Annotated in this window: 51 protein-coding genes and 2 tRNA genes (1 of these 53 only partly in view); 34 read left to right on the forward strand and 19 right to left on the reverse strand. The window is 72.5% G+C overall.

Features of this window, described 5'->3' with window-relative positions:
* Window positions 1-276 precede the first annotated feature (276 nt).
* The 7 genes from AC507J_RS06605 (at window position 277) to nudC (ending at window position 12,097) form a co-directional block, all read left to right on the forward strand.
* Complete coding sequence (locus AC507J_RS06605) at window positions 277-3,819, forward strand: ATP-dependent helicase (RefSeq protein WP_496288175.1); 3,543 nt, start codon at window positions 277-279, stop codon at window positions 3,817-3,819.
* 25 nt (window positions 3,820-3,844) lie between these two features.
* Window positions 3,845-7,204: an ATP-dependent helicase gene (locus AC507J_RS06610; protein WP_496288176.1), complete on the forward strand. Its 3,360-nt coding sequence runs from the start codon at window positions 3,845-3,847 to the stop codon at window positions 7,202-7,204.
* 257 nt (window positions 7,205-7,461) lie between these two features.
* Window positions 7,462-7,665, forward strand: coding sequence for a cold-shock protein (locus AC507J_RS06615; RefSeq protein WP_013735772.1), 204 nt, complete (start codon window positions 7,462-7,464; stop codon window positions 7,663-7,665).
* Window positions 7,666-7,981: 316 nt separating this feature from the next.
* On the forward strand, window positions 7,982-8,182 hold the full coding sequence (locus tag AC507J_RS06620; protein ID WP_496288177.1) for a hypothetical protein: 201 nt from the start codon (window positions 7,982-7,984) through the stop codon (window positions 8,180-8,182).
* 126 nt (window positions 8,183-8,308) lie between these two features.
* The gene (locus AC507J_RS06625) at window positions 8,309-9,619 is read left to right on the forward strand and encodes a M16 family metallopeptidase (RefSeq protein WP_496288178.1); all 1,311 of its coding nucleotides are present in this window, start codon (window positions 8,309-8,311) and stop codon (window positions 9,617-9,619) included.
* Between the two features lie 175 nt (window positions 9,620-9,794).
* Window positions 9,795-11,120: a M16 family metallopeptidase gene (locus AC507J_RS06630; RefSeq protein WP_496288179.1), complete on the forward strand. Its 1,326-nt coding sequence runs from the start codon at window positions 9,795-9,797 to the stop codon at window positions 11,118-11,120.
* Window positions 11,117-12,097, forward strand: a complete 981-nt coding sequence (gene nudC / locus AC507J_RS06635) for an NAD(+) diphosphatase (RefSeq protein WP_496288180.1) — start codon at window positions 11,117-11,119, stop codon at window positions 12,095-12,097. Before AC507J_RS06630 ends, nudC begins: the two co-directional genes overlap by 4 nt.
* A 213-nt stretch (window positions 12,098-12,310) precedes the next feature.
* Here the strand turns inward: nudC and AC507J_RS06640 are convergent, their stop codons facing one another.
* The 3 genes from AC507J_RS06640 to AC507J_RS06650 all read right to left on the reverse strand — a co-directional run bounded on the left by AC507J_RS06640 (window position 12,311) and on the right by AC507J_RS06650 (window position 14,102).
* A complete protein-coding gene (locus tag AC507J_RS06640; RefSeq protein WP_496288181.1) occupies window positions 12,311-12,583 on the reverse strand; it encodes a hypothetical protein in 273 nt (90 codons plus the stop codon).
* A 216-nt stretch (window positions 12,584-12,799) separates the two neighbouring features.
* Window positions 12,800-13,036 carry a DUF397 domain-containing protein gene (locus tag AC507J_RS06645; protein ID WP_496288182.1) on the reverse strand — a complete coding sequence of 79 codons (237 nt, stop codon included), beginning with the start codon at window positions 13,034-13,036 and terminating at the stop codon, window positions 12,800-12,802.
* 82 nt (window positions 13,037-13,118) lie between these two features.
* Complete coding sequence (locus AC507J_RS06650; RefSeq protein ID WP_496288183.1) at window positions 13,119-14,102, reverse strand: helix-turn-helix domain-containing protein; 984 nt, start codon at window positions 14,100-14,102, stop codon at window positions 13,119-13,121.
* A 221-nt stretch (window positions 14,103-14,323) separates the two neighbouring features.
* On the opposite strand from AC507J_RS06650, the gene AC507J_RS06655 reads away from it, so the two are divergent.
* Window positions 14,324-15,664, forward strand: coding sequence for an MFS transporter (locus tag AC507J_RS06655; RefSeq protein ID WP_496288184.1), 1,341 nt, complete (start codon window positions 14,324-14,326; stop codon window positions 15,662-15,664).
* Window positions 15,665-15,709: 45 nt separating this feature from the next.
* On the opposite strand, the gene AC507J_RS06660 is transcribed toward AC507J_RS06655, so the two are convergent.
* Entirely contained in the window at window positions 15,710-15,952 is a 243-nt protein-coding gene (locus AC507J_RS06660; protein ID WP_496288185.1) for a mycoredoxin, read from the reverse strand.
* A gap of 92 nt (window positions 15,953-16,044) precedes the next feature.
* Here AC507J_RS06660 and AC507J_RS06665 point away from each other — a divergent pair, with 92 nt between their 5' ends.
* The 3 genes from AC507J_RS06665 (at window position 16,045) to AC507J_RS06675 (ending at window position 19,116) form a co-directional block, all read left to right on the forward strand.
* Window positions 16,045-18,195: an ATP-dependent DNA helicase UvrD2 gene (locus AC507J_RS06665; RefSeq protein ID WP_496288186.1), complete on the forward strand. Its 2,151-nt coding sequence runs from the start codon at window positions 16,045-16,047 to the stop codon at window positions 18,193-18,195.
* 139 nt (window positions 18,196-18,334) lie between these two features.
* Window positions 18,335-18,622, forward strand: coding sequence for a hypothetical protein (locus tag AC507J_RS06670; protein WP_496288187.1), 288 nt, complete (start codon window positions 18,335-18,337; stop codon window positions 18,620-18,622).
* A gap of 128 nt (window positions 18,623-18,750) precedes the next feature.
* The gene (locus AC507J_RS06675; protein WP_496288188.1) at window positions 18,751-19,116 is read left to right on the forward strand and encodes a WhiB family transcriptional regulator; all 366 of its coding nucleotides are present in this window, start codon (window positions 18,751-18,753) and stop codon (window positions 19,114-19,116) included.
* Between the two features lie 319 nt (window positions 19,117-19,435).
* On the opposite strand, the gene AC507J_RS06680 is transcribed toward AC507J_RS06675, so the two are convergent.
* The 3 genes from AC507J_RS06680 to AC507J_RS06690 all read right to left on the reverse strand — a co-directional run bounded on the left by AC507J_RS06680 (window position 19,436) and on the right by AC507J_RS06690 (window position 22,248).
* Window positions 19,436-20,764 carry an ABC1 kinase family protein gene (locus AC507J_RS06680; RefSeq protein ID WP_496288189.1) on the reverse strand — a complete coding sequence of 443 codons (1,329 nt, stop codon included), beginning with the start codon at window positions 20,762-20,764 and terminating at the stop codon, window positions 19,436-19,438.
* Between the two features lie 10 nt (window positions 20,765-20,774).
* Window positions 20,775-21,887, reverse strand: coding sequence for a TOMM precursor leader peptide-binding protein (locus AC507J_RS06685; RefSeq protein ID WP_496288190.1), 1,113 nt, complete (start codon window positions 21,885-21,887; stop codon window positions 20,775-20,777).
* A 193-nt stretch (window positions 21,888-22,080) separates the two neighbouring features.
* Window positions 22,081-22,248, reverse strand: coding sequence for a DUF5679 domain-containing protein (locus AC507J_RS06690; RefSeq protein WP_007464795.1), 168 nt, complete (start codon window positions 22,246-22,248; stop codon window positions 22,081-22,083).
* 532 nt (window positions 22,249-22,780) lie between these two features.
* On the opposite strand from AC507J_RS06690, the gene AC507J_RS06695 reads away from it, so the two are divergent.
* Together AC507J_RS06695 and AC507J_RS06700 are read left to right on the forward strand one after the other, a co-directional pair.
* On the forward strand, window positions 22,781-23,302 hold the full coding sequence (locus AC507J_RS06695; RefSeq protein ID WP_496288191.1) for a M48 metallopeptidase family protein: 522 nt from the start codon (window positions 22,781-22,783) through the stop codon (window positions 23,300-23,302).
* A 53-nt stretch (window positions 23,303-23,355) separates the two neighbouring features.
* Window positions 23,356-23,967, forward strand: coding sequence for a hypothetical protein (locus AC507J_RS06700; RefSeq protein ID WP_496288192.1), 612 nt, complete (start codon window positions 23,356-23,358; stop codon window positions 23,965-23,967).
* A 60-nt stretch (window positions 23,968-24,027) separates the two neighbouring features.
* Here AC507J_RS06700 and AC507J_RS06705 read toward each other — a convergent pair whose 3' ends face one another.
* Window positions 24,028-25,362, reverse strand: a complete 1,335-nt coding sequence (locus AC507J_RS06705; RefSeq protein ID WP_496288193.1) for a zinc-dependent metalloprotease — start codon at window positions 25,360-25,362, stop codon at window positions 24,028-24,030.
* Window positions 25,363-25,476: 114 nt separating this feature from the next.
* Between AC507J_RS06705 and AC507J_RS06710 the strand changes: the two genes are divergently transcribed.
* From AC507J_RS06710 to AC507J_RS06735, 6 genes are all read left to right on the forward strand, one after another.
* Window positions 25,477-26,490 (forward strand): YlbL family protein, encoded by a 1,014-nt coding sequence (locus tag AC507J_RS06710; protein WP_496288194.1) that lies wholly within the window; start codon window positions 25,477-25,479, stop codon window positions 26,488-26,490.
* Window positions 26,491-26,589: 99 nt separating this feature from the next.
* Complete coding sequence (locus AC507J_RS06715) at window positions 26,590-29,589, forward strand: UPF0182 family membrane protein (RefSeq protein ID WP_496288195.1); 3,000 nt, start codon at window positions 26,590-26,592, stop codon at window positions 29,587-29,589.
* Window positions 29,590-29,734: 145 nt separating this feature from the next.
* Window positions 29,735-29,811 (forward strand) — tRNA-Met (locus AC507J_RS06720).
* A 210-nt stretch (window positions 29,812-30,021) separates the two neighbouring features.
* Window positions 30,022-30,095: transfer RNA gene (locus AC507J_RS06725), tRNA-Met, on the forward strand.
* A gap of 103 nt (window positions 30,096-30,198) precedes the next feature.
* Window positions 30,199-30,441: a hypothetical protein gene (locus AC507J_RS06730; RefSeq protein ID WP_341717482.1), complete on the forward strand. Its 243-nt coding sequence runs from the start codon at window positions 30,199-30,201 to the stop codon at window positions 30,439-30,441.
* Window positions 30,442-30,507: 66 nt separating this feature from the next.
* Window positions 30,508-31,338: a phosphoribosylaminoimidazolesuccinocarboxamide synthase gene (locus tag AC507J_RS06735; protein WP_496288196.1), complete on the forward strand. Its 831-nt coding sequence runs from the start codon at window positions 30,508-30,510 to the stop codon at window positions 31,336-31,338.
* A 40-nt stretch (window positions 31,339-31,378) separates the two neighbouring features.
* On the opposite strand, the gene AC507J_RS06740 is transcribed toward AC507J_RS06735, so the two are convergent.
* Window positions 31,379-31,849, reverse strand: coding sequence for an ATP-binding protein (locus AC507J_RS06740; protein WP_496288197.1), 471 nt, complete (start codon window positions 31,847-31,849; stop codon window positions 31,379-31,381).
* A gap of 115 nt (window positions 31,850-31,964) precedes the next feature.
* On the opposite strand from AC507J_RS06740, the gene macS reads away from it, so the two are divergent.
* Together macS and AC507J_RS06750 are read left to right on the forward strand one after the other, a co-directional pair.
* Window positions 31,965-33,089 (forward strand): MacS family sensor histidine kinase, encoded by a 1,125-nt coding sequence (gene macS, locus AC507J_RS06745; protein WP_496288198.1) that lies wholly within the window; start codon window positions 31,965-31,967, stop codon window positions 33,087-33,089.
* The gene (locus tag AC507J_RS06750; protein WP_496288199.1) at window positions 33,086-33,745 is read left to right on the forward strand and encodes a response regulator; all 660 of its coding nucleotides are present in this window, start codon (window positions 33,086-33,088) and stop codon (window positions 33,743-33,745) included. Before macS ends, AC507J_RS06750 begins: the two co-directional genes overlap by 4 nt.
* Window positions 33,746-33,778: 33 nt before the next feature.
* On the opposite strand, the gene AC507J_RS06755 is transcribed toward AC507J_RS06750, so the two are convergent.
* Both AC507J_RS06755 and AC507J_RS06760 read right to left on the reverse strand, forming a co-directional pair.
* Window positions 33,779-34,354 carry a DUF5709 domain-containing protein gene (locus AC507J_RS06755; protein ID WP_496288200.1) on the reverse strand — a complete coding sequence of 192 codons (576 nt, stop codon included), beginning with the start codon at window positions 34,352-34,354 and terminating at the stop codon, window positions 33,779-33,781.
* A 9-nt stretch (window positions 34,355-34,363) separates the two neighbouring features.
* Window positions 34,364-35,332 carry an SDR family oxidoreductase gene (locus AC507J_RS06760; RefSeq protein WP_496288201.1) on the reverse strand — a complete coding sequence of 323 codons (969 nt, stop codon included), beginning with the start codon at window positions 35,330-35,332 and terminating at the stop codon, window positions 34,364-34,366.
* A gap of 137 nt (window positions 35,333-35,469) precedes the next feature.
* On the opposite strand from AC507J_RS06760, the gene AC507J_RS06765 reads away from it, so the two are divergent.
* Window positions 35,470-36,672: a glycosyltransferase gene (locus AC507J_RS06765; RefSeq protein ID WP_496288202.1), complete on the forward strand. Its 1,203-nt coding sequence runs from the start codon at window positions 35,470-35,472 to the stop codon at window positions 36,670-36,672.
* A gap of 62 nt (window positions 36,673-36,734) precedes the next feature.
* Here the strand turns inward: AC507J_RS06765 and AC507J_RS06770 are convergent, their stop codons facing one another.
* From AC507J_RS06770 to aroA, 4 genes are read right to left on the reverse strand one after another with little or no spacing between them, the layout of a single operon-like run.
* Window positions 36,735-37,586, reverse strand: coding sequence for a hypothetical protein (locus AC507J_RS06770; protein ID WP_496288364.1), 852 nt, complete (start codon window positions 37,584-37,586; stop codon window positions 36,735-36,737).
* Between the two features lie 59 nt (window positions 37,587-37,645).
* Window positions 37,646-38,449, reverse strand: coding sequence for a histidinol-phosphatase (gene hisN / locus AC507J_RS06775; protein WP_496288203.1), 804 nt, complete (start codon window positions 38,447-38,449; stop codon window positions 37,646-37,648).
* Between the two features lie 31 nt (window positions 38,450-38,480).
* Entirely contained in the window at window positions 38,481-39,623 is a 1,143-nt protein-coding gene (gene rsgA, locus AC507J_RS06780; RefSeq protein WP_496288204.1) for a ribosome small subunit-dependent GTPase A, read from the reverse strand.
* Entirely contained in the window at window positions 39,593-40,894 is a 1,302-nt protein-coding gene (gene aroA, locus AC507J_RS06785) for a 3-phosphoshikimate 1-carboxyvinyltransferase (RefSeq protein ID WP_496288205.1), read from the reverse strand. Before aroA ends, rsgA begins: the two co-directional genes overlap by 31 nt.
* 103 nt (window positions 40,895-40,997) lie before the next feature.
* Between aroA and AC507J_RS06790 the strand changes: the two genes are divergently transcribed.
* The 7 genes from AC507J_RS06790 to rsrA all read left to right on the forward strand — a co-directional run bounded on the left by AC507J_RS06790 (window position 40,998) and on the right by rsrA (window position 46,368).
* Window positions 40,998-41,708: an SOS response-associated peptidase gene (locus tag AC507J_RS06790; RefSeq protein WP_496288206.1), complete on the forward strand. Its 711-nt coding sequence runs from the start codon at window positions 40,998-41,000 to the stop codon at window positions 41,706-41,708.
* 194 nt (window positions 41,709-41,902) lie between these two features.
* A complete protein-coding gene (locus AC507J_RS06795; RefSeq protein ID WP_496288207.1) occupies window positions 41,903-42,295 on the forward strand; it encodes a WhiB family transcriptional regulator in 393 nt (130 codons plus the stop codon).
* 96 nt (window positions 42,296-42,391) lie between these two features.
* Window positions 42,392-43,003, forward strand: a complete 612-nt coding sequence (locus AC507J_RS06800) for an alpha/beta hydrolase family protein (RefSeq protein WP_496288208.1) — start codon at window positions 42,392-42,394, stop codon at window positions 43,001-43,003.
* Window positions 43,004-43,229: 226 nt separating this feature from the next.
* Window positions 43,230-43,811 (forward strand): IS607 family transposase, encoded by a 582-nt coding sequence (locus AC507J_RS06805; RefSeq protein WP_496288209.1) that lies wholly within the window; start codon window positions 43,230-43,232, stop codon window positions 43,809-43,811.
* Window positions 43,808-45,187: an IS607 family element RNA-guided endonuclease TnpB gene (tnpB, locus tag AC507J_RS06810; protein ID WP_496288210.1), complete on the forward strand. Its 1,380-nt coding sequence runs from the start codon at window positions 43,808-43,810 to the stop codon at window positions 45,185-45,187. The genes AC507J_RS06805 and tnpB overlap by 4 nt, the downstream gene beginning before the upstream one ends.
* 76 nt (window positions 45,188-45,263) lie before the next feature.
* Window positions 45,264-46,079, forward strand: coding sequence for a sigma-70 family RNA polymerase sigma factor (locus AC507J_RS06815; protein WP_496288211.1), 816 nt, complete (start codon window positions 45,264-45,266; stop codon window positions 46,077-46,079).
* A 1-nt stretch (window position 46,080) separates the two neighbouring features.
* Window positions 46,081-46,368: a mycothiol system anti-sigma-R factor gene (rsrA, locus tag AC507J_RS06820; protein ID WP_496288212.1), complete on the forward strand. Its 288-nt coding sequence runs from the start codon at window positions 46,081-46,083 to the stop codon at window positions 46,366-46,368.
* Window positions 46,369-46,493: 125 nt separating this feature from the next.
* Here the strand turns inward: rsrA and AC507J_RS06825 are convergent, their stop codons facing one another.
* Window positions 46,494-46,568 (reverse strand): 50S ribosomal protein bL37, encoded by a 75-nt coding sequence (locus AC507J_RS06825; protein WP_370461611.1) that lies wholly within the window; start codon window positions 46,566-46,568, stop codon window positions 46,494-46,496.
* 200 nt (window positions 46,569-46,768) lie between these two features.
* On the opposite strand from AC507J_RS06825, the gene AC507J_RS06830 reads away from it, so the two are divergent.
* Window positions 46,769-46,984 (forward strand): biotin/lipoyl-binding carrier protein, encoded by a 216-nt coding sequence (locus AC507J_RS06830; protein WP_496288213.1) that lies wholly within the window; start codon window positions 46,769-46,771, stop codon window positions 46,982-46,984.
* Between the two features lie 13 nt (window positions 46,985-46,997).
* Here AC507J_RS06830 and AC507J_RS06835 read toward each other — a convergent pair whose 3' ends face one another.
* Window positions 46,998-47,588 (reverse strand): TetR/AcrR family transcriptional regulator, encoded by a 591-nt coding sequence (locus tag AC507J_RS06835; RefSeq protein ID WP_496288214.1) that lies wholly within the window; start codon window positions 47,586-47,588, stop codon window positions 46,998-47,000.
* Window positions 47,589-47,696: 108 nt separating this feature from the next.
* Between AC507J_RS06835 and AC507J_RS06840 the strand changes: the two genes are divergently transcribed.
* Window positions 47,697-49,265, forward strand: coding sequence for an MDR family MFS transporter (locus tag AC507J_RS06840; protein WP_496288215.1), 1,569 nt, complete (start codon window positions 47,697-47,699; stop codon window positions 49,263-49,265).
* 59 nt (window positions 49,266-49,324) lie between these two features.
* Here the strand turns inward: AC507J_RS06840 and AC507J_RS06845 are convergent, their stop codons facing one another.
* Entirely contained in the window at window positions 49,325-50,995 is a 1,671-nt protein-coding gene (locus tag AC507J_RS06845) for a tetratricopeptide repeat protein (RefSeq protein WP_496288216.1), read from the reverse strand.
* Window positions 50,996-51,187: 192 nt separating this feature from the next.
* Here AC507J_RS06845 and AC507J_RS06850 point away from each other — a divergent pair, with 192 nt between their 5' ends.
* Together AC507J_RS06850 and AC507J_RS06855 are read left to right on the forward strand one after the other, a co-directional pair.
* Entirely contained in the window at window positions 51,188-52,219 is a 1,032-nt protein-coding gene (locus AC507J_RS06850) for an SIS domain-containing protein (RefSeq protein ID WP_496288365.1), read from the forward strand.
* A 25-nt stretch (window positions 52,220-52,244) separates the two neighbouring features.
* The gene (locus tag AC507J_RS06855) at window positions 52,245-53,834 is read left to right on the forward strand and encodes a histidine kinase N-terminal domain-containing protein (RefSeq protein ID WP_496288217.1); all 1,590 of its coding nucleotides are present in this window, start codon (window positions 52,245-52,247) and stop codon (window positions 53,832-53,834) included.
* A gap of 12 nt (window positions 53,835-53,846) precedes the next feature.
* On the opposite strand, the gene AC507J_RS06860 is transcribed toward AC507J_RS06855, so the two are convergent.
* On the reverse strand, window positions 53,847-55,328 hold the full coding sequence (locus tag AC507J_RS06860; RefSeq protein ID WP_496288218.1) for a glycosyltransferase family 39 protein: 1,482 nt from the start codon (window positions 55,326-55,328) through the stop codon (window positions 53,847-53,849).
* 335 nt (window positions 55,329-55,663) lie between these two features.
* Here AC507J_RS06860 and AC507J_RS06865 point away from each other — a divergent pair, with 335 nt between their 5' ends.
* Window positions 55,664-56,250, forward strand: partial view of a nitrite/sulfite reductase gene (locus tag AC507J_RS06865; protein WP_496288219.1) — the 5' portion only. The gene runs 1,135 nt beyond the window's last position; 587 of the gene's 1,722 nt are visible here — the first part of the coding sequence; it begins with the start codon at window positions 55,664-55,666; the stop codon falls past the right edge of the window.

The raw sequence follows: 56,250 nt of genomic DNA on the forward strand, positions 1-56,250 counted from the left end.
GGCCACGATGGCGCCCACGTCCAGGCCGGCCGCCCCCCTGACCTCGCCGATCTTGCACTTTCGGTCGCCGTGATTCCCTTTTCGCGGCATTTATCCCGACGGCAAGTGCATGATCGACGACGCGGGGCGGGGCGGGGCGACGCGGGGCGGCGCGGCGCGGCGCGACGCGGGGCGGGGCGGGGCGGCGCGACACGGGGCGGGGCGGGGCGGCGGCAGCGCGGGGTGGGGTGGTGTGGCGGGTGGGGGACTGTCGCAGGTGCGTGATGGGATGGCGGGATGCAGGCGTACCGGCTGGTGCGTCGGCCCGCCGGGCCGACCGAGGGAAGTGACCCGTCCGCCGGGCGACCCGCGCAGCAGGCCCGCCCGGAGACTGTGGCCGGTCGGGACGACCTCGGGCAGGCCGAGGTGGTCGCGCACACCGACGGGCCGATGCTGGTCCTCGGTGGACCGGGCACCGGCAAGACCCGGACGCTGGTCGAGGCGGTCGCCGCCCGGGTCGGCGAGGGGGTCGACCCGGAGCGGATCCTGGTGCTCACCTTCAGTCGACGGGGCGCCGCCGAGCTGCGGCAGCGGATCGAGGCCAGGATCGCCGCCGATGGGCAGCGGGTGCTGCGCGAACCGTTGGTGCGCACCTTCCCCGCGTACGCCTTCGGGCTGCTGCGGCGGGCCGCCGCCGAGCGGGGCGAACCGTCACCGCGCCTGCTCACCGGTCCGGAACAGGATCTGATCATCCGCGAGCTGCTGGATGTCGTCGGTGCGGAAGAGGGTGACGACCCGATCGGCTGGCCCGCGGACCTGCGCCCGGCGTTGCGGACCCGGGCGTTCGCGGCTCAGCTGCGTGACCTGCTGATGCGTGCGGCCGAACGTGGGATCGGCCCGGTCGAGCTGGCCCGGCTCGGCGAGAAGCTCGGCCGTGCCGACTGGCCGGCCGCCGCGCGGTTCCTCCGGGAGTACGTCGCGGTGCTGGCGTTGCGCGACGTGGCCAACCGGGGCTCGGTGGCGTACGACCCGGCTGAGCTGGTCCGAGCGGCCACCGGGATGCTGCGCGACGACCCGGAGCTGCTGGCCGCCGAGCGGCGCCGGCTGGCGTACGTCTACGTTGACGAGCTGGCCGACACCGATCCCGCCCAGCTCGACCTGCTGGAGACGGTCGCCGGCGGTGGTCCACCACTGATCGCCTTCGCCGACCCCGACTCGTCCACGTACGCGTTCCGGGGCGCGGATCCCGCCGGAGTCACCACCTTCCCGCATCGGTTCCGCACCGCCTCTGGTGCGCCGGCCGCGCAGGTGTTGCTGACCACCAGTTACCGCAGCGGTCCACGCCTCTTGGCCACCGCCGCCCGCCTGGCGCGCCGGCTGCGCGGCCCGGCGGCGCATCGCCGGTTGTCCCCGGTGCCGGACGCGCCGCCCGGAGAGGTGGAGGTACGCACGTTCCGCTCGGCCACCAGCGAGGCGGCCTGGCTGGCACACGCCCTGCGCGAGGCGCACCTGCTCGGCGGGGTGCCCTGGGGGCGGATGGCGGTGCTGGTCCGCTCCGCCGGCCGCCAGTTGCCCACGCTGCGTCGGGCGCTGCACGCGGCCGGCGTGCCGACCGTGGTGCATGGCGAGGACCTGCCGTTGCACCTGCAACCGGCGGTGGCGCCGCTGCTGCTCCTGCTGCGCTGCGCACTGGAGCCGGAGCGACTCGACGAGGAGGCCGCCGTCGCCCTGCTGCACTCGCCGCTCGGCGGTGCCGACCCGTTGGCCGAGCGGCGGCTACGACAGGGACTACGGGCCATCGCCTTGGCCACCGGCGACCGTCGGCCCTCTGGCGAGCTGATCGTCGAGGCGCTGCGCGATCCGGCGGAGCTGGCGGGTGTCGAACGGCGCTGGGCCGAGCCGGCGCAGACGGTGGCCGGTCTGCTGGCCGTGGCGCGGGAGGCGGCCGGCCGACCCGGCGCAGGCGCCGAGGAGGTGCTCTGGGCGGTGTGGCGGGCCAGCGGGCTGGCCGAGCTCTGGTCCGCGGCGCTTACCCGGGGGCCGGCCGTGGCCGGCGAGGGTGACCTCGCCCGACGTCGTCGGGCCGAGGCGGCCGACCGTGACCTGGACGCCGTGCTGGTCCTCTTCGATGCCGCCGCCCGGTTCACCGACCGGCTTCCCGGCGCGCGTACCGAGGTCTTCCTCGACCACGTGTTCGGCCAGGAACTGCCGGCCGACACCCTCGCCCCGACCGCCGACCGGGGCGACGCCGTCCGGCTGCTCACCGCGCACGCCGCCAAGGGCCTCGAATGGGACCTGGTCGCTGTCGCCGGGGTGCAGGAGGGAGTCTGGCCCGACCTGCGGCTGCGCGGCAGCCTGCTCGGCTCCGAACGTCTGGTGGACGTGCTGGCCGGCCGGTCGGACGGCAGTGGCGGGGTGGTGACCCTGGTCGGGCAGACCTCCGCCCTGCTCGACGAGGAGCGGCGGCTGTTCCACGTCGCGGTGACCCGGGCCCGATGCCGGCTGCTGGTCAGCGCGGTGGCCTCGGCGGCGGTGGGCGGCGACGACCATGAGGAGCAGCCGAGCCGATTCCTCTACGAACTGGGCCCCGCCGACCAAACCGCCGGAGTGCCGTCGGAGGCATCGGCCGGACCGGCATCGGCCACATCGGCATCGGCCGGACCGGCATCGACCGCACCGCCGCCGGCCGGACCGGCATCGGCCGCACCGGCATCGGCCGGTCCGCCGCCGGCTGGATCGGCACCGACCGCATCGGCGCTGGACGGACCGGCACCGGACGCACCGCCGCTGGACGGCCCGGACGAAGGGCAGCCGCGCGCGCTGCCGATCAGCCGTCCACCTCGGGCGTTGACCCTGCCGGCGCTGGTGGCGGAGTTGCGTACCGCCGTCACCGATCCGGCGGTCCCGCCCGCCCGGCGGCGGGCGGCGGCGGGCGAGCTGGCCCGGCTGGCCGCCGCCGGGGTCTCCGGCGCGCATCCCGACGACTGGTGGGGGCTGCGACCGCTCTCGGACGACCGGCCACTTGTGGACGAGGGGGAGCCGGTCCGGGTCACCCCGTCGGCGATGGAGAGCGCGTTGCGGTGCAGCCTGCGCTGGCTGCTGGAGCGGCACGGCGGCAGCGCCCCGGCCAGCACCGCACAGGGCGTCGGCAACCTGGTGCACGCGGCGGCGATGCTGGCCGAGGACGCCAGTGCCGACCGGGAGGAGTTGTTGGACTACGTCGCCGCCCGGTTCGACGCGATCGAGTTGGCCGCGCGGTGGATGGTCGGTCCGGAGCGGACCCGCGCCGAGGAGATGGTCGACAAGCTGCTGCGCTGGTTGGCCGCCAACCCGCGCCGGCTGCTCGCCATCGAGCACGAGTTCGCGGTACGCCTCGACGACCCGCACCGGCCAATCGAGCTGACCGGCCGGGTGGACCGGTTGGAGGTGGACGCGGACGGCCGGTTGGTGGTGGTGGACCTCAAGACCGGCAAGTCCACCGCCGTCACCGCGCGTGAGGTGGCCGAGCATCCGCAGCTCGGCGCGTACCAGGCGGCGGTGGAGGCGGGTGCCTTCGCCGAGTTCGGCGACGAGCCCGGCGGGGCGGCCCTGGTGCAGCTCGGCACCGGTGCGCGCGACGCCAGGGAGCAGGCCCAGCCGCCGACGACCGACGGGCCGGAGGCCGGCTGGGCCACGGCGCTGGTCCGGCGTACCGCCGATACGATGGCCGCCGCCACCTTCGCCGCGGTCGCCAACTCGAAGTGCCGGGTGTGTCCGGTGCGCACCAGCTGCCCCGTGTCCGGGCAGGGACGGCAGGTGGTCGAGCCGCCGACCGTCCGGCACCGGGAGCACGAGGAGTGAGCGTGCCAGCTCCGCAGAGGACAGCATGACCCAGCCCGCCCTGTTCAACCCCGCCGCACCGGCACCCCGGTCGGCCGACGCCGGTCCCCGCTACACCCCGGTGGAGCTGGCCAGACTGCTGCGCCTGCCGGCGCCGACCCGGGAACAGGCGGCGATCATCGCGGCCCCGGTGGAGCCGTTGCTGGTGGTCGCGGGCGCCGGCTCGGGCAAGACCGAGACGATGGCCGCCCGGGTGGTCTGGCTGGTCGCCAACTCGTACGTCCGGCCGGAGCAGGTGCTCGGCCTCACCTTCACCCGCAAGGCCGCCGGTGAGCTGGCGCATCGGGTGCGTACCCGGCTCGACCAGCTGATCCGTCGACTCGGCCGGCGTGGGCGCGACCCGCTCGACGACCCGCTGGCCGGGGAGCCGACGGTGGCCACCTACCACTCGTACGCGGGGCGGATAGTCACCGAGCACGGTCTGCGGGCCGGCTACGAACCCACCACCCGGCTGCTCACCGAGGCGTCCCGCTGGCAGCTGGTCGACCTGATCGTGCGCAACTACGACGGGGACATGTCCGGGGTGGACCGGATGCCGAGCAGTGTCACCGACGCGGTGCTGGCGCTCGCCGGTGAGCTGGACGAGCACCTGGTGGACCCGGACGCCCTCGCCGCCTGGACCGGCCGGTTCTTCGCCGACGTGCAGTCCCGACCCGGGCGGGTCTACGCCGACGTGCGCAAGGCCCTCACCCTCCAGCAGATCCGGTTGAAGCTGCTGCCGCTGGTGCGCGCGTACGCCCGCCGCAAGAACGACTTCGAGGCGATGGACTTCGCCGACCAGCTCGCCCGGGCAGCCCGGGTGGCCCGCGACCATCCGGGGGTCGGCGAGATCGAGCGGAGCCGCTACCGGGTGGTGCTGCTCGACGAGTACCAGGACACCAGCCACGCCCAGGTGGTGCTGCTCGGCGCGCTCTTCGGCGCCGGCCACCCGGTGACCGCCGTGGGCGACCCCTGCCAGTCCATCTACGGCTGGCGGGGCGCCAGCGCCGGCACCCTGGAGCGCTTCCCGGCCGACTTCGCCCGGGCCGACGGCAGCCCGGCCCAGGTGCTCGGGCTGACCACCAGTTGGCGTAACCGCCCGGAGATCCTCGCGGTGGCGAACGCCCTGGCCACACCGTTGCGCGCCGCCGGCGCCCGGGTGCCGGAGCTGCACGCCGCGCTCAGCGTCGACGAGCCGATCGCGCACCGCAGTCCGCGCGGCGCCGCCGCCGGCACCGTGCACTGCGCGCTGCTGCGCACGTACGCCGACGAGGCCGACTGGATCGCCGACAGCATCCTCGCCGCCTGGCAGGGCGCGGCCCGGATGCCCGGCGCGCTGCCCGAACGGATTCCGGTCCCGCTGCGCCCGACCACGGCGGTGCTGGTCCGGGTACGCAGCCAGATCCCGGTGATCGCCACCGCGCTGCGGGCGCGTGGCCTGCCGGTCGAGGTGGTCGGGCTGGGTGGCCTGCTTGACACTCCCGAGGTCCGCGACGTGGTGTGCACGCTGCGGGTACTGGCCGACCCGACCGACGGCGCGGCACTGCTGCGCCTGCTGACCGGTGCCCGGTGGCGGATCGGGCCCCGGGACCTGGTCGCCCTGCACCGCCGGGCCCGGGCCATCGCCACCGCCCGCCGACAGCTCGCCGACGACGGCGGCCCGGAGATCGTCCCGGACCGCCTCGACGAGGCGACCCTGGTGGAGGCGCTGGCCGACCTGGGCCCGGCGCAGGCGTACTCGGCCGAGGGGTACGCGCGGTTGCGTGCGTACGCCCGGGAGCTGGGCCTGCTCCGCTACCGGCTGGACCAGTCGCTGCCGGAGCTGATCGCGGACATCGAGCGGACCACCGGGCTGGACGTGGAGGTGGCGGTACGCGCCGGTGGGGGCGGTGCCGGCGACGCCGGCCTGGCCCGGGGGCACCTGGACGCGTTGGGTGACGTGGCGGCCCGGTTCAGCGGGGAGAGTCCCGGTGCCACGCTCGCCGGTTTCCTGGCCTATCTCGCCGCCGCCGAGGACGAGGAGCGTGGCCTGGCCCCGGGCGAGGTGGAGGTGGTCGAGGGGGCGGTGCAGATCCTCACCGCGCACGCCGCCAAGGGGCTGGAGTGGGACGTGGTGGCGGTGGCCGGGCTGAGCCGGGGGGTGTGGCCGGGACCGGTGCGCAACTCCGACCACTGGCTCGGCGGCCTGGGCGTACTGCCCTTCCCGCTGCGCGGTGACGCCGACGGCCTGCCCGAGCTGGCCCTGGCCGAGGCGGACGACCAGCGCGGGGTGGCCCGGGCGGTGGCGGACTTCACCGACGCCTGGCGGGCCCACGACGAGCGGGAGGAACGGCGGCTGGCGTACGTGGCGGTGACCCGCCCGCGCCGTCTGCTGCTCTGCTCCGGCCACTGGTGGGGGGAGGGCACCAAGCGGCCACGCGGACCGTCGGAGCTGCTCCGCGAGGTGCACGACGCCTGCCTGGCCGGCGGGGCCGGTCACCTGGTCGACGAGTGGGCGCCGGAGCCGACGCCGGACGCCGCGAACCCCACCACGGAGGTGGTGTTGCGCGCCGAGTGGCCGGCGGACCCGCTCGGCGTACGCCGTCCGGTGCTCACCGAGGCGGCGGCGATGGTGCGGCGGTGCCTGACCGAGGGGGACGAGCCGGCCCGGTCGACGGACGAGCCGGCGGCGACGGATCCGGAGATCGCCAGGTGGCGGCGGGAGGCCGACCTGTTGTTGGCCGAGCGGGCGGAGCTGAGCCGGCTCTCCGGTCCGATCGACGTGGCGCTGCCCGAGCACCTGTCGGTGACGCAGCTGGTCGCGCTGCGGCGGGATCCGGCGGCACTGGCCCGTACGCTGCGCCGCCCGTTGCCGACCGAACCCAACCCGTACGCCCGTCGGGGTACCGCCTTCCACGCCTGGTTGGAGCAGCGGTTCGGCGCGGACCGGCTGCTCGACACCGACGAACTGCCCGGTGCGGCTGACGCCGACGCCGCACCGGACGAGGCGCTGGCCGAGCTTCAGCAGCGCTTCCTGGCCAGCGAGTGGGCCGACCGTACGCCGATCGAGGTGGAGGTCCCGTTCGCCACGGTGCTCGGCGGCGTGGTGGTGCGCGGCCGGATGGACGCGGTGTTCCGCCGGCCCGGAGACCGGTTCGACGTGGTCGACTGGAAGACCGGTGCCCGCCCGTCCGGGGCAGCGGCCGAGGTGGCCGCCGTGCAGTTGGCGGTCTACCGGCTGGCCTGGGCGGAATTGGTCGGCGTACCGGTCGATCGGGTCGGCGCCGCCTTCCACTACGTACGCGACGGGGTGACCATCCGCCCGGCGGACCTGCTCGATGCCGACGGGCTCACCGAATTGATCGCCTCGGTACCGGAGCCGACCTGATTCCGGTCTGCCGAAGCCGGGTTGAACCGTTGCTTCGGGCCGAATCCGTGGTAAGGTTCGCGCGTTGCAGTTTTGGTTACCAGCTCTGTGTGCGCCTGGCGGATACGTGGCCCCAGGCGCACTTTGTTGTGTCCGGAGTTCTCCGGGCGGGGCGACCAGAAGCGACAGGCGTTCCGTGCGGGTCCGCACGGAACATTCCTCTCTACGGTCCCGTGACAGATGCGGGTCCGACGTTCCGTCAAGGAGACGAAACAAGCATGGCTATTGGCACCGTCAAGTGGTTCAACGCGGACAAGGGCTTCGGCTTCATCACCCCGGACGGCGGTGGCGCTGACGTCTTCGCCCACTTCTCGGCCATCCAGTCCTCCGGCTACCGGAGCCTGGACGAGAACCAGCGGGTGGAGTTCGAGGTCGTCCAGGGCCAGAAGGGCCCGCAGGCGGAGAACATCCGCCCGCTCTGATCTCGCGTAGGTCGCCTGCGTCGGGCGGGCCACCGCAAGCCGGGCATGTCCCGCCTGCGGTGGCCCGTCCCCGGCGAGCAAGGTCTCGCGTCGCCCTCCCTCAGCGCCTGCGGCCAGCCCGGTTCGTGACCACGTCGCAGCCGGCCGGCCAGGGGGTCACCAAGCCCTGAGTCGGCAATCAGCCGTTGGTGGGTCGGGTGGGCGACTGTCCCAACCGGCCTACCGGGTGACGCTGGATGCGAGGGACCCGGGCCGGGGGACCCGGGTCCCGTCAGATTGAGCCGGGTGATGCCGGCTCGGTGTGGAAGGGACGAGCATGCTGGGCTCTGCGGCGACACGCGAACTGCTCCTGGTGGTCGCGGTGGCGGTCGTCGGCGTGCTGCTCGCCGTGGTCGCTGCCTTCACGCCCTGGCCCGTCACGCCGGGTGGAGCCGCCCCGTCCGGGCTGGTGGAGTTGCACGGCCCGTCCGCACCGACCGATCGTCCCGATCTCCACACCGACACCGCCTCCGGCTGAGCGCGGCGGCGGGCGCACGTCGGTGTCACCGAGCGGCCTGCGTTAGGAAGGGGCCCTTCCTATACCGCAGGCGTTAATAAGGGGCCCTTCCTTTCTGCGGAGCCTTGAGAGGTTAGGGTCGGAGCCGTGCCGACGCGCAGAGCGAAGATCCCAGCGACGAGGTATCCGGTCGAGCGGTTCACCCTCGACAACGGCCTGCGGGTGGTCCTCGCCCCCGACCGCAGCGCCCCGGTCATCGGGGTGGCGGTGGTCTACGACGTCGGCATCCGCTCCGAGCCCGAGGGGCGCACCGGCTTCGCCCACCTCTTCGAGCACCTGATGTTCCAGGGTTCGGAGAATCTGGAGAAGCTCGCCCACTTCCGGCATGTGCAGGGCGCGGGTGGCACCTTCAACGGCTCGACCCACCTGGACTACACCGACTACTTCGAGACCCTGCCGAGCAACGCCCTGGAACGGGCGTTGTTCCTGGAGGCCGATCGGATGCGCGGTCCCCGGTTGACCGAGGAGAACCTGCGCAACCAGGTCGACGTGGTCAAGGAGGAGATCCGGGTCAACGTGCTCAACCGGCCGTACGGCGGGTTTCCGTGGCTGACCCTGCCACCGGTCATGTTCGACACCTTCCCCAACGCGCACGACGGCTACGGCTCCTTCGACGACCTGGAGTCGGCCACCGTCGCCGACGCGGCCGACTTTTTCCGGCGCTACTACGCCAGCGGCAACGCCGTGCTCTCGGTCAGCGGTGACATCGACACCGCCGAGGCCAGCAAACTGATCGAGCGGCACTTCGGTGACGTGCCGGCCCGGCCGGCACCGGAGCGGCCGGACTTCGCCGAGCCGGAGCTGACCGTCGAGCGGCGCACCGCGTACACCGACCAGTTGGCGCCGCTGCCGGCGGTGGCGTCGGCGTGGCGGGTGCCCGACCCGATCGGCGACTTCGCGGCCTACCTGCCGTACGTGGTGCTCGCCGAGGTGCTCACCGACGGCGACGCCTCCCGGCTGGTAGAGCGGCTGGTGCACACCGACCGTGTGGTGACAAGCGTGGGTGGCTACCTGGGGTTCATGGGAGACCCGTTCGACGTACGCGATCCCACCGCCCTGCTGCTCCAGTCCCACCTGCCGCCCGGCGGTGACGTCGACAAGGTGCTGCGTACCGTCGACGAGGAGCTGGACCGGCTCGCCACGGACGGGCTGACCGACGGCGAGCTGGCCCGCACCCAGGCCCGGATGGCGACCCACCTGCTCCGCGACACCGACGCGGTACTGGGCCGGGCACTGCGGATGGCGGTACTGGAACAGCAACGCGGCGAACCGGGCCTGCTGGGCGAACTGCCCCGGCTGGTCGGCGAGGTCACCGAGGAGCAGGTCCGCGCCGCCGCAGCCACCCTGCGGCCGGAGCGCCGCGCGTCCGTCGAGGTCATCCCCGGAGGCGCCCGGTGAGCGCGAGGAGTGAGCCGGGTTTGCGAGCCCCGCAGTCGCGAACGAAGGTGAGCCCGGTGAGCGCGAGGAGTGAGCCGGGTTTGCGAGCCCCGCAGTCGCGAACGAAGGTGAGCCCGGTGAGCGCGAGGAGTGAGCCGGGTTTGCGAGCCCCGCAGTCGCGAACGAAGGTGGCCCGATGAGTACGCGACCGCTGCCGCCGCTCGGCCCGACCCGCCGGCTCAAGCTGCCGAGCCAGGCCGAGCGCACGCTCGCCAACGGGCTCACCGTGATCGCGGTACGCCGCCCGGCGGTACCGCTGGTCGAGGTGCGGCTCTGGCTTCCCTTCGGCCGGGTGCACCTGGCCCGTGGGCACCTGCTCGCGCAGACCCTGCTCTCCGGCACGGAGACGATGAGCAGCGTGCAGATCGCCGCCGAGCTACAGAAGATCGGCGGCGGACTTTCCGCCGGGCTGGACCCGGACCGGCTGATGCTCTCCGGCGCCGCCCTGGCCACCGGGCTGGACCGGATGCTGGAGATCCTGGCCGAAGTGCTCACCGGGGCGAACTACCCGGCCGAGTGGGTGGGCGTCGAGCGGGACCGCCTGGTCGACGGGATCCAGGTGGCCCGGAGCCAGCCCGCCCACCTGGCCCGTACCGCTCTGCTCAAGCGGATCTACGGCCGGCACCCGTACGCGGTGCAGACGCCGGATCCCGAGCAGGTCCGGGCGGTCCGGCCGGGCGCGCTGCGTACGCTGCACGCCCAGCGGGTCCATCCGGCGGGCGGCGTGCTCGTGCTGGTCGGTGACGTCCGGCCGGAGCGGGCGCTGGATGCGGCCGAGAAGGCGCTCGACGGCTGGCAGGGCGACGGGCACCAGGACGACCTGCCACCGGCGCCAGCGCTGAAGCCCGGCCCGCTGCTGCTGGTCGACCGGCCCGGGTCGGTGCAGTCCTCGCTCCGGGTGGCGTTGCCGGCGGTGCCGCGCACCCATCCCGATCACGCCGCGCTGCAACTGGCCAATCTGATCTTCGGCGGGTACTTCTCCTCCCGTTGGGTGGAGAACATCCGCGAGGACAAGGGCTACACGTACGGGCCGCACTCGCTGGTCGAGCACTCGGTGGCCGGCTCGCTCCTGGTGGCCGCCGCCGAGGTGGCCACCGAGGTGACCGCGCCCGCGTTGCTGGAGACCAGCTACGAGCTGGGCCGGCTGGCCAACCTGCCGCCCACGGCGGAGGAACTGGAACAGGCCCGGCAGTACGCCCTCGGCACGCTCCAGCTCGGCGTCTCCACCCAGGCGGGACTGGCCTCGCTGGTCAGCGCGTACGCCGGCAACGGGCTGCGGCTGGACTTCCTGCCCGAGCACGCGGCCCGGCTGGCCAAGGCCAGCGCCGAGGACGTCGCCGCGGCGGCGGCCCGCTACCTCGCGCCGGCACAGGCGGTCACCGTGGTGCTCGGTGACGCCGAGCGGATCGCACCCTCGCTGGCCACCCTGACCCCGATCGAGACCGCGCCGGTGTCGACATGAGCCCGGACGGCGTCGGCCAGCCCGCCCACGTACGGGGGGAGGCGGCCCCGCCGCTGGCCCGCTCCACCCTGGACCGGGCCGCGCACCGGCGTACCGATCCGCAGTGGCTGGCGCAGGCGTGGGCCGGTGCCCGGGTGCTGGTGCTCGACGTCGAGGCCGGCGGGCAGGCCCTGGTGCGTACCGACACGCCGGTGCCGACGCTGGTCCTCGCGGAGGCGGACGACCTGCCGCCGGCGCTCGCCAGCGAGGCGATGTTCCTCGGCGTGGAGCCGGACGGGGTGCCGGCCTTCTGCGTACACACCACGCTGGCGGTGGTGCCGGGCACCCGGGCGGCGCACCTGCGGCAGGTGGGGCACCTGCTCGGCGACCGGGACGCGGGGCTCTTCACCACGGCGCTGGCGTTGACCAACTGGCACCTGCGGCATCTCTACCATCCGGTCACCGGCGAGCCGACCCGGGCGGACGAGGCTGGCTGGTCCCGGGTGGACACCCAGGGCGAGCGGGTGTGGCCGCGTACCGATCCGGCGATGATCGTGCTCGTGCACGACGGGGTCGACGGCGTCGACGGGCGGTGCCTGCTGGGCAACAACGCCACCTGGCCCAGCGCGGCCGGGCAGCGCCGCTTCTCCTGCCTGGCCGGTTACGTGGAGCCGGGGGAGTCGGCCGAGGCGACGGTGCTGCGGGAGGTCCACGAGGAGGTGGGCGTGCCGGTCGATGACATCACGTACGCGGGCAGCCAGGCCTGGCCCTTCCCCGGCTCGCTGATGCTCGGCTTCCTGGCCACGGCCGATCCGGCGCACCCGCTGCGGGTCGATCCCGCCGAGATCGCCGAGGCCCGCTGGTTCTCCCGGCAGGAGATCGGCGCGGCGCTGGCCGGTCGGCCGGTCGACGTGGGCGACGCCGCCCAACTGCGTCTGCCCCCGCCCTCGTCGATCGCGCTCTTCCTCATCCACCGCTGGTTCGACGGCCATTGCTGAAGGAAGGGCCCCTTCTTAACGCCTCGTGCATAGCAGGGGACCCCTTTTAACAAAACGACTGGCGGCGCGGCGGTGCCGGCGTGGCGTGAGTGCGGCCCCGGCCCGTGGTCGTCGTTGCCGCGGCGACCACGGGCCGGGGACACGGGCCGTCGTGGTCGGCTGGGTGAGTAACACGGCGGGGGAGCCGGTCGACCACGACGGACGTGGGTTTGGTCAGCTGCCGGGCGCGTCCGGCCGGGCCCGGCGGGGTCCCGGATCATCCAGCGGCAGCACCTTGACCCGCTGCTTGCCGGCGCGTACGGCGCCGACCGTGGCGAGCGCCCGGGCGAGCAGGAGTGCCGCGTCCCGGTCCTCGGCGTGCACGACCTGGCGGCGCGGCTCGGGCCGGGTGGTCTCGTCCCGCAACCGGTGACCGTCCGCCCAGGCGGCGGTGATGTCGGTATCGGCGGCGGCGCGAATGTCGGTGCGAACGATCAGGAACCGCATGTGGGTCTCCGGATGTGCCGCGACGGGTGAAATCCGTGGAAGTTCCACGTCGGTACTCCGTCATCGTACGCCCGAGTCGCGTCCCAGCAAGTGAAACGCGCCTATTGGCCCCATTGCCCGTCCGATCATCCGATCCCTGGTCAGCGGCGTTGTCGGGGGAGGACGACGACGGGGCCGCCGGCACCGATGCCGGCGGCCCCGCCCTGTGGTACGGCCCTACGTGAGGTCGAACTGCCCGCTCTTGGTGCCGGAGATGAAGCCCAGCCAACCGGCCCGGTTGAAGAGCAGCACCGGGCCGCCCCGGTCCTTGCTGTCGCGCAGGGCCACCGCGGCCGAGTCGGTACGCAGCGGCGCGACCTCGACGCAGTTGGAGGTCTGGCTGCGGGTGCTGGTACGCCATGGTGCGTCCGCGAGTTGGGCCAGAACGGACGGCGTGTTGCGGATCTCGTTCATTGTTGCGCTCCTGTGGTGAACCGACGGAATGAGCGGCATGGCACGTCCCGACGGCGGCTTCCCGTGGGCCACCGCCCGTGGGTCACCGCTCCGTCAGACGCCCGGAGGATCCGCGACGCTGGGCCGGCGCCGTTGCCGAACCGCTGGCCAGATTGGACGGGGTCGCCGTGCCGGAGAGCCGTCCCAGCGACTGCGTCAGCCAGTGGTAGGTGTCCTGCTCGGAGAGCGCCGCCGTGCGTAACCGCTCGAACACCACTTTATAGCGATTTAGGGCGATTACCTCGGTCGACATGACGTCGGTGAATCCACCTTCTATGGCCAGCGTCTCCGGATCTTGCGGGTCGGTGAACCGGTAGAGCGAGAACGCGGTCGGCGGCAGGTACCACTGCACGTCGATCGGGGTTTCCCGGAGGAGCACGTGCAGCGTGACGTTGGGCAGGGTGGAGAGTTCACGTAGCCGCTCCACCTGCTCCCGGAGCACCTCGGGCGGGCCGGCCCGGTGGCCGAGTGTTGCCTCTTCCAGCACCGCCGTGTAACGCGGCGCGTCCGTGCCCGGCTTGAGCAGTTCCTGCCGGGCCAGCCGGGCCGCGATCTCGGCCTCGGTGTCCTCACCGATCTCCGGGTCGCCGGCCTCCTGGTCGATCTGTTGGGCCGAGGAGATCCGCAGCCGGGCATATCCGGCTGTCTGCAACAGCCCCGGTACGAGCACCGGGCTGTACTCGATGATCTCGGCGCAGCCCGCCTCAAGTTCGGCGAAGCCGCGCTGCTGCTGGGTCATTGCCGGGAACTTCTTCAGCCAGCCGCGCATGTCGGCGGCCTCATGGGTGATGCCGAGCAACTTCTCCTGCTCCGCGTCGCTGGCCCCGTAGAGGTCGAGCAGGCTCTGCACATCCTGCGGATCGGGCCGGCTGCGACCGTTCTCCAAACGGGACAGCTTGGAGGCGGAGGCCCACCCGATCCGGTCGATGACCTGGTCCCCGGTGAGGCCGGCGGCCTCGCGCAACTGGCGTAGTGCAGTGCCGAGCCGGGAACGCCGCCGGATCGGGCTGGGTGCGGCTGGAGGCACGGTGTCCTCTTTTCGTCGACCGCCGGCGACGCGACGGTAACTGTATGAAATTCGCCCCCCACGGCCAGTATGGACGTCGCGACCGGCGCCGGAAGTACCGGCGGAGGGCGTGTCATCAGAAAAACGCCAGACCCGACACCCGGACGGGAGCCGCCGTGACCTGCACCGCCGGACCCGGTCGGGCGTCTGCCGCCCCGCGTCGCGCCACCCCGGAGGAATCCATGCGCACCGTCCTGAGTCGCCCGGACTTCCGCCTGCTCTTCGGCGGACTGCTGGCCAGCATGATCGCCGAGTCGATCCTGCTGCTGGCGCTCGCCATCTGGGTCAAGGACCTGACCGGATCGGACGGCCTCGCCGGTGCCACCATCTTCGTGATCATCGCGCCGAGGGTGCTCGCGCCACTGGTCGGCTGGTTCGTCGACAGGTACCCCCGGCGCCGGTTCTTCGTGGCCACCAACCTGGCCATGGCGCTGCTGCTCACCCCGCTCTTCGCGGTCCGGGACGCGGGCGACATGTGGATCATCTACGGGGTCGCCGCGCTCTACGGCCTGTCGAACCTCACGGTCGGCGCGGTGCTGAGCCGGCTGGTCCGGGAACTGGTGCCCGCCGACCTGCTCGGTGAGGCCAACGGTGTGCTGCAGACGGTCCGCCAGGGGCTACGGCTGGTCGGGCCGCTGGTCGGCGCCGGGCTCTACGCCGTCCTCGGCGGCTGGATGCTGACCGCCGTGGTGATGGCCGGCTTCCTGATCGCCGCCGCCGTGGTCGGTACGCTGCGCCCCGCGGCCGGTACGCTGCGCCCCGCCGAATCGCCCGCCGAATCGCCCGCCGCTTCGGCCGGCGGCACCACCTCGACGTCAAGCTGGCCGGGCGAACTGCTCGCCGGGCTCCGTCACCTCACCCGTGAGCCGGCGCTGCGGCGGGCGTTGGTCGGCTACGGACTCGGCTCGCTGGTGATGGGCTTCACCGAGTCGCTGATCTTCGCGTACGTCGATCGAGGGCTCAGCCGGGACGCCGCCTTCGTCGGTGTGCTGGTCACCGTGCAGGGCGTCGGCGGGCTGGTCGGCGGCCTCTGCTCCGCCGCCGTGCTGCGTCGGGTCGGCGAACTGGGCACCCTCGGTGCCGGCGTCGCGTTCTTCGGGCCGGCCGCGCTGATGCTGGCGTACCCGAATCTGTGGCTCGGCTTCGTCGCGGTGCTGATGGCCGGCGTGTCCCTGCCGTTGACCCTGGTCGGGCTGCACACGCTGGTCCAGCGGCGGACCCCGCCCGAACTGCTCGGCCGGGTCGCGGCGGCCTCCGAGGCCGTGATCCGCTGCCCGCAGGCGCTCTCCATCGGCATGGGCGCACTGGTCGTCGGCGTGCTCGACTACCGGCTGGTCTTCGCGCTGGTCGGCCTGGCCACCCTGGCCGCTGGCGGCTACCTCTGGCGCGGCCGGCACCTCAGCCCACCGAAGCGCCCGGCCGTGCCACGTCCCCGCCCACCGGTCCCCGCCCCCCGGCTACCCGTCGCCCACCCGATCGACAATGAGGTGGTCGCCGCGACACGCCGATCGCCGCGGCAATAACTTCATGATCGACCAGGTGAGGGCGGGCGGGGCCGGGCCGCGACCTCAGGCGGCGATGGTGGCCAGGTGCTGCTTGACCTGGTTGATCGAGGGGTTGGTGAGGGAGCTGCCATCGGCGAAACGCAGGGTGGGGACGGTCTGGTTGCCGCCGTTGACGCCCATCACGAACTCGGCGGCCGCCGGATCCTGCTCGATGTCGACCACCTGGTAGGCGATCCCCTCCCGGTCGAGCTGCGACTTCAGCCGGTGGCAGTAGCCGCACCAGGGAGTGGAATACATGGTCAGCATGGTGGGATCCTCCAAGGTCACGACCGGCGGCTTGCCGATCAAGTCCAGGCTATTCGCTGCAACGTCCACGGCAGCTGAGACAATTCCCCGCTGTGGTGGTCAACTCCCAGTCCGAACGCGTGCTCGCCGGGCTCGATCCGGAGCAGCGCTCGGCGGTGACTGCCTCGGCCGGGCCGGTCTGCGTACTTGCCGGTGCCGGCACCGGCAAGACCCGGGCCGTCACCTCCCGGATCGCGCACCGGGCGCTGACCGGCGAGATATCCGCCCGGCACGTGCTCGCGGTCACCTTCACCGCCCGGGCCGCCGCGGAGCTGCGCCACCGCCTCGCCGCGCTCGGCGTGGCCGGTGTGCAGGCGCGTACCTTCCACGCCGCGGCGTTGCGCCAGGTGCGCTACTTCGCCCCCCGGCTGCTTGACGGCCGGGCCATGCCCGAGCTGCTGGACAGCAAGGTCCGGCTGGTCACCCTGGCCGCGGCCCGGGCCGGCGTACGGGCCGACCGGACCGCCGCCCGGGACCTCGCCGGTGAGATCGAGTGGGCGAAGTCCTCCCTGGTCGAGCCAGGGGAGTACGTCGTGGCTGCGGCCAAGGCACTTCGCGAGACGCCGTACGAGCCGACGAAGGTGGCCGAGGTCTTCGCCGCGTACGAGAAGCTCAAACGTTCCGGTGGAGTGATCGACTTCGAGGACGTGCTGCGCGCCGCGGTCTGGGGGATCGAGGAGCATCAGGACGTTGCCGAGCAGGTGCGCAACCAGTACCGGCACTTTGTCGTCGATGAGTACCAGGATGTCAACCCGTTGCAGCAGCGGCTGCTGGACGCCTGGCTGGGCGGCCGGGACGACGTGACAGTGGTCGGCGACGCCAGCCAGACGATCTACTCGTTCACCGGGGCGACCTCGTCGTACCTGGTGGACTTCCCGCGCCGGCACCGCGGCGCCACCGTGGTCCGGTTGGTCCGCGACTACCGGTCCACCCCCCAGGTGGTCGGCCTCGCCAACGCGGTCATCTCCCAGGCGCGGGGAACCGAGGCGCGGCTGCGGCTGGAGCTGGTCGGCCAGCGCCCGGCCGGCCCCGAGCCGGAACGGCGGATCTTCACCGACGAGCCGGCCGAGGCGAACGCCGTCGCCGCCCGCTGCCGCGCGTTGATCGACGCGGGCACGCCGGCCCGGGAGATCGCGGTGCTGTTCCGCACCAACGCGCAGTCAGAGGCGTACGAGAAGGCGCTCGGCGAGGCCGGCGTGCCGTACGTGGTGCAGGGTGCCGAGCGGTTCTTCGAGCGGGCCGAGGTGCGCCAGGCGATGGTGGCGCTGCGTGCGGCCACCCGCGCCATTCCGGGCGAGACCCCGCTGCCGGCGGCCGTGGTGGAGGCGCTCGCCGGTGTCGGCTGGGCACCGGAGGCACCCCCGGCCGGTGGTGCCGCCCGCGAGCGGTGGGAGGCGCTCGCCGCGCTGGTCCAACTCGCCGAGGAGTACGCGGCCAGTCCGCAGCTGCTGCCGCTCGGCGCGGCGGCCACCGTCGAGCGTCCGGTCACGCTTGCCGACTTCACCGAGGAGCTGGCCCGGCGGGCGGCCCAGCAGCACGCGCCGACCGTGGAGGGGGTGACGCTGGCCTCCCTGCACTCCGCGAAGGGCCTGGAGTGGGACGCGGTGTTCCTGGTCGGCCTCGCCGAGGGCACCCTGCCCACCACGTACGCCCGCACCGCCGAGCAGGTCGAGGAGGAACGGCGGCTGCTCTACGTCGGCATCACCCGGGCCCGTCAGTGGCTCTGGCTGTCGTACGCCTCGGCGCGCTCGCCGGGCGGGCGGGCCCGGCGGCCGTGCCGTTTCCTGCCGCAGCTCGCCCCGTCCGGCAGCACGGAGCGGGCCGCGGGCAGCCGCTCGGCTCCCGGCGCCCCGCGGCGCGCCAACCGGATCGTCTCCTGCCGGATCTGCGGCACCACGCTGCTCGCCGGGCCGGACCGCAAGCTCGGCCGCTGCGCCGGCTGCCCCTCCGACATCGACGATGAACTGCACGAGCGGCTGCGCGAGTGGCGGGCCCGGGTGGCGGGCGCGCAGAAGGTGCCGGCGTACGTCGTCTTCACCGACGCGACGCTCGTGGCGCTGGCCGAGCGAAGGCCGGCCCGGGCGGAGGAACTCGTCGCGATCGCCGGTATCGGGCCGCGCAAACTGGGCCTCTACGGGGAGGCGGTACTGGCCCTGGTGAAGGGCGCGGCGGTGGACGACATCTGCCCAGAGAAAAGTTTCTGAATCTCACCGTTAATTCGTTTGCCCTCGCGCTGCCGGCAGGCATAGCCTCAGGACACACCTCGGGAGGGGGCCCTGTTCGGGCTGCTCACGGGGTTAGTGTCCGAGTCGATCGCGAGTGAACGTCAGGGAGGTGGCACCGATGGAGAGCTACGTCAACAAGCGTCCGATGGCGCTGCCCGTTGCCGTCGCTGCGTTGTCGGCTGCCCAGACTGCCGTGGCTCCGCTGTCGGCCGTTCGGGCGACGACCGTCGCTGTTGCGCGACCGTGGGCTCCGCAGGCGCACCGGGTCGAGGTTCAGGCCGAGCTGATTCTCGCACCGACGCCGAACGGGCTCCAGGGGACCAGTGGCTTCACGGGCAAGGGCGTCGATGGCGCCAACAAGCGGATGGACGTCCGCGGTGTTCCACCTCGAGGTAGACCGGTCTGACCCCAGACCACCGGCTCACCTCGAGGCCGCGGAACCCGCATACCGGGATCCGCGGCCTCAGTTTTTTGCACCGCCGAGTAGTCGGACCGCGATCCACGAGATCGACATGAGAGAGAGGTGACCGGGAGATGAGTCTGGCGTTAGCCCCGCTCGACCTGAGCGTCGAGATGGAGGCGAACCTGCCCTGCCGGAAGTTCGACCCTGACCTGTGGTTCTCCGACTCACCCACCGAGCTGGAACTGGCCAAGTCGCTCTGCGGGGACTGCCCGCTGCGCGTCGAGTGCCTCGCCGGTGCGGTCGAGCGGGCCGAGCCCTGGGGCGTCTGGGGCGGCGAGATCTTCGAGCGTGGCGCGGTCGTCCCGCGCAAGCGGCCCCGGGGCCGCCCGCGCAAGGAGGACATCGCCCGGGACGCCGCGCTGCGGGTCGAGGCCGAGGCGCGGCTGGCGGCCAATGGCCTCACCGCGTCGCGCAGCGCCGTCCGGCTGGCTGCCTGACATGTTCCCGATCCGGACCAACCCCGCCGGTGGCACACCGGCGACGAGAGAGAGCTGACCACCATGTCGCACCTGCCGAACGGAGTCGTCGAGATGCACCTACTCCAAGAAGCGTTGTCGAGGGCTCGAATGCTCCGGCCTCAGGCCGGACGCACCACGAGCACTGAGGCAACCCGATCCGCCCGCACCGTCGCCATGGCCGGCCGCGCCCGGTCCGCCCGCGAGCTGGGCGTTCTGTAAGCAGCACCGCATCCGGTGGGCGGGGACCTACGTCCCCGCCCACCGACGTGTCCGGCGGCGCTCGGCTGACCGGCGAAGCTCAGCTGACCTGGGCGAAGCCGGGCAGCCAGCGTTCCAGGATGCCCCGGTACGGCGCCTCGGCCTCCAGTTGGCACAGCACGCCGATCGAGCCGAGCGTCACCCGGTGAATGAGCAGGTACGACGGCGGCAGGTTGAGCTGCCGACTGAACTGGTACGCGGGTGATCGCGGACTCGCCAGCCGGGTGGCCTCGCCGCGCAGCCAGGCCCGGGTGAACCGGAACTCGTCGACGGCGATCGGTTCCAGCATCGGGCGGAGGAAGTCCAGCAGCGCCTGGGCGTCAACCGGTTCGTCGGAGCTGACGAAACCCTCGGCCCGCAGCCCGGCCATCACCTCGTCGGCATCGCCGCGCAGGGCCAGCCCGGCGATCCGGCCGATCGGTTCCGGCGTACCCTCCGGCATCCGGGCGACCGCGCCGAAGTCGATCACGCCGAGCCGGCCGTCGGGAAGCAGCCGGAAGTTGCCCGGATGCGGGTCGGCGTGCAGCAGCCCGGCCCGGGCCGGCGCGGAGAGATGCAGAGTGGCCATCAACCGGCCCGCCTCGTTGCGCTGCTGCTCGCTGCCGTCCCGAATGATGTCGGCCAGCGGAGTGCCCTCGACCCACTCGGTCACCAGGACCCGGGGCGAGGCGGAGAAGACCGCCGGCACGAAGATCTCCGGATCGTCGGCGTACGCGGCGGCGAAGGCTCGCTGCGACTCGGCCTCCAACTCGTAGTCCAGTTCCTCGGTGATCCGTTCCCGTAGCTCGGCCAGCAGCGGCTTGACATCCAGCCCCGGCTGGATGGCCCGGAACATGCCGCCGAGCCGGGAGAGCTGCTTGAGATCGGCGAGCAGGGCGTCACCGGCACCGGGATACTGGATCTTGACGGCCACGTCCTGACCGGTGCCGTCCGGCATCCGCCACACCGCCCGGTGCACCTGGCCGATGCTTGCCGCCGCGGCGGGCGAGTCGTCGAAGGTCACGAACCGGTCCCGCCAGGCGGGGCCGAGCTGGCTGGCCAGCACCTTGTGCACGCTGGCGGCGGGCAGCGGCGGCGCGGCCTCCTGGAGCTTGGTCAGGGCCTGCCGGTAGGGCGCGGCGACCTCTTCCGGCAGCGCCGCCTCGAAGACCGAAAGCGCCTGACCGAACTTCATCGCCCCACCCTTGAGCTGGCCGAGGACGCTGAACAGCTGCTCGGCGGTGCGCTGCTGGATCTCCGCAGAGATCACGTCGGAGGCGAGCCCGGTGACGCGCTTTCCCATGCCGAGGACGGTCCGGCCGGCGAAGCCGAGCGGCAGAGCGGCGAGTTTGGCGGTGCGGGACACGGCCCGGCGCGGGATGTCGGTCACTTGGTCATTGTTACCGACTCGGCGTGCCTGCTGCTGCCGTGCGGCGGGGTCGGCCGTACTGCACCGTCCTGTCGCCGCAGCCGCAGCGCGGATGTGGCGGCCAGTGGCGGCGTCGCAGGTTGCCCGCCGTGACGATCTCGACCGCCCCGCCGAGGGTCTCCGGGGTGCCGCCGTCCAGTTGGCTGAGCGCCTCGCTCACCGCGTACCCGATGGCCGCCAGCTGGGTGCTCACGGCGCAGGTCGGGGTGGTCGGGGTGGCGGCGAGTTGGGCGGCGAGCACCGGCCAGTCGGGATCCCGGTCGGCCCGGTGCAGGTCGAGGCAGTGCAGGCAGGGGCCGGTCGGCGGACGGACCATCGGCCCGACCACCGGGATGCCCTCCCGCACGTCGAGCAGCAGATGTGGCCGGCGCCGCTGGGCGTAGGCCGTCGCCAGCAGCGCGGCTGGCCGATCGGCGCCGAGCAGGATCACCAGGTCAGGTCGGTGCCGGCGCAGCGGGCCGGTCCCGGTGCCGGCTGCCGTCCGGGCCACCGCCGCCCGGGCCGCCTCGCCGAGCGGACGCCCGATCTCGTCGGCCGCGATGCCGGTGCCGACCAGATCGACCGGACGGACCGGTCCGGGCAGGTCGGTATGGATGTGACCGACGCCGGCCTGGGCCAGGGCGACGGCGATGGCGGCGCCGAACGGGCCGCTGCCGGTGACCACCACCCGGGCGACCAGGCGACGCCGAAGCACCTGGGCCGGCGTGCCGGGCAGCCGGGCGGCGGCGAGCGCCAGCGCGCCGGCCTCGGCGGCGAGCCGAAGCCGTCGTGGTCCGGCGAGGTCCCGGGGAAAAAGTGTGTATGCCGGCACCACCAGCCCCGCGCGGCGCAGGGCGTCGAGCAGGGCCCGGGCGTGCTCGGCGGAGACCCCCGTGCGGGTCGCCCCGGCCAGTACGTGCCGTTCGCTGCGGGTGCCGTCGAGCAGGTCGAGCAGCCGGGTGGCGCGCGGGTCGGCGACCTCGACCAGGACGGCCCGCCCCTGATCGAGCCCGAGTTGCAGGGTGTGCCGGTTGCGCCAGAGCCGACTCAGCCCGGGCAGCAGCGTCGGTCGGGGAGACGGCGGGCGTTGCGTGGACGGCGACATGGCACGAACAGTGACCGATTCCATGCTGTCCGTCGATCGTTGTCCACAGGTGGGTGGCCCCAGATCCAGGGCTGTCCACAGGATTCGGCGAGATATCCACAACCAGCGGGTAACCAAGTCGGCTCTCCGACAGTGCCCGGAGACGTGGGACGGGGGTGGCCGCCGGCCACCCCCGTCCCACGGGACGCGAACGTCAGACCTTCGCCTTGCCCAGGATGCGGTTCACTGTTGTGCCGCACACCGGACACTTTCCCTTGGCCATGTTCATGCCGGTCTTGGAAACCTCGACATGGCCTTCGAAGTCCCGCTTCTCCTTACACTTGACGCAGTAACCGTTGTAGGTCTGGGCCTGGTCGGCCACGGTGTGCCTCCTCGTCTCGTCCGCCGGTCGGTACCCCTCCGGCGGGTTTCCCTGCGGCGGTCGCTCGCGCGTCCGGCGCCGGGCTTGCCGTGGCCACCCACGTGACCACTGGTTGGCGGACCCTACCCAGGTGCGGGCGGTTCCATGTCAGCTGCGCATTGCCACTGTGAGCAAGGCGACGTCGAGAGTGTGCACGCCTGACCGGCCCAGATCTGCCAGTTTGGCGGGGACACGCCGACTGAGAGTCGGTAAATCCGCTGGTCGTGACGCTTGAACCCCGGTCGGCACCCCCGACGGCGGCCATCGCTTGATGATCACCTAGGGTGTCGGCTGGCGCGGGTGTGACAGCTCGGCGGCCGACACGAAGGGTGATCGTGACGTCAATCGGTGGTCCGGCAAGAAATTTTTCGGGACTCCTGGCGACCAATCACCATTTTCCGGGCGCGTGTCGAGGGGTTGACCCTTGCGGACCCCTGGTCACACTGCATTAGCTTGCCAACGTGACAGCAAACCGAGGCTGCGCGGTCCACTGATGGCTGGGCCGCGGAAGCCGGTCGTCGAGGTACGGCGCAGCCAGCGCCGGCGACGCACGGTGTCCGCCTACCGCGACGGCGAACGGGTCGTCGTCCTCATCCCGGACCAGTTCTCCCGGGCCGAGGAGAGCGAGTGGGTCGATCGGATGCTCGCCCGGCTCGCCGCCCGGGAGGGGCGCCTGACCCGCTCGGACGCGGGCCTGTTGGAGCGGGCCGCCCGGCTGATCAAGCTCTACCTGACCGATTACGGCGACCAGGCCCTGCCGATCAGCGTCCGGTGGGTGAACAACCAGAACGGCCGATGGGGCTCCTGCACTCCCGCGGACCGTTCGATCCGGCTCTCGCACCGGATCCAGGAGATGCCCGATTGGGTGATCGACTACGTGCTGCTGCACGAACTCGTCCACCTCATCGTGCCCAGCCACAACGCCCAGTTCTGGGCCCTGGTCGGCCGATATCCGAAGACCGAACGCGCGCGGGGTTACCTGGAGGGTGTGGCGGCGGTTTCCGGCCCGCCCTGAGCGGCCCGCGCACCACGAGCTGACCGGATGTCCGGCGGGCGTAGGGTCGACGGATGGCCGTACGTGTGGTGGTGGCGTTGCTCGCGCCGGTCGGTTGGGCACCGCCCGGCGTCGACCCGGTCCAGTGGCGGACGGCGCTCGCCGAGGACGTGGTGGACCTGCTCACCACGCTCAACCAGGTGGAGACCGCGGTGGCGGTCACCCCGGCCGACCGGTGGCTGGCCGACGCGGTGATCTGGCCCGGCATGGCGGTGCACGAGGTGCCCGAGCCGACCCCGAACGCGGTGTTCGCGGCGACGGAAGGCCGGTACGAGCAGGTTGCGGTGGTTGCCGGGGACGCACCCGACCTGCCCGGTCTCACGGTCGGAAAGCTGCTGCGCCCGCTGACCAGCCGCCCGGTCGCGGTCGCACCGGTCGAGGGCGGTCTGCCGGGGCTGCTGGGGGTGGCGGCCCGGTTGCCCGTACCGCAGTGGCTGCCGACGTTGGACATGGAGGCCGCGGTGCCCGCGGCCGTGCGCGCGGTGGCACCCCGCCCGGGTGACCTGGCCGTGACGCCGTCCTGGCACCGGCTGCGCGGGCCGGCGGACCTGGCCCGGCTCGACCCGGCCCTGGGCGGGTGGGAGAACACCCGCGCCCTGCTCTCCGGGACCGGCCGGCCCGGCTGAGCCGAGGGCAACGGTCGCCGCCGGTCCGTCGGCGGCGGCCGTTGCGATCCAGCGACCGGATCAGGAGCGCTGCTCGCCGCCGTCGCCGTCGTCGCGGCGGTCCGGCTCGCCCGGAGCCTGCTCCGATGGCCCGGCCGAAGGCCCACCCGGAGCCTTCTCCTCCGGCCCGCCCGGCGCGGAGAAGTCGAAGTTCTCCAGCTCGGTCATCAGGTCGGTGTCGGCCATCGCGAAGGCCACCGGGTCGGCGAAGTCATCGTCGGAGGGAAGCAGGTCCGGGTGCCCCCAGAGCGCGTCCCGACCGGAGATGCCCCGATGCTCGGTGAGCGCCGCCCAGAGCGCGGCGGCCTCCCGCAGCCGGCGCGGACGCAGTTCCAGGCCGACCAGCGCGGCGAAGGTCTGTTCGGCCGGACCACCGGCGGCCCGGCGACGGCGGAACGCCTCGCCCAGCGCCACCACGTTCGGCAGCCGGCCGGCCGCCGCCCCGTCGACCACGTGGCAGACCCAGCCCTCCACCAGGGCGAGGGCGGTCTCCAACCGGGCCAGGGAGGCCTTCTGCGTCGGGCTGTCCTCCGGCGTGAAGATGCCCTCCAGGGCGATCGCCTGCATCGACTCCGGGTCGGTCGGGTCGACCCGGCCCATCGCCTCCTCGATCGCCTCCCGGTTCACCCGGATGCCCGCCGCATACGTCTCCACGGCGCTCAGCACATGCCCGCGCAGCCATGGGACGTGCTCGAACAGCCGCTGGTGCGCCGCCTCGCGCAGGGCCACGTAGAGGCGTACCTCATCCTCGGGGAGTTCCAGGCCCTCGCCGTAACTGCGGATGTTGGCCGGGATCAACGCGGCCGTGCCGGCCGGACCGAGCGGTAGGCCGATGTCGCCCGCCGAGAGCACCTCCGCAGCGAGCGAGCCGAGCGCCTGGCCGAGCTGGCCGCCGAAGAGCGCACCGCCGAGGGTGGCCACCATCGACTGCATCGGGCCGAGCTGGGCGCGCGCCTCCGGCGGCACGAGGTCGCCCATCGCCCCGACCATCCGGCTGGCCACCGGGTCACAGAGCTTGCGCCAGACGTCGAGGGTCTTGAAGATCCACTCGTTCCGGTTCCAGGCCACCGCGGTCCGGATGCCCGAGGGCAGCGCGGAGGCCGGCTCCAGCCAGAGATCGGCGATGCGCAGCGCCTCCTCGACCGCGTTGCGCTCGTACGGCGAGACCGCCGGATCGCCGGCCGCGGCGAGCTGGCTGGCCGCGACCTGGCGGGCGAGGTCCCAGTTGACCGGCCCGCTCCCCGGCGCGGAGAGCAGGTGCTGCAACTGCGACATGAACTGCTGCATCTGCGCGGGGTCGTTGGGGTCGGGCGGCTGCCCACCCGGTAGCGCGAAACCGAACGGAATATCAGGCACGACGTCTACGGTACGCGGGCAGCGCCCCAGGTCGCCGCTGCCGCGGTTGCGCTGAGGGCGAAGTCGTGGTCGTGCCGACCGGGCGATCTCGCCCGGATCGGTACGCTCTGCCGCATGAGACGTCGCGGCGTGACCGTCCTGCTCGGTGCTCTGCTCACCGCTCTGCTCAGCATCGGGGTGCTCGGCGCGCCCGTCCCGTACGTGGTGCTCGGTCCCGGTCCGACGGTCGACACGCTGGGCCAGGAGGACGGCAAGGAGGTGATCCAGGTCACCGGCCGGGAGACCTCCACCTCCGCCGGTCAACTGCGGCTGACCACCGTCGGTGTGCAGCCCAGCGTCAAGCTCCGCGCGGCGATCCAGGGCTGGCTCTCCGACGACCAGGCGGTGGTGCCGCGTGAGCTGGTCTACCCACCGGGGGAGACCCGGGAAGAGGTCGAACAGCGCAACGCCGAGGACTTCCAGGTCTCGCAGACCAGCGCGGAGACCGCCGCGCTGCGCGAGTTGGGGTACGAGGTGCAGGTGGTGGTCAAGACGGTGGCCGCCGACGGTCCGGCGGCCGGCGTGCTCCAGCCGGGCGACGTGGTGACCTCGGTGGACGGGGAGCCGGTGCCGCTCGCGGCCCGACTGACCGAGTTGATCCGGTCAAAGCCGGCGGGCACGGCGCTGCGGATCGGCTACACCCGCGACGGCGCCGCCCGAACCGGCACCATCACCAGTCGCGAGCAGGACGGCCGGCCCCGCATCGGCATCGAGATCGAACAGCAGCAGCCACACCCGTTCACGCTCTCCTTCGACCTGAAGGACATCGGTGGCCCGAGCGCCGGGCTGATGTTCGCCCTGGGGATCATCGACAAGCTGACCCCGGACGATCTCACCGGCGGCCGGGTCATCGCGGGCACCGGCACCATCGACGACACCGGTCGGGTCGGCCCGATCGGCGGCATCCCGCAGAAGCTGGTCGGGGCGAAGCAGGCCGGCGCGACGGTCTTCCTGGTGCCGGCGGCCAACTGCGCCGAGGCGGTACGCAACCGGCAGCCCGATCTGCCGTTGGTGAAGGTGGGCTCGCTCGACGAGGCGCTGGCGGCACTGGAGACCCTGCGTTCCGGCGGCGAACCGACCCACTGCTGATTCCCGGCGACACCTTGGGCGGACGCTCTCAGAAACACCCCGTACTCTGGGTGCCTGGTCGGAGCCGATCATATCGAGCGTGCGGAGCCAACAGTGGTCATGCGTAGCAGCAGCCCCCTGCCAAGGATGAGCCGACGCGGACGCGTCACGATCGGTGTCCTGATCGGGGTGTTCGTCCTCTTCACCCTGCTCGGCTGGGGTGTTCAGGCCTGGACGGACTGGCTCTGGTTCTCCGAGGTCGACTACACCGGCGTATTCCGTGGCGTGCTCGTCACCCGGCTGCTGCTCTTCCTGGCCGCCGCGCTGGCGATGGCGGCGATCGTGGGCGGCAACCTCTGGCTCGCGCAGCGACTGCGCCCCCGCAACCGGCCGCACTCACCCGAGCAGGCGACCCTGGAGCGGTACCGGATGCTGCTCGGTCCCCGGCTCGGGCTCTGGATCGTGGCGGCCGCCACGATCGTCGGTCTCTTCGCCGGGCTGTCGGCGCAGAGCCGCTGGAACCAGTGGCTGCTCTTCCTGCACGGCGGCGAGTTCGGCGTCAACGACCCGGAGTTCGGCACCGACGTCGGCTTCTACGTCTTCCAGTTGCCGTTCTGGCGGTTCCTGCTCGGCCTCGGCTTCACCGCGGTGGTGCTGGCCCTGATCGGCTCGCTGGCCATGCACTACCTCTTCGGCGGGGTGCGCCTACAGGGCGTCGGTGACCGGATGAGCAACGCCGCCCGCGCCCACCTGAGTTCGCTGGTCGCCGTCTTCGTCCTGCTCAAGGCGGTCGCGTACGTGCTGGACCGGCGCTCGATGCTGCTTGAGTACAACGACGGCGTGGGCGTTTACGGCGCCGGGTACGCCGACATCAACGCGCTGCTGCCGGCCAAGGAGATCCTGGCCTACATCTCCGTGGTGGTGGCGATCGCGATCATCGTGTTCTCCAACGCCTGGATGCGGAACCTGGTCTGGCCGGGGATCTCCCTGGCGCTGCTCGGCGTGTCGGCGGTGGCGATCGGCGGCATCTACCCCTGGGCGGTGCAGACCTTCGAGGTCAAGCCCAGCGCCCGGGACAAGGAAGCGCCGTACATCGAGCGCAGCATCGAGGCGACCCGCGCGGCGTACGGGCTGGACATCGCCAAGCATTCGGCGTACGCGGCGAGCAACCTGACCCCGCAGGAGAGCCTGGCCACCGACACCGCGGTGGTGCCGAACGCCCGGCTGCTCGATCCGCAGCTGGTGAGCGAGACCTACACCCAGCTCCAGCAGGTCCGTGGCTTCTACGACTTCGGTCCGAAGCTCGACATCGACAGGTACACGGTCGACGGCAAGACCCAGGACTACGTGGTCGGCGTACGTGAGATCAACTACAGCGAGCTGACCGCACAGCAGAGCAACTGGATCAACCGGCACACCGTCTACACCCACGGCTACGGGGTGGTCGCCGCCCCCGCGAACCGGGTGGTCTGCGGTGGCCAGCCGTTCTTCGTCTCCGGCTTCCTCGGCGAGCGGTCGCAGGAGTCCTGCTCCTCGCCCACCGACCTGATCCCGGCGAACCAGCCCCGGATCTACTACGGCGAGCGGATGACGGAGGGCGACTACGCGATCGTCGGCAAGCCCAACGCGGACGCCAACCCGGCCGAGTTCGACAGGCCCGCCGGCGAGAGCGGCGAGGGGCGCGAGTCGTACTACACCTACACCGGCGAGGGCGGCGTCGAGATCGGGTCGTTCACCCGCCGACTGCTCTACTCGATCAAGGAGCAGGAGGCGAACTTCCTGCTCTCCGAGGCGGTCAACGAGAACTCCAAGCTGCTCTACGTGCGTAACCCCCGGGACCGGGTGGAGAAGGTCGCCCCGTTCCTCACCCTCGACGGCGACCCGTACCCGGCGATCGTGGACGGCCGGGTGCAGTGGATCGTGGACGGCTACACCACCGCCGCCACTTTCCCCTACGCCGAGCGGGTCAACCTCCAGCAGGAGACCACCGACGAGCTGACCGGCCGGGGCACCATCCAGCTGGCCCGGGAGAACGTCAACTACATCCGCAACTCGGTGAAGGCGACAGTCGACGCGTACGACGGCACGGTCACCCTCTACGAGTTCGACGAGAACGACCCGGTGCTCAAGGCGTGGAACAAGGCGTTCGGCGGTGACCTGATCAAGCCGCGCGCGGAGATCCCGCCGTCGCTGGTCGAGCACTTCCGCTACCCGGCCGACCTGTTCAAGGTGCAGCGCAACCTGCTCACCCGGTTCCACGTCACCAACCCGGGTGACTTCTACTCCGGTCAGGACTTCTGGCAGGTGCCGAACGTGCCGGACGCGCCGGACAGCGGAGTGAAGCAGCCGCCGTACTACCTCTACACCCAGTTCCCGGAGCAGGAGGAGCCGCGTTTCCAGCTGACCAGCGCGGTCACCCCGAACGGGAGGCAGAACCTGGCCGCCCTGATCTCCGGGTCGTACGAGGACGGCAAGCCGACGTTGCAGGTGCTGGAGCTGCCCGACCAGACCCGTGTCTCGGGTCCGGTCCAGGTGCACCAACAGATGACCAACAACGCCAACATCCGGCAGCAGCTGAACCTGCTCTCCTCGAACCAGGCCCAGGTGCAGTACGGCAACCTGCTCTCGCTGCCCTTCGGCAACGGCATGCTCTACGTTGAGCCGGTCTACGTGAAGAGCAACCAGCAGGACGCGTACCCGCTGTTGCAGAAGGTGCTGCTGTCGTACGGCGACGGTGGTTCGTTCGTGGTGCTGGCCGACAACCCGGCCGACGGCATCAAGCAGCTCGTCGAGCAGGGCAAGCGGGCCGCCGCCGGCAATCCGCCGCCGGCCACCGAGGAACCGCCGGCCGACGGTGAGGAGCCACCGGCCTCGCCACCCGCCTCGCCGCCGGCGACCGAGGCGCCGCCGCTCACCGGCGAGCTGGGGGCGGCCGCGAACCAGGTGCAGGCCGCGATCACGGAGGTGCGGGCCGCGCAGGCGTCCGGTGACTTCGAGCGGTACGGTCGCGCGCTGAAGGCGCTGGACGAGGCGCTCACCGCGTTCCAGCAGGCTCAGCAGGCGGCCGGGGGCACTGCGTCGACACCGGCGCCGACCGGCAGCCCGTCACCGAGCGGCTGACGTTCCAACCGAGAAGGGCCTGCGGCCCGGCGATCCCCGGTCGCCGCCGCGGGCCCTTTTCTCTTGGTCGGTCAGGCGCGGTCCAGGCCGTTCCCCGGGTCGTTTTGCAGCGGCCCGGGGTGGTGCGCTACGGTGGATCTACCGACGCGGGGTGGAGCAGCTCGGTAGCTCGCTGGGCTCATAACCCAGAGGTCGCAGGTTCAAATCCTGTCCCCGCTACCACCGCAGAACGGCCCCGGACGAGTCCGGGGCCGTTCTCTTGTTCGTGGCCCATGTTGGTGGCTCTTGTTCGTGGCCCATGTTGGTGGCCCGTGTTCTGTGGCCCGAATGCCTTCGACAGGCGTCTGCGTGCCTGCCAGTGGCGCTTCCGGAGCGAAACGGGTGGGGCGGATGAGAGGGCGGCGGAGGGTGGGGTAAGGTTGTTTCTACCGACGCGGGGTGGAGCAGCTCGGTAGCTCGCTGGGCTCATAACCCAGAGGTCGCAGGTTCAAATCCTGTCCCCGCTACTGCCAGACCAGAGGCCCCGGATTCGTCCGGGGCCTCTGGTCGTTTCCGGACCCGGGCCCCGATCGTCGTCGTGGGGTTGTCCGGGTCGGCGAGGATGGGCCCATGTCTTCCTTCGGCAAATGGTGGGGGCGGCTCGGCACGCTCCTGGGCACGGTCGTGTTGTCGCTGTACGTGCCGGTCGCCGCGTGGGCCTCCACCGGCACCGGGGAGTTGGTGGTCGAGGCCGCCCGGCGGCGGGGGCGTGGTTTCGGCTTCTTCGGTTTCCTGAGCCTGCTCTGCTGCCTGCTGGTGGTGGGCGTGATCGTCCTTCTGGTGATCCGGATGACCCGCGGTCGTCGACGCTGACGCGCTCCGGCAAGTCGACGAGGGGCACTTCCTCGCCCCCCGGTTGGGGGTGGTGTACTTGTCGCCGTGGAACTTCTGCACTCGGGCAAGGTGAGGGACGTCTACGCCGACGGGGACGATCTGATCCTGGTCGCCTCGGACCGCGTCTCCGTCTACGACGTGGTGCTGCCCACTCCGATCCCGGACAAGGGCAAGCTGCTCACCGCGCTGTCGCTGTGGTGGTTCGAGCAGTTGGCGGACCTGGTGCCCAACCATGTCATCTCCACCGACGTGCCGGCGGAGTACGCCGGCCGGGCGATCCGTTGCCGCCGGCTGGAGATGGTTCCGGTCGAGTGCGTCGCCCGGGGTTACCTGACCGGCGGGGGCCTGAAGGAGTACGAGAGCACCGGCGCGGTTTCCGGCGTCGAACTGCCGCGTGGCCTGGTCGAGGCGGCCATCCTGCCGGAGCCGATCTTCACCCCGTCGACCAAGGCGCCGGTGGGTGAGCACGACCAGCCGATGACCTACGCCGAGGCGGTCGACAAGGTCGGTGCGGAGACCGCCGAGCGGCTGCGGCGGGTCACCATCGACGTCTACTGCCGGGGTGCCGAACTCGCCGCCGACCGGGGCATCCTGGTCGCCGATACCAAGATCGAGCTGGGCTGGGCGGCCGACGGCACCCTGGTCCTCGGTGACGAGGTGCTCACCCCGGACTCGTCCCGGTTCTGGCCGGCCGAGTCGTACCAGCCGGGCCGGGCGCAGTTCTCCTACGACAAGCAGCACGTGCGGGACTGGGCGATTGCCAGCGGCTGGGACCGGCGGGAGCCCGCCCCCGAGGTGCCCGCCGAGGTGGTGGACGCCACCCGAGCCCGCTACATCGAGGTCTACGAGAAGCTCACCGGCGAGCGCTGGGACTGACCCCACCGACGGGCTCGTCCACCGGCCCGACCGCGCCCGCTCAGTCCTGCCGGTGCCGACCGATGTGCTGCTCGGTGGGGACGGTCGCGGTGATGATGCGTACCGTGGTGCCGGCGGAGCCGGTCTCGACCTCCATCGCATCGGTCAGCTCGCGGGCCAGCCAGAGCCCCCAGCCGCCGGCCGTGTCCGGTGCCGGCCGGTTGCGGTTGTCGAGGCGCTGCACGCTGATGCCCGTGCCGTGGTCGGAGACCTCGCAGAGCACCAGCCCGGGTTCCTGCCACAACCGCAGCCAGCCCTGACCGCCACCGTGCCGCACGGCGTTGGTGATCAGCTCGTTGACGGCGAGCACGAAGTCGTCGAGGCGATCGCCGAGCAGTCCGGCGGAGCGCGCGCAGGAGGTGACCGAGTGTCGAAGCTCGGTCACCTGGGCCTGGTCGAAGGCGTCGGCGATCAGGAGGGCGTTTTCGATGGGCACCACCGTACGCGGTCTGCGGGGTTGTGCGTTCGTCATGGCCCCGTCCCGACAGAGATCACGGAGGTTTACGCGGCATTTCCCACCGTACGTCAGGATTCGCTCGACCGCTCGTCCGAGGGGTGCCGGAACGGCCTGTGGCATCGTGACGCACGTGTCCGTGCCCGGTGGTTTCGAGGTCCCGCTCTGGCGGGCCGTCGCGGTGTACCGGGTGGCCTCCCTGGCGTACGTCTGCGTGGTGGTGGCCCGGGACGCGGACCGGTACGCGCACCCGCTCGCCGCCGGCGCGCTGGTGCTGGTGATGGCGGTCTGGACCGCCGTCACCGCGGTCAACTACGCCGTGCCGGCCCGGCGCGGCTGGCCGCTGCTGCTGGCCGATCTGGCGGTCGTCCTGGCGATCCTGCTGGTCACCCCCGCGGTGATGGGCCGCGCCGCGCTCGCCGCCGGCCTGCCGACCCTGGCGGTGGCCTGGCTGGGCGGACCGGTGCTCGCCTGGGCCGTCTGCGGCGGGCGACGCCGTGGCGTGACGGCGGCGCTCGTGCTCGGCGCGGCCGACCTCGTGACGCGGGGCATGCTCACCCCGAGCGCGCTCAACGGCGCGATCCTCATGCTGCTCGCCGGCGTGGTCGTCGGGCACGTCGCCCGGTTGGCGGTGACCGCCGAGGAACGGTTGCAGCGGGCGGTCGAGTTGGAGGCCGCCAACCGGGAGCGGGAGCGGCTGGCCCGCGACATCCACGACTCGGTGCTCCAGGTGCTCGCCCTGGTGCAGCGGCGTGGTGCCCGCCTCGACGGCGAGGCGGGGGAACTGGCCCGGCTGGCCGGCGAGCAGGAGGCGGCGCTACGCGCGCTGATCTCCGGGACCGGGCCGGCCCCGGCCGGTGCCGCCGACGACCCGGTGGACCTGCGTGGGCTGCTCGGCCGGTACGCCTCGGCCACCGTGTCGCTCTCCGCCCCGGCCACTGCGGTGCCGCTGCCTCCGACGGTCGCCCGCGAACTGGCCGCCGCTACCGGCGCGGCCCTGGACAACGCGGCCCGGCACGGCGGCGGACGCGCCTGGATACTTGTCGAGGACGAAGGTTCGACGGTCACCGTCTCGATCCGTGACGAGGGACCCGGCTTCGCACCGGAGCGGCTCACCGAGGCCGCGGCCCAGGGGCGGCTCGGCGTGACCCAGGCGATCCGGGGACGCCTGACGGACCTCGGCGGCACCGCCCAGATCAGTTCCACCCCGGGCAGCGGTACCGAGGTGGAACTCACCGTGCCGAGGAGACGACAATGAGCGGCGTACGGGTAATGGTGGTCGACGACCACCCGATGTGGCGGGAGGGCGTGGCCCGCGACCTCACCGAGGCCGGTTACCAGGTGGTGGCCAGCTGCGGGGAGGGCCGCCAGGCGGTCCGGGTGGTCGCCGCCACCGTGCCCGACGTGGTGGTGCTCGACCTGCAACTGCCGGACATCTCCGGGGTGGAGGTGATCCGGGGCCTGCGCGCGGCCCGCCCCGATCTCCGGGTGCTCATGCTCTCGGCCAGCGGCGAGGAGCAGGACGTGCTGGAGGCGATGAAGGCCGGTGCCACCGGCTACCTGTTGAAGTCCGCCGCGCTGGCGGAGTTCCTGGCGGCGGTGCGCCGGACCGCCGCCGGGGAGCCGGTCTTCACGCCCGGACTGGCCGGGCTGGTCCTCGGTGAGTACCGCCGGCTGGCCGCCGGGCAGCGCGAAGCGGGCGGGACCGGTTCGGCGGCACCCCGGCTCACCGAACGGGAGACCGAGGTGCTGCGGCTGGTGGCGAAGGGGATGTCGTACAAGCAGATCGCCGAACGGCTCGGCCTGTCCCACCGGACGGTGCAGAACCACGTGCAGCACACGCTCGGCAAACTCCAACTGCACAACCGGGTCGAACTCACCCGGTACGCGATCGAACGCGGCCTCGACGACTGAGCGGGACCGCCGAGCGGTCCCGCTGAGCCGGCGTCAGACCGAGTGCGGCGGTTGGGTCTCGTGGATGGCCAGTTCCTCGGCGCTGGCACCGCCGCCGGCCGCTCCCGCGTCGTACGCGATCGAATCGGTCTCCTGGTCGGTGTGCGCCCCCTCGTCCGGTTCGACCAGCCGGCCCACCGTGGCGTCCGCGACGCTACCCAACTGGCCGTGGTCGTAGAGCGAGACGGGTGAGTTCGGGTCGGAGGTGGGGCCCGGGTCGATCACGTCCGCGTCGAGCTGGGCCTGCGCCGCCTGCTCGCGGCTGTCCGCCTCGGCCGCGATGCCCGGGTCGATCGGGCCGGCGAGCGGGTCGTCGATCGCCGGTTCGAGCCGTTCCCGGCTCAGCTTGTAGTCCAACGACTCGCCGTCGAGCTGCTCCTCGGCGGTGGTACCGAACTCGTCCACGGCCACCGTCGCCGACCGGTCGCCCGGCAGCTGCGCCGGTGCCGGACCGTCCGCCTCCCGTCCGGTCAGCACGTCGTCGCCCGCCGTTGAGTCGTCGTCGGCAGTGTCGGGCAGACCGTCGGCCTCCGGGTCGGAGACGGGGGTGGGGTACTCGTCCTCGCGCATGCCTGACCACTACCCGCTGCTCTCCCGGCGTAACCGCCGCCACCCACCGAAGGCGGCGGTGATCCGGATCAACTGGCGGCGTCGGCCGTGCCAACCGCCCGTCGACCGGGCCTCGCCGGCGGGCCGGAAGAGGTTCCCGGCGGTGTCCCTGCACTCGGTGCCGGCGGCGAACTGGGTGCGTTGGGCGTACCAGCCGAGGAGTCGTTCGGCCATCGCCGGAGCGAGCCGCCACTGGAGGCCGATCAGGCGGGCCCCACCGCCCACGTACGCCTCGCGGCGGGGCCGGCGCAGCAGCCGGACGACGGCCTTCGCGACCAGCTCCGGCGGGTACACCGGTGGGGGCGGCGCCAGCTCCCGGCCGCTGTGGTTCGCGGCGTGCCGGAAGAACGGCGTGTCGATGGCGGAGGGCAGCAGCGTGCAGACCGAGATAACGCTCCGGCCGGTGACCCGCAGCTCCTGGCGGACCGTGTCGGCGAGCCCCCGGATGCCGTGCTTGGCGGTGTTGTAGGCGGACTGGTAGGGCATCGCCACCTCGGCCAGCACCGAGGCATTGTTGATCACGACGCCTCCGCCGGCCGCACCGAGCCGGGGCAGGGCGGCCCGGATGCCGTACGCGGTGCCGAGCAGGTCCACCTCCAGCACCCGGCGGAACTGCGCGGCCGGGATCTCGTCGAAGAGCCCGACCACGCCGACCGCCGCGTTGTTGATCCAGGCGTCGATCCGGCCGAACTCCGCGGTGGCGGCTTCGGCGAGTCGCTCGACCGCCGCCGGATCGGTGACATCGGTCGGTACGACGAGCGCCCGTCCGCCCAGCTCACGGCAGTGCCGTGCGACCTCGCGCAGCGCCGGCTCGGTACGCGCGGCCAGCACCACGGCGCTGCCCTGGCGGGCCAGCGCGTACGCCGTCTGGGTGCCGATTCCGCTGGAGGCGCCGGTGATCACGACGGTGGCGTCGGCGAGCGGTCGGTTCAAGGGCATTCCGCCTCGGTACCCCGCGATGTCGGGGACCATGCCGCCGGTCACATGCCGATCTGCCAGGTTTCGGCTCCTCAGGGCCGGGTTAATGGGACGCTCTGACCGGAGGACCACCGCCCAATCCCGCATGGAGGTGACCCATGCGCGTCGGCCTCGTCTGCGCCCACGCCGCTGCGCCGCCCTCCGGCGACGGAACCGTCGTCGGCACCTACCAGCACATCGCACGGGTCGCCGCCGAACTGGTCGGGCGAGGTCACGACGTCCGGGTGTACACCCGGCGGGACGATCCGGAGTCGGCCGAGAGCGACGCCGTGGACGGCTACCGGGTGCACCGGGCACCCGTCGGCCCCGTCGCCCCGATACCCACCGCCGAACTGGTGCCGTACGTGGCCGAGCTGGGCAAGTGGCTGGCCGACCAGTGGGCCGGTGACTGGACTCCGGAGGTGGTGCACGGGCACTACTGGATCGGTGGGCTGGCCGCCGCGCACGCCGTCCGCCAGACCGACATCCCGGTGGTGCAGACGTTCCACTCGATCGGCATGGAGCAGCTGCGTCACCTCGGCCCGCAGTACGACGGTCCGGGCAACCGCATCCCGCTGGAGCGGGCGCTCACCAGGGCCATCGATGTGGCGATCGCCCAGTGCAACGACGAGGTCGACGAGCTGACCCGGATGGGCCTGCAACGCACCTCGGTCGCCATGGTCCCCACCGGCGTGGACACCGAGCGGTTCCATCCCGATGGCGAGGCCGCGCCACGCGACCAGCGGCCCCGGATCCTCTCGGTGGGCGGGCTCTCGCCCGGTCACGGCCAGGAAGACCTGATCCGGGCCATGCGTCTGGTCGGCGACGCGGAACTGGTGATCGCCGGTGGACCGCCGGCCGACCGGCTGGACAACCACACCGAAGCGCGCCGGCTGCGCGAGCTTGCCGAGCGCGCGGGCGTGGCCGAGCAGGTGCACCTGGTGGGCGCGGTGCCGCACGACCAGATGGCCACCTGGTACCGCTCGGCTGACGTGGTCGCCTGCACCCCGCGCTACTCGTCGGCCGGCCGGGTGTCACTGGAGGCTATGGCGTGTGGTGTGCCGGTGGTCGGCTACGCCATGGGCGGCATCGCCGACGCCGTGGTCGACGAGGTCACCGGCAAGCTGGTGCCGCCGGGTGACGTACGCACCCTCGGGATGACGCTGCGCCGGCTGCTCACCGACAACGCGGGCCGGTTCGCGTACGGGCACGCCGCAGTGGACCGGGTGCGGTGCAGCTACACCTGGGAACGGACGGCCGCCGCCCTGGAGCGGCTCTACGAGCGGGTGGTCGGCCGGCGGAAGCCGGTCGAGGCGGCCTGACCCGCCAGCGGTGTTAAGAACGGGCCCTTCCTATACCTGAGGCGTTAACAAGGGGCCCTTCCTTACACCTTTGCGGCGCCGACGACGGCGCGGGTGGTTTCCTGGGCGACGGCGTGGTGATGCTGTGGTTCGGCATAGCGGGTCAGCCCGATGACCGCGGCGAGGGTGACCAGGAAGCCGATCCCGGCGAGCCACTCCCGGCCCGGCCAGATCTTGTCGTTGAGCAGCAGCAGCCCGATGATCGCTGCGGGTACCGCGCCGGCGGCGTCCATGGCGGCCACCGCCGCCGTGGTGGAACCGCGCTGCATGGCCAGCCCGAGCAGGAGCTGACCGACGATGGAGTGGCCGACGAGCAGGTAGAGCAGCGGGTCGGTGAGGAACGCCTCCCAGTTCGGCGCGGAGGCCAACGGCCGGGCGGCCACTGCTGCGGCAGAGAAGCCCAGCCCGGCGAGTGAGCCCAGGGCCACCGAGCCGGGCGCACCGCGCAGCCGGACCGCGAAGAAGCCCAGCACCGCGATGACCGCCAGGGTCACCAGCAGGGCGAGTATGCCCGCCGTGCCGAGCGGTTTCGACGGTGCCGGCCGGGCGGCCAGCACCAGCGCGCTGATCCCGGCGAAGAGCAGCAGGAGCAGCACCACCTCGGCCATCGGCAGCCGCCACTTCAGCATGATCACCCCGAGGATGGCGGTGACGCCCAGCCCGGCCGCCACGCTCGCCTGCACCAGGAAGAGCGGCAGGTCCCGCCGGGCCAGAAAGGCCAGCACGAACCCGCCCACCTGGCAGGCCAGACCGACCAGGTAGGTGCGGTGCCCGGCCAGGCGCAGCAGCAAACCCGGATCGAAGGTGTGGTGCACGGTGGTGCGGGCGGCAGCGACCGACTGCAACAGGTTGGCGACGCCGTACGCGACGATCATCGCCGCCAGGAAACACCAACCTGCGGTAGCCACCTGGCGAGGATAGAGGCTACCGGGCGTCAGCGCGCGGCGGGTCGACCCAGCCGGTCGAGGATGTCGGAGTGCAACAGCCCGTTGCTGGCCACGGCGCTGTTCTCGGCTCCGGCAGGGGCCGGCCGACCGGCCAGGTCGGTGAAGGTTCCCCCGGCTTCGGTCACGATGGGTACCAATGCGGCCACGTCCCAGAGCGACAATTCCGGTTCGACCATCACGTCCAGCGCGCCCTCGGCCAACAGCATGTAACCGTAGAAGTCGCCGTAGGCCCGGCTGCGCCAGCTGTCCCGCATCAACTGGAGCACCGGCTCCAGTCGACCGGCCTGCTCCCAGCCGTCCAGTGAGGAGTAGCAGAAACTGGCGTCGGCCAGCTCGCCTACCCGGGAGACCCGGATCGGCTCGCCCCGGGCGGCGTCGGGGCCCGCGTACGCCCCGGTGCCCTGCGCCGCCCACCAGCGTCGACCGAGCGCCGGCGCGGAGACCACCCCGACCACCGGCCGGCCGTCGACCAGCAGCGCGACCAGGGTGGCCCAGATCGGTACGCCCCGGACGAAGTTCTTGGTGCCGTCGATCGGATCCACCACCCACTGCCGCGTGCCGGCGGCTGGCGTGGCACCGAACTCCTCGCCGAGCAGCCCGTCGTCGGGGCGGTCCGTGGCGAGCAGGGCGCGGATCTCCCGCTCCACGGCGGTGTCCGCGTCGGAGACCGGAGTCAGGTCGGGTTTGGACTCCACCCGTAGGTCGAGCGCGCGGAAACGGGTCGAGGAGATGGCGTCGGCGGCATCGGCGAGCCGGTGGGCGAGGGCGAGATCGTCGGCGTACCCGGTCATGTCGGACACGGTAGCGACCCGCGCGTCCGGCTCATTCCGCGCGTCCGCGCGGATCGGCGTCGCCGCGTGGGTCGGGCTCGCTGCGCGGGTCGGGCTCGCCGGCCCGGGAGGCCAGCAGCCGGCGGTACGAGGCCAGCCGGCGCGGATCGGCCCGACCGTCGGCGACCCAGGCGGCCAGCGCGCAGTCGGCCTCGTCGGCGGTGTGCGGGCAGTTCGCCGGGCAGTCGACGGTGGCCTCCACCAGATCCGGGAAGCCGTGCAGCAGGCTCTCGGCCGAGACGTGTGCCAGCCCGAAGCTGCGCACGCCGGGGGTGTCCACGATCCACCCTGGGTCGTCGTCGGCGCCGGGCAGGATGGGCAGCCGCAGCGCCACCGCGCTGGTCGAGGTGTGCCGGCCCCGGCCGATCGCGCTGACCGCGCCGACCGCCCGAGCGGCCTCCGGCACGAGGCGGTTGACAAGCGTCGACTTGCCGACCCCGGAGTGCCCGACGAGCACCGACACCTGACCGGCGAGCAGGCTGCGCAGCGCGTCCAGGGGGGAATCCGGCCGGATCAGCACGTACGGCAGCTCCAGCTCGGTGTAGTAGTCGAGCACCGCCTCCGGGCCGGCCAGGTCGGCCTTGGTCAGGCAGAGCAGCGGCTCGATGTCCGCGTCGTACGCGGCCACCAGGCAGCGGTCGATGAACCCGGTACGCGGTGGCGGGTCGGCCAGCGCGCTGACGATCACAAGTTGGTCGGCGTTGGCGACCACCACCCGTTCCAGCCGCCCCTCGGCGGTGCTGGCGTCGTCCTCGGCGGTGCGCCGCAGCACCGACCGGCGCGGCTCGATCCGGACGATGCGGGCCAGCGCGCCGGGTGCACCCGAGGTGTCGCCGACCAGGCCGACCCGGTCGCCGACCACCACCGACTTGCGTCCCAGTTCGCGGGCGCGCATCGCGGTGACGGTCGGCCGGTCTGCCCCGGCACCGGCCAGCACGCAGGTGTAGCGCCCCCGGTCCACGGCGATGACGAAGCCGTCCTTCGCGTCGGCGTGCCTGGGTCGGGTTCGGGTACGCGGACGCGAGGACCTGCCGGGTCGGACCCGGACGTCGTCCTCGTCGTACTCCCGCCGCTTGGTCGCCAGGGCCGCTCCTACCTGTTCGCTCAGCTCTTGCCGGTCACCATCGCCGACCATAGTGCCGGGAACTCGGGCATGGTCTTCGAGGTGCACCCCACGTCGTTCAGCTCGATGCCGGGCACGGCGAGGCCGACCACCGCCGCCGCGTGCGCCATCCGGTGGTCGTCGTAGGTCCGGAACAGTCCGCCGCGCAGCGGGCGGGGCCGGATCTCGAGCCCGTCAGGACCCTCGGTGAGGTCCGCGCCGAGCGCGGTGAACTCGCGGGCCAGCGCGGCCAGCCGGTCGGTCTCGTGGCCGCGGATGTGACCGACCCCGGTGAACACCGAGGGGGAGTCGGCGAGCATCGCCAGCGCGGTCAGCACCGGGGTCAACTCGCTTACGTCCGACAGGTCGGCGTGCAGGCCGTGCACCCGGCCGCTGCCCCGCACGGTCAACCCCTCGGTGGTGAACGCGACCTCGGCACCCATCCGCTGCAACAGCGACCGGAGCACCTCGACCGGCTGGGTGCTGCCGCTCGGCCAGCCCTGGAGGGTCACCTCGCCGCCGGTGACCATGGCGGCGGCGAAGAACGGCACGGCACCGGAGAGGTCCGGCTCGATCTCCCAGCCGCGCCCGGTCAGCGGACCCGGCTCGACCACCCAGACGTCTGGCGTGCTGTTGTCGACCGCCGCACCGGCGGCCTGCAACATCCGGACGGTCATCCGCAGGTGCGGCGCGGAGGGCACGGGCGGGCCGACGTGCCGGACCACCAGGCCGCGGTCGAAGCGCGGCGCGGCCAGCAACAGCCCGGACACGAGCTGGCTGGAGGCCGAGGCGTCGATGACCACCTCGCCGCCGGTGACCCGGCCGGTGCCCAGCACGGTCAGCGGCAGGCTGCCGGGACCGGCGACGTCGATGCGTACCCCGAGCGAGCGCAGCGCCTCGATCAGCGGCCCGAGCGGCCGGGTGCGTACGGACGGGTCGCCGTCGAAGGTGACCTGCCCGTCGGCCAGCCCCGCCACCGGCGGCACGAACCGCATGATCGTGCCGGCCTGCCCCACGTCGACGTGCGCCGGACCGACCAGCCGGTGCGGCCGGACCAGCCAGCGTTCGTCGTCGGCGATCGACACGTGCGCGCCCAGCGCGCGCAGCCCGCCGGCCATCAACTCGGTGTCCCGGGCGCGCAGCGGCTTGGTGAGCGTCGACGGGCCGGCGGCCAGGGCGCTGAGCACCAGGGCCCGGTTGGTCATCGACTTCGAGCCGGGCAGGCGCAGCGATGCCGACACCGGGTCGCTGGCGGTCGGGGCGGTCCACGGCAGTGGCGGCCGGGTCGCGGTCAGGTTCCCCACGGCTTCATTCTGCCGTGTCGGGTACGGCGCCGGTGACGGCCCGCGCCGTCGCTCCCGGTGGACGGGACATCCGGACGGCCGGCGGCGCGCTAGCGTGTGCGGCATGTGCGGGAGGTACGCCACGACCCGGAGTGCCGGCGACCTGAGCGGCATGTTCGAGGCCGTCGACGAGACCGACGGCCGGCTCGTCGCCGACCACAACGTCGCGCCGACCGATCCGGTGCCGTTGGTCCGGGTCAGTTCCGAGGGGCATCGGGCGCTCTCGCTCGGCCGCTGGGGGTTGGTGCCCGCCTGGTCCCGCTCGCCCGCCGGCGCCGCCCGGATGATCAACGCGCGGGCCGAGACGGTCGCGACCAGCCGGGCGTACGCCTCCGCCTTCGCCCGCCGCCGCTGCCTGGTCCCGGCCGACGGCTGGTACGAGTGGGTCCGCCGGCCGGACGGGCCGAAGCAGCCGTACTACCTGACCCGGTGGGACGGTTCGGTGCTCGCCTTCGCCGGCATCTGGTCGGTGTGGGAGGGCCCCGGTGGTCCGCTGTTGACGTGCAGCGTGTTGACCACCACCGCCCTCGGCGAACTGGCCGAGGTGCACGACCGGATGCCGCTGCTCCTGCCGCCGCAGCGGTGGGCGGGTTGGCTGGAGAGGGCCGGCGATCCGGCCGAGCTGCTCGCGCCTCCGCCGAGCGACTGGCTGGCCGGGCTGGAGATCCGGCCGGTTGGGCCGGCGGTGGGTGATGTCCGCAACGACGGCCCGCAACTCACCGCCCGGGTGTCACCGGCGTCCTCCACGGCACCGGAGGACATGACGCTGTTCTGATTACCGGTGCGCATTGTCGAGAGTGATTTGCCGCGGTTGCGGGCGAAACGTCGCTCGGTCGTTCTGGCAACTTCCCGGCGAAGTCTTGTCTCCGTGTCCGTAAATGCGATAGAACACAGCGCCGGTGGGGGTGTCGCTCACGCCCTGTGAACGATCTCCATCGATATTTCTGATCCCACGGGGGAGGTGGGTGGATGACTCGGGCGCGTATGCCCCGTCCGCACGAGGTGGCCGCCGCGCGGCGTGATCCGCGACTGTTGCGTGCTCTGCGGGAACGTCGGCAGGATGAGGCCTGGCGGACCAGAGGGACCTGCCAGAGCGTCGATCCGGAGACGTTCTTTCCGGCACCGAACGAGCCGGCCGACGCGGCGGTGGCGCTCTGCCGCAGCTGTGAGGTGCAGGGTTCCTGCCTGGCCTGGGCGCTGGAGGTGGGCGACTGCCACGGGGTGTGGGGCGGCACCACCCCGCGCGAACGGCGGGCGATGCTGGTGGCCTGGCGCAGCGAGGTGCAGCCCGATCCGGACGCCGTCGACGAGGCGGGTCCGCCGGTGCGTGACCAACTGCTCACGCTGGTGCCGCTGAGCTGACCGGCACCCGCGCGCCGCGGTGACCGGCGCGGCCACCGAGTGCGGGCCGTACGGGCTGCTGCGGGGTGTTGCGGAGCGGCGACGCAGAATGGGCCGATGCCGCACGACGACCTCCTGGACACTCCGCGCGGCCCGGCGCGGGTCGATACCGGACTGCCCGCCGGCACCGCCCGGGCGCTGCTGGTGCTCGGGCACGGTGCGGGCGGCGATGTCGACGCCCCCGACCTGCTCGCGCTCTGCGACGCGGCGCTGGCCGCCGGGTTGGCCGTGGCCCGGGTGACCCAGCCCTATCGGGTCGCCGGCCGGCGGGCGCCGGCTCCCGCCGGCCATCTCGACGAGGCGTGGCGCAGTGTGCTCGCCGTGCTGCGCGACCGTCATCGGGGCGTACCGCTGCTGGTCGGCGGCAGGTCCAGCGGAGCGCGGGTGGCCTGCCGGACCGCGACCGCCGTGGGCGCCGCCGGGGTGGTGGCGCTCGCCTTTCCGCTGCATCCGCCCGGCCGACCGGAGCGCAGCCGGGCCGGGGAGTTGGCGACCGGCCTGCCGACCCTGGTGGTCAACGGTGACCGGGATCCGTTCGGCGTGCCCGAACCGGCCCCCGGAGTACGGGTGGTGATCCGGCCGGGCGAGCGGCACGATCTGCGCGGCGACCCGGCAGCGACGGCCGCCGTGGTGGTCGACTGGCTGCGCGAGCACGGCTGGGCGGGTTGACCGAATCACCGTTCCGCCGACCGGATCACCGTTTCCGCCGGCCGGGCCGATTCGTTGCATCCGTTGGTGTCGGCCCGCCCGTTCCAGGGCGGTGACACCGGGCTCCCAGGCCCTTCCTGGTCCCAGCCTCGGCGTACGACCCCCGGGCCGGGACCAGGAACGGGAGCGGGGAGGAACTGCTATCCCGCCGGATCTTTGGCGCTCTTTGAGCGACTATAGTGGTCGCGTGAACTTGAAGGAATGGGCTGCGTCCACCGGTATCGCGTACATCACGGCTCGGCGGCAGTACGCGGCCGGGACGCTGCCTGTTCCTACTTACCGGGTCGGCCGTCTGATCATGGTGGGGAAGCCGGTGACCGGTGCTGCCTCCGACGCTGGGCAGACGGTGGTGTATGCCCGGGTGTCCTCGGCCGATCAGAAACCGGATTTGGACCGGCAGGTCGCCCGGGTCACCGTGTGGGCCACCGGCCAGAAACTCGCCGTGGACCGAGTGGTGACCGAGGTCGGCTCGGCGTTGAACGGGCACCGCAAGAAGTTCCTCGCCTTGCTTCGCGACCCGGCGGTGAGCACGATCGTGGTCGAGCGCCGCGACCGGTTCGTCCGGTTCGGGGCCGAGTACGTGGAGGCGGCGCTTTCGGCGCAAGGTCGTCGGTTGCTGGTGGTCGACTCGGTCGAGGTCGATGACGATCTGGTCCGGGACGTGACCGAAATCCTGACGTCGTTGTGTGCCCGACTGTACGGGCCTCGCGCCGCCGCGGACCGGGCCCGCCGCGCCGTCGAAGCGGCCACCGGGGGTGGCTCGGCGTGAAGACGATCCAGGCGTACCGCTTCGCTCTCGACCTCACGCCAACCCAAGAGCGCGCGGCGCTGGCGCACGCGGGCGCGGCCCGGGTCGCGCACAACTGGGCGCTGGCCCGGGTCAAGGCGGTCATGGATCAACGTGCGGCCGAACGCACCTACGGTGTCGCCAGCGTGCAGATGACGCCCGTGATCGGCTGGTCGCTGCCCGCGCTGCGAAAGGCGTGGAACGCGGCGAAGGGTGAGGTGGCGCCGTGGTGGCGGGAGTGCTCCAAGGAGGCGTTCAACACCGGACTCGACGCGCTCGCTCGCGCGCTTAAGAACTGGTCGGACTCCCGTAGCGGGAAGCGTGCCGGGCGGCCGGTCGGGTTTCCCCGGTTCGCCTCCCGCCGCCGCAGCACGCCGTCGGTGCGGTTCACCACCGGCGTGATCCGCGTGGAGTCGGACCGCAAGCATGTCGTGCTGCCCCGGTTGGGCCGGTTGAAGCTGCACGAGTCGGCCCGCAAACTCGCACGCCGTCTGGAGGCGGGCACCGCCCGGATCATGTCCGCGACCGTGTGCCGTGGCGGCGGTCGGTGGCATGTGTCGTTCACCGTCGAGGTCGAGCGGGCCGAGCGGGCACCGGCTCGACCCGGGTCGGTGGTCGGGGTGGATGTCGGGATTAGGCATCTGGCGGTGCTCTCGACCGGGGAACTGGTCGATAACCCGCGTTACTTGACCTGCGCCCAGCAGCGGCTGCGGCGGCTGGGTCGGGCGCTGTCACGTAAGACCGGCCCGGACCGCCGCACCGGCCAACGGGCGTCGAACCGGTGGCAGCGCGCGGCGGCCCGGCTCGGGCGGGCGCACGCTCGGGTGGCGAACCTACGCCGTGACGGCTTGCACAAGCTCACCACCCGTCTGGTCCGCGAGCACGGCACGGTCGTGGTGGAAGACCTCAACGTGGCCGGGATGCTGCGCAACCGGCGGCTGGCCCGGCATATCGCTGACGCCGGATTCGGCGAGATCCGCCGACAGTTGGCGTACAAGACCGAATGGAACGGCGGCCGGCTGCTGGTGGCCGACCGCTGGCATCCATCCAGCAAGACATGCTCGGGCTGCGGCGCGGTGAAAACCAAGCTCGCCCTGTCGGAGCGCGAGTACGAATGCGAGGCGTGCGGCCTGGTCATCGACCGTGACCGCAACGCCGCACTCAACCTGGCCGCCCTGGCGGCGCAGTTCGACACTGCCGGGAGTGGCCCGGTGGCAGGACGTGGAGCCGACCAGAAGACCCGCCGTGGTGGGCAGGTGGCCGTGAAGCGTCAACCCGGCACGACGCCAGTCGGTCAGACCGGGACCGTCCCACCGCAAGGCGGGACTACCGATCGCGTGCTCACCAAAGCGCACTGAAAGGTAACGGAGGAATTCCCCGGCCCGCGGTGGGTGTTGAACCCCTCGGACGACCACTAGGCGAGGGGGGTGACCGGTGCCGACCGAAATCCGGAGCCGGGAACGCGAGGAGCGGGAGGCGCGGCAGCTCAGGCGGCTGCTCGCCGGCCCGGACTGGCCGGCGGCGGTGTCGCCGACCGGGGTGGCGACGGGCACACCCGTCGGAACCGAATCTGCTGCTGGGTCTGGACGCGTATCCTCGGCGAGGAAGCATCCGACCCGAGGGGATGTGCGGTTGACCACCGAGAAGACGGACGAGCGCAGGGCCCGGTTCGAGCGGGACGCGATGCCCTTCGTCGATCAGCTGTACGCGGCCGGTCTACGGATGACGCGTAACCCGGCCGATGCCGAGGACCTGGTCCAGGAGACGTACCTCAAGGCGTACGCGGCCTTTCACCAGTTCGAGCAGGGCACGAACCTGAAGGCCTGGCTCTACCGCATCCTGACCAACACCTACATCAACTCCTACCGCAAGCGGCAGCGGCAGCCGGTGCAGGCACCCACCGAGGAGATCACCGACTGGCAGCTGGCCGAGGCGGAGTCGCACACCTCAAGCGGGCTCCGGTCCGCCGAGACCGAGGCGCTGGACCGGCTGCCCGACAGCGACGTCAAGGAGGCCCTTCAGCAGTTGCCGGAGGAATTCCGGCTGGCGGTCTACCTGACCGATGTCGAGGGCTTTTCCTACAAGGAGGTCGCCGACATCATGGGTACGCCGATCGGCACCGTGATGTCGCGGTTGCACCGCGGGCGTCGTAATCTGCGCAAGCTGCTTGAGGGTTACGCCGCGGAGCGCGGCTTCTCCGCCGCCTCATCGGCCCGGAGTTCGACCGCCGCCAGTGGCCGGGAGGTGTGACGTGAGCTGTGGAGACCCGCACGAGACGGATTGCCGTGAGGTTCTCGCCGAGGTCTACCTCTACCTCGACCTGGAATGCGCGCAGGAACGCCGCACGCTGATCCGCCACCATCTCGACGAGTGCGGCCCGTGCCTGCGGGAGTACGGCATCGAGCAGGAGGTCAAGGCGCTCGTGGCGCGCTGCTGCGGCAACGACTCCGCCCCGGACGAGTTGCGTGAGCGGCTGCGGGTACGGCTCAGCGAGCTGGTCGTCTTCGAGACCACCGAGTCGCGCGAACTGGCCGACTGAGCCCGCGGCCGGCGAGCCCGGGTGTGCTGCACCCACGCCGGCACCGACAGACGACGACGCCGGTGGCCCGACCAGGGCCACCGGCGTTTCGCTGTCCGGACCGCGACGCGGACCGGCCCACCCGCTCAGGAGTTGGGGCGCTTGCCGTGGTTGGCGGCGCTCTTCTTGCGGGCCTTCTTCTTGCGGGCCTTCTTCGCCATGCTGACCTCCTCGTGATGGTCGGATCGCCCTGCGCTCGACCTCGACGCCGGTGCACGCACCGGTCCTTCCGGCGCCAGGGTCCGACCCGTTGATGTTAGAGGCCGCCCGACGCGGGGTCGGTCGGGGCTGCTCCTGGCCCGTGGGCGGCCGGCGCATGATTGGATACCTCCCAGGCAGTCGCGAGAGAAGGGGCCGGGAGATGGCCGAGGAGATCCGCGCCGAGATGGTGGCGAACGTCTGGAAGGTCGTCGCGTCGGCCGGGGACACCGTGTCCGAGGGGGACACCCTGGTGATCCTGGAGTCGATGAAGATGGAAATCCCGGTGGTGGCCGAGTCCGACGGTGTCGTGCAGGAACTCGCGGTGAACGAGGGCGACGTCGTGCAGGACGGTGATCTGATCGCGGTGATCGGCTGAACCGGCCGGTGCCCTAGCCGCCCTCTGGGTGGGGCGGGGCGGTGACGGGGGCGAGGAGTTCGTCGGCGATCTCCAGGGCCACGCGCTTGCGCTCGGCGTCGGTGATGCCCGGGGTGCGTACCACGAGCCAGCTGCTGTGCACCGCGAAGAGCGCGAGCGCGGCCCGCACCTGCCCAGCCGGCGAGTCGTCTCCGGCGGAGAGCACGGTGGCCAGCCGGAGCATCCGTTCGCGTAGCTCCCGACCGGCGGAGAGGCTCTTCAGCGCCGTCTGGTTCTGCTCGAAGAAGCGCATCACCGAGGGCTTCTCGCCACCGAACATGCTGTCGGCGTAGCGCTCGATTACCGCGCGCCTGGTGGCCGGGGTGGGTGGTTGCGCCTCCGCCCAGGCGATCAGGCTGTCCATCCGGTCCAGCCGGTCGGAGACCACGCTTGTGACGATCTCGTCCTTGCTCTTGAAGTGGTAGTAGAGCGCAGCCTTGGTCACCCCGAGCCGCTCGGCCACCTCGCGCAGGGAGGTGGCCTCGTAGCCCTGCTCGGTGAAGAGTTCCAGCGCGACGGCCTTGATCCGTTCCCGCGTGCCGCCTGTGCTCTGGCTCACCCACACTCCTGACATGGTTCGACCGGTTTTCGCTGTCCAACTTACCGTGCGGCTAGTAAGGTGCCTAGCCGGGCGGCAAGTAAGTCCGTCCTGTCTCGGGGGGAGAGCTTACCGATGGCCCAGCAGAACCAGACAGTTCCACGACCCAACGTCCGGGTCGTGCTATTCGGTCTGATGATCGCCATGATGCTGGCGATGCTCGACAACATGATCGTCAGTACCGCGTTGCCGCGCATCGTCGGTGAGTTCGGCGGGCTGAACCACTTCACCTGGGTGGTGACCGCGTACGTGCTGGGCACCACCGTCTCGACCCCGATCTGGGGCAAGCTCGGTGACCTGTACGGCCGCAAGGCGGTCTTCCTCACCGCCGTGGTGGTCTTCCTGGTCGGCTCCGCGCTCTGCGGCATGTCCGGATCGGCGTTCCTCGGCGGCCCGGACGACGGCATGGTCCAGTTGATCGCCTTCCGCGCCGTGCAGGGACTGGGCGCGGGCGGCCTCATGGTCGGCGTGATGGCGATCATCGGCGACCTTGTCCCACCCCGGGAACGGGGGCGTTACCAGGGCATGATCGCCGGGATCATGGCCATCGCGATGGTGGCCGGCCCGCTGGTCGGCGGTTTCATCACCGACCACCTCTCCTGGCGCTGGGCGTTCTACGTCAACCTGCCGCTCGGCGGCGTGGCCCTGGTGCTGCTGATCGCCACCATGCACCTGCCCCGCTACCGCACCGAGCACCGCATCGACTGGCTGGGCGCGGGGCTGCTGTCGGTGGGCATCACCGCGATCGTGCTGATCACCACCTGGGGCGGCAACGAGTACGCCTGGCTCTCCCCGCAGATCCTCGGCCTGATCGGGGTGGCCGTGGTCGCGCTGCTGGCCTTCGGGTTCGTCGAGCGGCGGGCCGCCGAGCCGATTCTGCCGCTGGGCCTGTTCATGAACCGGAACTTCGCCCTGATCTCGGTGATCGGTTTCCTCCTCGGCTTCGCGATGTTCGGTGCGATGAACTTCCTGCCGCTCTACCAACAGACCGTGCAGGGCGCCTCGGCGACCAACTCCGGCCTGCTGTTGCTGCCGCTGATGTTCGGCATGCTTGTGGTCTCGCTGGTGGTCGGCCGGGCGATCACCCGGACCGGGCGTTACCGGATCTACCCGATCGTCGGCGGCGTGGTGATGGCCGTCGGCCTCGCCCTGCTGAGCCTGCTGGACGTGCACACCAGCAAGGTCACCTCGTCGCTCTACATGATCGTGCTCGGGGTCGGCATGGGCTTCCTGATGCAGACGTCGATGCTGATCGCGCAGAACAGCGTCGAGCAGCGCGATCTCGGCGCGGCCAGCGGCGCGGCCACCTTCTTCCGCTCCATCGGCGGCTCGTTCGGCATCTCGCTGTTCGGCGCCATCTTCGCCAACCGGCTGGCCGGGTCGGCGGCCGGCGAGGCGTTCGGCGGTGGTGGCGGCGAGGGCGGTGCGGCGATGAACATCGAGCAGCTCAAGGAACTGCCGGCGCAGGCGCGTGAGCTGGTGCTCGGTGGCCTCGCCGACGCCATCTCGCACGTCTTCGGGTGGGCGGTGCTCTTCGCCGTCCTGGTCCCCGTGCTGGCCTGGTTCATTCGGGAGATCCCGTTGCGCACCACAAACGACCCCACCCCCGACGAGCACCACCCCGAACCCACCCTGGCCCGGTGAAAGGAAGGGCCCCCTGTTAACGCCTGGTGTCGAGGAGGGGCCCCCTTTTAACACCGGCGTCAGGGCGGTGGCGGTGGGCCGGGCAGGCGCGGTCGCAGCGCGCTCAACAGGCGACGTAGCAGGGTGCGCAGCCGCTCGTGAAGCCGGACGGTCCGCACTCCGGCCAGCGACCGGGCCAGCGCGACGGTGTCCGGGTCCAGGTCCGGGGTGGCCAGGGCCAGGTGGGCCAGCGACGGAAGGTTGGGCACCCCTCGTTCCCGGGCCGTCTCGACCGCCACCGCCAGCCGGCCGGCAACCAGTCGGGCCACGTCGGTCCGTACGGACGGGTCCACCCAGGCGGCGGTGACCAGCGCGAACAGGGCCGCCTCGACGACCTCCCCGGCCTCGTCGACCAACTGCACCAGCACCCGCCGACGGGTCGACTCCGCCCAGGGCTCGTCGGTGCGGTGATGCAGCAGACCGAGGCAGGACCACACCTGCACGCACCGTACCCAGAGCGCCGGGTCCTGACCGGACAGCACCCGACCCAGCGCGGTCTGCGGGGTCTCGGGCGGATGGGCCAGCAGGCCGAGCAGGTCGGTCAGGTCCAGGGTGGCCAGCACGACCGCCGTGTCGTACGCCGCCGGCGGGTGTGGCCAGGCGGGATGGGCGAGTTGGCGGAGCCGGCGGGCCGCCTCGGCCGAGGCCGGTGCCCGCTCCGCTGGTGGCGTCCCGGCGGAGCGCTGGGCTGGGACGGGTGTCGGCGCGGGCGGGGTCAGCTGCCCGAGCCAGGGGCGGGCGCGGCAGCACTCGGCCAGGTCGCCGTGCTCGTGTGAGTCGTCCGGGTGGTCCCGGACGAAGTCGGCAAGCGCGACCAGGTGCCGGACGTCCCCGTCGCGCTGGAACCGTAGCCGGTGCGCGGTGTGCACGGCGCAGTCGAAGGAGGGGTTGCGGGCCAGCGCCTGCTCGATCCAGCTGAGCGCCTCGTCCAGCCGGCCATGGTCGGCAAGCGTGCCGGCGATGTCGGCGTAGACCGCCAGGTCGTCCGGGTCGTGGTCGACGGCGCGGCGGAGCGCGGCGAGCGCCTCCCGGGTCCGGCCGGCGCTGCGCAGCGCGTACCCGAGCCAGACCTCGCCCATCTTGGAGGGCGCCGCGCGTACGCCCCGGGCGGCCCAGCGGACCGCGAGCGCGATCTCACCCACCCGGCGGGCCAGCGCGGACGCCGTGCCAAGCAGCAGGCCGTGCTCGGGGTGGACGGTGATCGCGTTGCGGGCCAGCGTCAGGTAGGCCGCCAGCGCCGGCCGGTCGGCCGGTGGCACCGGATCCGGGGCGGCGGCGCAGACCTGCATCAGGACCCGGGCGGCGCGGTCCGGACCGATCCGCTCGGCCAGCTCCGGGGCGATGACCCAGGGCACCCCCGCCCAGTCGGCTCCGGGTGCGTGCGCGGTGGCGGCGACCAGTAGGTCGAGCCCCTCGGCGGGGCGGCCGGCGGCGGCCAGCAGGTGTGCCCGGGCGACCACCGCGCCGACGAAGGTGTGGTGCTGCAGCGGGAAGAGGTCCAGCCCACCGGCACCGTCGGCCGTGGCGAGTCGGGCGAGGGTCTCGTGCACCTCGGGCAGGGTCGGTGCCCGGACCAGCGCACTCGCGACATGGTTGGCGGCGTGCGCCAGCTCGCCGGCGTCCAGGGCCTGCCGGGCCAGGGCCAGTTCCTCCGTCGCCGGCAACGCCCGGCCGTCCGTTCCCTCGGCCACGTCGTCCTCTCGCTGTCGGTACCGGTTGGCGGTGAGGTCGGGTCAGCGTAGGTGACAGCATCGAGTTTTGGTGATCGGTGCTCAGTACTGCTCGTTCGATTGCTCAAGTCAGATCAAAGATGCAAGACTGAGCAGGAAATGCGCGGGGATCGCGCAGGGGAGGAGTCTTTCGTGACGCGCCCAGGGGCCGGCATGGCCGCCGACATCGACGAGCAGCCGGCGGGTTACGAACGACTGCTCTCCGCCGAGTACGCCGACCCGATCGCCCGGGTGGCGGCGGCCGTGGCCGAACGCCGGCCGCGACACATGGTGTTCACCGCGCGGGGCACCTCCGACCACGCCGCGCTCTACGCGGCCTACCTCGCCGAGATCCGCCTCGGCCTGCCGGCCGGCCTCGCCTCACCGAGCGCGATCACCCTCTTCGGCGCCCGCCCGGACTTCTCCGACGCCCTGGTCGTCGGGGTCAGCCAGAGCGGCGGCTCGCCCGACCTGACCGAGGTGCTCCGGGTCGCCCGGAACGCCGGAGCGCTCACCCTCGCCGTGACGAACGCGCCGGACTCGCCGTTGGCGCAGGTCGCCGAGTTCTCGGTCGACATCGCGGCCGGGCACGAGCGGGCGGTGGCGGCCACCAAGACGTACACCGCCGAGCTGCTCGCCCTGCTCATGCTGGTGGAGGGGATCCGGGCCGGTGACGGCGCGCTGCCCGTCGAGGAGCGCCAGGCCCTGGCCGCCCTGCCCGAGCTGGCCGCCCGCACCCTGGCCGATCCGACCCCGGCCCAACTCGCGCCGCGCTACCGGTTCGCCGCCCAGCTGGTCACCACCGGCCGGGGATACGCGTACCCGACCGCCCGGGAGGCCGCGCTGAAGCTGATGGAGACGTCGTACCTGCCGGCGTTGGCCTTCTCCGGTGCCGACCTGCTGCACGGTCCGCTGGCGATGACCGACCCGGACGTGCCGGTGCTGGCGGTGGTCGGCTCGGGACCGGGCGGACGGTCCATGGGCGACGTGCTGCCCCGGCTCGGCGAGCGCCGCGCCGACGTGGTGGTGATCGGCTCCGCCGAGGTCGAGGGGGCCACCCGCCTCGCCGTGCCGGAGGTCGACGAGCGGTACGCCCCGCTGCTGGACATCCTGCCGCTGCAACGACTCGCCCTGGCCCTGGCCCTGGCCAGGGGCGAGGATCCGGACGCGCCACGGGGGTTGAAGAAGGTCACCGCGACGATGTGACCGGTCGCGTGGCACCCTGGTCGGCGTGTCCACGCTGCGTGATCTCGCCGAAGAGCACACCCGTCTGAGTCCGGCCGACATCGACCACCTGCACCGCATCGCCGGTGACTGGCAGCTGCTCTCCGATCTCTCCTTCGCCGACCTGCTGCTCTGGGTGCCGGTGGACGGCGAGGGCAGCTTCCTCTGCGTCGCCCAGGTCCGCCCCACGACCGCGCCCACCGCGTACCAGGACGACCAGGTGGGGCGGATCGTCGGTGGCCCGGAGGTGGCACACCTGGAGGTCGCCTACGGGCAGGGCCGGATCTGGCGGGAGGGCGATCCGGTCTGGTACGGCGACGTGCCCGCCCGCCACGAGGCGATCCCGGTCCGGCTGCGCAGCGCCGACGGCGAGTCGGGCGAGGTGATCGCGGTGGTCGGCCGGGACACCAACCTCTCCACCGCCCGCACCCCCAGCCAACTGGAGCTGAACTACCTGACCACGGCCGACGACCTGGCCCAGATGATCGCCGACGGCACCTTCCCGCCGCCCCGGCACCCCGGCGAGACCACCTCGGCACCGCGGGTCGGCGACGGCCTGGTGCGGCTGGACGCCAGCGGCAAGGTCACCTACGCCAGCCCGAACGCGCAGTCGGCGTACCGGCGACTGGGTTACGTCTCCCACCTGGTGGGTGAGGATCTCGCGGCGCTGCACCGCCGGCTGGCCAAGGATCCCCTGGAGGGCACCGAGGCCGCGAACGGCATCCTCGCCGCGCTGCGCGGCGAGGCGCCGCCCCGGCGGGAGATCGACGCGCGCGGCGCGACAATGCTCACCCGGGCCCTGCCGCTGATGCCCGCTGGAGTGCCGATCGGCGCGCTGGTGCTGGTCCGCGACATCACCGAGGTGCGCCGCCGGGACCGGGCCCTGATCACCAAGGACGCCACCATCCGGGAGATCCACCACCGGGTGAAGAACAACCTCCAGACCGTGGCCGCGCTGCTGCGGCTACAGGCCCGCCGGGTGGGTATGCCGGAGGCGCGGGTGGCGCTGGAGGAGTCGGTACGCCGGGTGGCGTCGATCGCCCTCGTGCACGAGACGCTCTCCATGTCCAGCGACGAGGCGGTCGAGTTCGACGGCATCGTCGACCGGGTGGCCAGCGCGGCGACCGAGGTGGCGGCGACCGAGGTGAGCGTCGGGATGCGGCGCACGGGCAGCTTCGGCGTACTGCCCGCCGAGATCGCCACCTCGTTGGTGATGGTCCTCAACGAGTTGCTGCTCAACGCCGTCGAACACGGCTTCCCGCCGGCCGGTGAGGAAGCCCCGGCACCGACCGGGCCGGAGCAGTCGACCGGGCCGGAGCCGACGACGGTGATGCCCGAGGCGGCGGTGGAGCCGGCGGTGGTGCCCGAGGTGGTGGTCTCCGCTCACCGGTCCCGCAAGACGTTGCACGTCACGGTCGCCGACAACGGCCGCGGGCTGCCGCCCGAATTCGACGCCGACGGCGGCAGCAAACTCGGGCTCCAGATCGTCCGTGCCCTGGTCACCGGCGAACTGCGCGGCAGCATCGAGCTGCGCCCCGGCACATCCGGCGGCACCGAGGCCGTCCTGATCGTCCCCCTCACCCGCCCCACGTCCTGACGGGGGGGGCGGTCAGCGGGTCAGCAGGGCGATGGTCAGGCCGGGGCGGGGCCAGATCCGGGTCACGCGGTACCGGGCCCGTAGCGCGTCGGCCTTGGCGGCGGGCAGGGCGGCGAGCGGGTCGCCGGGGTGGCCGGCGACCACCAGCCAGATCCGGTCGGTGCCGGCCAGACAGTCGGTCGGCCGGCCGCACTCGGTGGCCCAGTAGTCGCCGCGACGATCCTGGTCCTCGGCGAGCAGCACGTCCCTGGGCGTCCGCTCGCGCAGGTGGTAGCGCAGACCCAGATCGAGCAGGAGCCAGCCGTCCCGGGGCGAGTAGACCACCGCGTCGCCGCTGTGCTGTTCCGCCGCGACGAGCCCGGCCGCGCCCCGGTAGTCCACCGTCGCCGTCCGGGGCCACTCGTGGCTGTGGCGCAGCGCGACCTGGTCGGGGAGGCCGAGCAGCCCGGCCAGGAGCACCACGACCAGCGCGGCCGGCAACCGGGCCGAGGCCAGCGCCCCGCCGGCCAGCAGGCAGGCGAAGGGCACCACGAAGAGCAGGTAGCGAGGAACCCAGAGCGGTACGACCAACCCGGCGAGGAAGAGCAGCGCCACCGGGAGCAGGACGCAGTTCGCCGGCAGTAGCGCCCACCGGCCGGCCCGGATCAGGCCGAGCGCGGCCAACCCGACAAGTACTCCGCCGACCACGCCGCTCTGTGCCACCCCGCCGGGCAGCGCCGCCAGGTCGGCGGGGCGGGCGGCGTCCACCCAGTCCAGTTGCCGGCTGCGTTGGCCGGCACCGACAAGCGCCAGCGGCGTGACGGCCAGCGCCACCGGCACCAGGGCGGCGAGCCACCGCCACGCCGCTCGCCGACGGCAGCCCGGCCGCGAGGCGGCGCCGAGCACCACCACGGCGTGCGCGGCGAGCAGGGCGAGGGCGATCACGTGGACCAGTCCGAGAGCGGTGGTCGCCGCCGCGTAGCCGGCCCAGCGGCCCCAGCCCGGCCGGCGCAGCGCGTCGACAAGCAGCAGGGTGCTCAGCACGGCGAGGGCGGTGGCCAGGGCGTACGGTCGGGCCTCCTGGGCGTACCGGGAGGTGCCGGGCAGCACCGCGAAGAGCAGCCCGGCCAGGGTGCCGATGCCGAAGCCGGCGAGCCGTTGCCCGAGCGCGGCGGTCAGCCCGGCCGCTGCCGCCATCGCCAGCGCCGACGGCAGGCGCAGCGCGGCCACCGAGTCGCCGACGACCGCCACCCACGCGTGCATGAGCAGGTAGTACGGCGCGGCGGTGGCGTCGATGGTGCCGGCCAGCCGAAGCAGCCCGGGCACCGGCCGGGTGGCGGCGCTCCAGGTCGCCAACTCGTCCCGCCACGGCTGAGCAGCATCCAGCCCGGCCAGCGCCACGACCAGGGTGACGCCGGTCGGCACCAGCCACACCGGCAGGGACCGCAGGCGCAGACCGCCGAGCCGGACGCCCGTTCCGGCGACTGGGACCGACCTACCGGACAAATCCCCCATGCCGCGAGCCTGCCACAGGGACGGGGGTGAGGGTGGCGTGCGCCACCGCCCGTGATGTGGGATCGCGCACCCACTCATTGGCCGGGGCCGACCTGGTGTGGGAGCATGACTCTCATGACTGCCGCCGTGGTCCGCCGTTTCGTGGCTCGTCGCCACGTGGACTACGGTCGCGTGCGCAGCGCCATCTGTCCGGCTCACTGACGACGCCCGATCAATCCTGCCTCGGGCCCGCAGCGCGCCGGCCGCACCTGACACCGTTGTCCACGGCCCCATCCGGAGCCGTTGTCGCGCCCGGCCGACCGACCGAGGCACCGCAGACAACGGAGGACGCCGCGATGGCGGTCAGCGAGATTCCGGCCCGCCCCGGGAACCCCCCGGCGCGACCCGCGCGGGCACCACGCCGAGCCCGTGGCGAGGGCCAGTGGGCGCTCGGACACCGTGAGCCGCTCAATCCCAACGAGCGGATCAAGAAAGACGACAACCCGCTCAACGTGCGGGAGCGGATCGAGAACATCTACGCGCACCGCGGCTTCTCCTCCATCGACCCGCAGGACCTGCGCGGCCGGTTCCGCTGGTGGGGCCTCTACACCCAGCGCAAGGCGGGCATCGACGGCGGGCGTACCGCCGTGCTGGAGCCGCACGAGCTGGAAGACGAGTACTTCATGCTCCGGGTACGCGTCGACGGCGGCCAGCTCGACCTGGCGCAGCTGCGCACGATCGCCGAGATCTCCCGGGAGTTCGCCCGGGACACCGCCGACATCACCGACCGGCAGAACATCCAGTACCACTGGATCCGGGTCGAGGACATGCCGGAGATCTGGCGGCGGCTGGAGTCGGTCGGGTTGCAGACCACCGAGGCGTGCGGCGACTGCCCGCGTATCGTGCTGGGCAGCCCGGTGGCCGGGGTGGCCGAGGCCGAGCT

Source organism: Micromonospora sp. PRAS1, from assembly GCF_059553435.1.

Excerpts from the sequence above, each read along its gene's own strand:
- AC507J_RS06765 (WP_496288202.1), top strand. The coding sequence starts at position 35,470 with ATGCGCGTCGGCCTCGTCTGCGCCCACGCCGCTGCGCCGCCCTCCGGC.
- AC507J_RS06755 (WP_496288200.1), bottom strand. The coding sequence starts at position 34,354 with ATGCGCGAGGACGAGTACCCCACCCCCGTCTCCGACCCGGAGGCCGAC.
- AC507J_RS06740 (WP_496288197.1), bottom strand. The coding sequence starts at position 31,849 with ATGACGAACGCACAACCCCGCAGACCGCGTACGGTGGTGCCCATCGAA.
- nudC (WP_496288180.1), top strand. The coding sequence starts at position 11,117 with ATGAGCCCGGACGGCGTCGGCCAGCCCGCCCACGTACGGGGGGAGGCG.
- AC507J_RS06630 (WP_496288179.1), top strand. The coding sequence starts at position 9,795 with ATGAGTACGCGACCGCTGCCGCCGCTCGGCCCGACCCGCCGGCTCAAG.
- AC507J_RS06695 (WP_496288191.1), top strand. The coding sequence starts at position 22,781 with ATGGCTGGGCCGCGGAAGCCGGTCGTCGAGGTACGGCGCAGCCAGCGC.
- AC507J_RS06615 (WP_013735772.1), top strand. The coding sequence starts at position 7,462 with ATGGCTATTGGCACCGTCAAGTGGTTCAACGCGGACAAGGGCTTCGGC.
- AC507J_RS06700 (WP_496288192.1), top strand. The coding sequence starts at position 23,356 with ATGGCCGTACGTGTGGTGGTGGCGTTGCTCGCGCCGGTCGGTTGGGCA.
- AC507J_RS06830 (WP_496288213.1), top strand. The coding sequence starts at position 46,769 with ATGGCCGAGGAGATCCGCGCCGAGATGGTGGCGAACGTCTGGAAGGTC.
- AC507J_RS06790 (WP_496288206.1), top strand. The coding sequence starts at position 40,998 with ATGTGCGGGAGGTACGCCACGACCCGGAGTGCCGGCGACCTGAGCGGC.
- AC507J_RS06750 (WP_496288199.1), top strand. The coding sequence starts at position 33,086 with ATGAGCGGCGTACGGGTAATGGTGGTCGACGACCACCCGATGTGGCGG.
- AC507J_RS06605 (WP_496288175.1), top strand. The coding sequence starts at position 277 with ATGCAGGCGTACCGGCTGGTGCGTCGGCCCGCCGGGCCGACCGAGGGA.
- AC507J_RS06710 (WP_496288194.1), top strand. The coding sequence starts at position 25,477 with ATGAGACGTCGCGGCGTGACCGTCCTGCTCGGTGCTCTGCTCACCGCT.
- AC507J_RS06715 (WP_496288195.1), top strand. The coding sequence starts at position 26,590 with ATGCGTAGCAGCAGCCCCCTGCCAAGGATGAGCCGACGCGGACGCGTC.
- AC507J_RS06655 (WP_496288184.1), top strand. The coding sequence starts at position 14,324 with ATGCGCACCGTCCTGAGTCGCCCGGACTTCCGCCTGCTCTTCGGCGGA.
- AC507J_RS06730 (WP_341717482.1), top strand. The coding sequence starts at position 30,199 with ATGTCTTCCTTCGGCAAATGGTGGGGGCGGCTCGGCACGCTCCTGGGC.
- rsgA (WP_496288204.1), bottom strand. The coding sequence starts at position 39,623 with ATGGTCGGCGATGGTGACCGGCAAGAGCTGAGCGAACAGGTAGGAGCG.
- AC507J_RS06770 (WP_496288364.1), bottom strand. The coding sequence starts at position 37,586 with ATGATCGTCGCGTACGGCGTCGCCAACCTGTTGCAGTCGGTCGCTGCC.
- AC507J_RS06670 (WP_496288187.1), top strand. The coding sequence starts at position 18,335 with ATGGAGAGCTACGTCAACAAGCGTCCGATGGCGCTGCCCGTTGCCGTC.
- hisN (WP_496288203.1), bottom strand. The coding sequence starts at position 38,449 with ATGACCGGGTACGCCGACGATCTCGCCCTCGCCCACCGGCTCGCCGAT.
- AC507J_RS06860 (WP_496288218.1), bottom strand. The coding sequence starts at position 55,328 with ATGGGGGATTTGTCCGGTAGGTCGGTCCCAGTCGCCGGAACGGGCGTC.
- AC507J_RS06640 (WP_496288181.1), bottom strand. The coding sequence starts at position 12,583 with ATGCGGTTCCTGATCGTTCGCACCGACATTCGCGCCGCCGCCGATACC.
- AC507J_RS06800 (WP_496288208.1), top strand. The coding sequence starts at position 42,392 with ATGCCGCACGACGACCTCCTGGACACTCCGCGCGGCCCGGCGCGGGTC.
- AC507J_RS06850 (WP_496288365.1), top strand. The coding sequence starts at position 51,188 with ATGGCCGCCGACATCGACGAGCAGCCGGCGGGTTACGAACGACTGCTC.
- AC507J_RS06660 (WP_496288185.1), bottom strand. The coding sequence starts at position 15,952 with ATGCTGACCATGTATTCCACTCCCTGGTGCGGCTACTGCCACCGGCTG.
- AC507J_RS06645 (WP_496288182.1), bottom strand. The coding sequence starts at position 13,036 with ATGAACGAGATCCGCAACACGCCGTCCGTTCTGGCCCAACTCGCGGAC.
- AC507J_RS06760 (WP_496288201.1), bottom strand. The coding sequence starts at position 35,332 with ATGCCCTTGAACCGACCGCTCGCCGACGCCACCGTCGTGATCACCGGC.
- AC507J_RS06685 (WP_496288190.1), bottom strand. The coding sequence starts at position 21,887 with ATGTCGCCGTCCACGCAACGCCCGCCGTCTCCCCGACCGACGCTGCTG.
- AC507J_RS06620 (WP_496288177.1), top strand. The coding sequence starts at position 7,982 with ATGCTGGGCTCTGCGGCGACACGCGAACTGCTCCTGGTGGTCGCGGTG.
- AC507J_RS06795 (WP_496288207.1), top strand. The coding sequence starts at position 41,903 with ATGACTCGGGCGCGTATGCCCCGTCCGCACGAGGTGGCCGCCGCGCGG.
- AC507J_RS06610 (WP_496288176.1), top strand. The coding sequence starts at position 3,845 with ATGACCCAGCCCGCCCTGTTCAACCCCGCCGCACCGGCACCCCGGTCG.
- AC507J_RS06840 (WP_496288215.1), top strand. The coding sequence starts at position 47,697 with ATGGCCCAGCAGAACCAGACAGTTCCACGACCCAACGTCCGGGTCGTG.
- AC507J_RS06675 (WP_496288188.1), top strand. The coding sequence starts at position 18,751 with ATGAGTCTGGCGTTAGCCCCGCTCGACCTGAGCGTCGAGATGGAGGCG.